The 57671-nt window shown below is 70.5% G+C and carries 33 protein-coding genes and 2 pseudogenes (1 of these 35 running past the window's edge); 13 read left to right on the plus strand and 22 right to left on the minus strand.

Going from position 1 to position 57671, the window contains the following annotated elements:
- Positions 1–146 precede the first annotated feature (146 nt).
- Both ACFWVE_RS18170 and ACFWVE_RS18175 read right to left on the minus strand, forming a co-directional pair.
- Complete coding sequence (locus ACFWVE_RS18170) at positions 147–1220, minus strand: Kelch repeat-containing protein (protein WP_384014881.1); 1074 nt, start codon at positions 1218–1220, stop codon at positions 147–149.
- 132 nt (positions 1221–1352) lie between these two features.
- Positions 1353–1514 (minus strand): annotated as a pseudogene (locus ACFWVE_RS18175) (family 1 glycosylhydrolase); the annotation flags it as partial.
- A 252-nt stretch (positions 1515–1766) separates the two neighbouring features.
- On the opposite strand from ACFWVE_RS18175, the gene ACFWVE_RS18180 reads away from it, so the two are divergent.
- A complete protein-coding gene (locus ACFWVE_RS18180) occupies positions 1767–3191 on the plus strand; it encodes an MFS transporter (protein WP_384014884.1) in 1425 nt (474 codons plus the stop codon).
- Positions 3192–3251: 60 nt separating this feature from the next.
- Here the strand turns inward: ACFWVE_RS18180 and ACFWVE_RS18185 are convergent, their stop codons facing one another.
- From ACFWVE_RS18185 to ACFWVE_RS18215, 7 genes are all read right to left on the minus strand, one after another.
- Complete coding sequence (locus ACFWVE_RS18185; protein ID WP_384014887.1) at positions 3252–3488, minus strand: hypothetical protein; 237 nt, start codon at positions 3486–3488, stop codon at positions 3252–3254.
- Positions 3489–3553: 65 nt separating this feature from the next.
- Positions 3554–5314: an Hsp70 family protein gene (locus ACFWVE_RS18190; protein ID WP_384014890.1), complete on the minus strand. Its 1761-nt coding sequence runs from the start codon at positions 5312–5314 to the stop codon at positions 3554–3556.
- Positions 5311–6486: a hypothetical protein gene (locus ACFWVE_RS18195; protein WP_384014894.1), complete on the minus strand. Its 1176-nt coding sequence runs from the start codon at positions 6484–6486 to the stop codon at positions 5311–5313. Before ACFWVE_RS18195 ends, ACFWVE_RS18190 begins: the two co-directional genes overlap by 4 nt.
- A complete protein-coding gene (locus ACFWVE_RS18200; protein ID WP_384014897.1) occupies positions 6483–8219 on the minus strand; it encodes a hypothetical protein in 1737 nt (578 codons plus the stop codon). The genes ACFWVE_RS18195 and ACFWVE_RS18200 overlap by 4 nt, the downstream gene beginning before the upstream one ends.
- Positions 8219–13684: a DEAD/DEAH box helicase gene (locus ACFWVE_RS18205; RefSeq protein ID WP_384014900.1), complete on the minus strand. Its 5466-nt coding sequence runs from the start codon at positions 13682–13684 to the stop codon at positions 8219–8221. The genes ACFWVE_RS18200 and ACFWVE_RS18205 overlap by 1 nt, the downstream gene beginning before the upstream one ends.
- Complete coding sequence (locus ACFWVE_RS18210) at positions 13681–14673, minus strand: hypothetical protein (RefSeq protein ID WP_384014902.1); 993 nt, start codon at positions 14671–14673, stop codon at positions 13681–13683. Before ACFWVE_RS18210 ends, ACFWVE_RS18205 begins: the two co-directional genes overlap by 4 nt.
- Complete coding sequence (locus tag ACFWVE_RS18215) at positions 14670–16712, minus strand: hypothetical protein (protein ID WP_384014905.1); 2043 nt, start codon at positions 16710–16712, stop codon at positions 14670–14672. The genes ACFWVE_RS18210 and ACFWVE_RS18215 overlap by 4 nt, the downstream gene beginning before the upstream one ends.
- Positions 16713–16940: 228 nt before the next feature.
- Between ACFWVE_RS18215 and ACFWVE_RS18220 the strand changes: the two genes are divergently transcribed.
- Positions 16941–17084, plus strand: a complete 144-nt coding sequence (locus tag ACFWVE_RS18220; protein ID WP_384014908.1) for a hypothetical protein — start codon at positions 16941–16943, stop codon at positions 17082–17084.
- A gap of 158 nt (positions 17085–17242) precedes the next feature.
- Here the strand turns inward: ACFWVE_RS18220 and ACFWVE_RS18225 are convergent, their stop codons facing one another.
- The 3 genes from ACFWVE_RS18225 to ACFWVE_RS18235 form a co-directional block, all read right to left on the minus strand.
- On the minus strand, positions 17243–18316 hold the full coding sequence (locus ACFWVE_RS18225) for a DUF3644 domain-containing protein (RefSeq protein WP_384014911.1): 1074 nt from the start codon (positions 18314–18316) through the stop codon (positions 17243–17245).
- A 179-nt stretch (positions 18317–18495) separates the two neighbouring features.
- Positions 18496–20127 (minus strand): RNase H family protein, encoded by a 1632-nt coding sequence (locus tag ACFWVE_RS18230; RefSeq protein ID WP_384014914.1) that lies wholly within the window; start codon positions 20125–20127, stop codon positions 18496–18498.
- A gap of 163 nt (positions 20128–20290) precedes the next feature.
- Positions 20291–21523: a DNA sulfur modification protein DndB gene (locus ACFWVE_RS18235; RefSeq protein WP_384014917.1), complete on the minus strand. Its 1233-nt coding sequence runs from the start codon at positions 21521–21523 to the stop codon at positions 20291–20293.
- Positions 21524–22259: 736 nt separating this feature from the next.
- Here ACFWVE_RS18235 and ACFWVE_RS18240 point away from each other — a divergent pair.
- From ACFWVE_RS18240 to ACFWVE_RS18250, 3 genes are all read left to right on the plus strand, one after another.
- Entirely contained in the window at positions 22260–23549 is a 1290-nt protein-coding gene (locus ACFWVE_RS18240; protein WP_384014919.1) for a protein kinase, read from the plus strand.
- A gap of 139 nt (positions 23550–23688) precedes the next feature.
- Entirely contained in the window at positions 23689–26577 is a 2889-nt protein-coding gene (locus ACFWVE_RS18245) for an SNF2-related protein (protein ID WP_384014922.1), read from the plus strand.
- Positions 26578–26599: 22 nt separating this feature from the next.
- Positions 26600–31690 carry a class I SAM-dependent DNA methyltransferase gene (locus tag ACFWVE_RS18250; protein WP_384014925.1) on the plus strand — a complete coding sequence of 1697 codons (5091 nt, stop codon included), beginning with the start codon at positions 26600–26602 and terminating at the stop codon, positions 31688–31690.
- A gap of 67 nt (positions 31691–31757) precedes the next feature.
- On the opposite strand, the gene ACFWVE_RS18255 is transcribed toward ACFWVE_RS18250, so the two are convergent.
- Both ACFWVE_RS18255 and ACFWVE_RS18260 read right to left on the minus strand, forming a co-directional pair.
- Complete coding sequence (locus ACFWVE_RS18255) at positions 31758–31964, minus strand: DUF397 domain-containing protein (protein ID WP_384014928.1); 207 nt, start codon at positions 31962–31964, stop codon at positions 31758–31760.
- Positions 31961–32779: a Scr1 family TA system antitoxin-like transcriptional regulator gene (locus tag ACFWVE_RS18260; protein WP_384014931.1), complete on the minus strand. Its 819-nt coding sequence runs from the start codon at positions 32777–32779 to the stop codon at positions 31961–31963. Before ACFWVE_RS18260 ends, ACFWVE_RS18255 begins: the two co-directional genes overlap by 4 nt.
- Before the next feature lie 291 nt (positions 32780–33070).
- Here ACFWVE_RS18260 and ACFWVE_RS18265 point away from each other — a divergent pair, with 291 nt between their 5' ends.
- The gene (locus ACFWVE_RS18265; protein ID WP_384014934.1) at positions 33071–33370 is read left to right on the plus strand and encodes an NIPSNAP family protein; all 300 of its coding nucleotides are present in this window, start codon (positions 33071–33073) and stop codon (positions 33368–33370) included.
- On the opposite strand, the gene ACFWVE_RS18270 is transcribed toward ACFWVE_RS18265, so the two are convergent.
- The 6 genes from ACFWVE_RS18270 to ACFWVE_RS18295 form a co-directional block, all read right to left on the minus strand.
- Positions 33364–36900, minus strand: coding sequence for an NACHT and WD repeat domain-containing protein (locus ACFWVE_RS18270; RefSeq protein ID WP_384014937.1), 3537 nt, complete (start codon positions 36898–36900; stop codon positions 33364–33366). The genes ACFWVE_RS18265 and ACFWVE_RS18270 overlap by 7 nt on opposite strands.
- A gap of 520 nt (positions 36901–37420) precedes the next feature.
- Positions 37421–37990: a hypothetical protein gene (locus tag ACFWVE_RS18275; protein ID WP_384014940.1), complete on the minus strand. Its 570-nt coding sequence runs from the start codon at positions 37988–37990 to the stop codon at positions 37421–37423.
- 102 nt (positions 37991–38092) lie between these two features.
- Positions 38093–38296: a DUF397 domain-containing protein gene (locus ACFWVE_RS18280; RefSeq protein ID WP_384014943.1), complete on the minus strand. Its 204-nt coding sequence runs from the start codon at positions 38294–38296 to the stop codon at positions 38093–38095.
- A complete protein-coding gene (locus tag ACFWVE_RS18285) occupies positions 38293–39108 on the minus strand; it encodes a Scr1 family TA system antitoxin-like transcriptional regulator (RefSeq protein WP_384014946.1) in 816 nt (271 codons plus the stop codon). The genes ACFWVE_RS18280 and ACFWVE_RS18285 overlap by 4 nt, the downstream gene beginning before the upstream one ends.
- 202 nt (positions 39109–39310) lie before the next feature.
- Complete coding sequence (locus ACFWVE_RS18290; RefSeq protein WP_384014949.1) at positions 39311–40513, minus strand: hypothetical protein; 1203 nt, start codon at positions 40511–40513, stop codon at positions 39311–39313.
- Between the two features lie 11 nt (positions 40514–40524).
- Complete coding sequence (locus ACFWVE_RS18295; protein WP_384014952.1) at positions 40525–41628, minus strand: hypothetical protein; 1104 nt, start codon at positions 41626–41628, stop codon at positions 40525–40527.
- Positions 41629–41955: 327 nt separating this feature from the next.
- Between ACFWVE_RS18295 and ACFWVE_RS18300 the strand changes: the two are divergent.
- The 4 genes and pseudogenes from ACFWVE_RS18300 (at position 41956) to tgmC (ending at position 44846) form a co-directional block, all read left to right on the plus strand.
- Positions 41956–42410 (plus strand): annotated as a pseudogene (locus ACFWVE_RS18300) (ATP-binding protein).
- 53 nt (positions 42411–42463) lie between these two features.
- Entirely contained in the window at positions 42464–42775 is a 312-nt protein-coding gene (gene tgmA, locus ACFWVE_RS18305; protein WP_384014954.1) for a putative ATP-grasp-modified RiPP, read from the plus strand.
- Positions 42772–43722, plus strand: coding sequence for an ATP-grasp ribosomal peptide maturase (gene tgmB / locus ACFWVE_RS18310; RefSeq protein ID WP_384014957.1), 951 nt, complete (start codon positions 42772–42774; stop codon positions 43720–43722). The genes tgmA and tgmB overlap by 4 nt, the downstream gene beginning before the upstream one ends.
- Entirely contained in the window at positions 43719–44846 is a 1128-nt protein-coding gene (gene tgmC, locus ACFWVE_RS18315) for an ATP-grasp peptide maturase system methyltransferase (RefSeq protein WP_384014960.1), read from the plus strand. Before tgmB ends, tgmC begins: the two co-directional genes overlap by 4 nt.
- Before the next feature lie 571 nt (positions 44847–45417).
- Here the strand turns inward: tgmC and ACFWVE_RS18320 are convergent.
- Entirely contained in the window at positions 45418–46149 is a 732-nt protein-coding gene (locus ACFWVE_RS18320) for a hypothetical protein (protein ID WP_384014963.1), read from the minus strand.
- Between the two features lie 28 nt (positions 46150–46177).
- The gene (locus ACFWVE_RS18325; protein ID WP_384014966.1) at positions 46178–50848 is read right to left on the minus strand and encodes an RHS repeat-associated core domain-containing protein; all 4671 of its coding nucleotides are present in this window, start codon (positions 50846–50848) and stop codon (positions 46178–46180) included.
- Positions 50849–51209: 361 nt separating this feature from the next.
- On the opposite strand from ACFWVE_RS18325, the gene ACFWVE_RS18330 reads away from it, so the two are divergent.
- The 3 genes from ACFWVE_RS18330 to ACFWVE_RS18340 form a co-directional block, all read left to right on the plus strand.
- Positions 51210–51698 (plus strand): ATP-binding protein, encoded by a 489-nt coding sequence (locus ACFWVE_RS18330; RefSeq protein WP_384014969.1) that lies wholly within the window; start codon positions 51210–51212, stop codon positions 51696–51698.
- Between the two features lie 44 nt (positions 51699–51742).
- The gene (locus ACFWVE_RS18335; protein ID WP_384014971.1) at positions 51743–52372 is read left to right on the plus strand and encodes a hypothetical protein; all 630 of its coding nucleotides are present in this window, start codon (positions 51743–51745) and stop codon (positions 52370–52372) included.
- A gap of 246 nt (positions 52373–52618) precedes the next feature.
- Positions 52619–57671, plus strand: partial view of a DEAD/DEAH box helicase gene (locus ACFWVE_RS18340; RefSeq protein ID WP_384014974.1) — the 5' portion only. It continues 1946 nt past the right edge of the window; only the first 5053 of its 6999 coding nucleotides appear in the window; its start codon is at positions 52619–52621; its stop codon lies off the right edge, out of view.

Genomic DNA, 57671 nt, shown 5'->3' on the forward strand with positions numbered 1-57671 from the left:
GGGGGGGCCGCGGGGGGGCCCTGTGGGGCCGTCGGCGCCCGGCGGGGGGGGGGGGGGGGGGGCGGTACGGGCCCGCCGGCGGGGGGCCCCCCCGCGGCGTGCCGCCCCCCCCCCCGCACGGCTCCCTCCGGGGTGTCGACAAAGGCTCATCGGTGGGCGGGACGGTAGGCGTCGTTGACGTCCACCGGGGCGGCGCCGCCCCGGACACCGCCACCGGGGATGTGGACGGTGCCGCGTACGGCGACGGCGGCCGTGCCGTGGCGCGGTACCGGCATGGGAGCCAGGCGTTGCCAGCTGTCGCGCACGGTGTCGTACGCCTCGGTCTCGTCGAAGACCGTGTTCGGGTCGGTGCCGTCGTGCCGGCCCTCGCCCCCGAAGGTGTAGATCCTCGTCCCCACGGCCGCGGCGGCGATGCCGCCGCGGGCGGTGGGCATCGGCGCCCGCTCGGTCCAGCGGCGGGTGCGCAGGTGCAGTGCGTAGACGGTGTCCCGCACGTTCACCTGCCCCCGGTCCCGGCCCCCGAGCACGTAGAAGGTGCCACCGACGACGGCCCCGCCCACGTGGTCCCGGGCCTGCGGCAGGCTCGGCAGGGTCTCCCAGCGCCGCGTGATCACGTCGTACGCCGACACGGTGTCCACGGTGTCCTGGAGGCCGCCCGCGCCCGGCACGAGGACGCGCATACCGCCGGCGAGAAGGACCGTCGTCCCGTGCACCCCGATCGCGGCGCTGCCCCGTGCCACACCCGCGGGCAGGGGCGGGAGCCGTCGCCAGCGGTCGGCACGCGGAGAGTAGACGAAGCAGTCGCGGAGGGCCTGCCATTCGGCCCCGCCGGACAGCCCGCCGAGAACGTAGATCCTGTCTCCGACCTCCGCCACATTGGGGTGGTTCATCGCGACGGGGAGCGGAGCCGCGTCCGACCAGGTGTCGCGCCGGGTGTTGTAGACCTCTACCCGTCCGGTGGTGGTGACGCCGCCGGACGGGCCGTCCCCGGGGAGGATGCCGCCGATGACGTACACGTCGTCGCCGACGGCGGCGACGCTGTGCTCCTGCCGGGGGCCGCCGGCGATCGGTGCGCGCCGCTGCCATCCCCCGCGGTAGGGCCCTTGCGGTGTCGCGGGCGCCCCTCCAGGGGATGTCGGGTGGCCGGGATGCGCGTGGGCCTCGGCGGCCGGGGTCACCGCCAGGGCGGCACCGAGGAGCAGAGCTGTCCGCCGCTTCATGAGGAACTCCTTGTGACGTCGCCTGATGTCCACCCGGGGCAGGTGGCTTCGCCGTCGAGTGTTCCTGTCCGCGGAAGGGGCAACCAGGGGATGCGATCCCTGGTGTCGCGAGCACCGGGCTCGGCCGATCGGGCCCTCGAGGTGACCGATCCAGGCCGAGCACAGGGGCTCGTTGAGCGGGCACAGGGGCTCGTCGAGGGTCGCCCAGTGGTGCACGCGGTCGCCGAGGCGTTCGGCGACGACGGAGGCGTACGCGGCGAAGTGCTCGGCGGTGTCGCGTTCCGGCCGGCCCCCCGACGGGACGGGGAACGGGGAGCGACAGCGGCGGCGCGATGACGCGCGGCCGGTCTCCCTTCACTGGTCATGGATGCGCGGCCCGGGGGCGGGCGGCGCCTGCCCGCTGAGTGCAGGGAGGACGGAGGGGGTGGAGCCACGTATTCTCCACGGGCGCCGACGACTATGATGTCTCACATCCCGACACGGCATTCCTGAGAAGTGAGATGCCTGAGAGCCTTGGGCAACCGTTCTCCGTGGAAAGACCGTGAAATGCCCGCACCAGCCACCACCACAGCCCAGGCACCCGCCAACTCGCGGTCCCGTGTCCTCGTCGCGAGCCTCATCGGCACGACGATCGAGTTCTACGACTTCTACATCTACGCGACCGCCGCGGTCCTGGTCTTCCCCTCGCTCTTCTTCCCGGACAGCGACCCGACCACGGCGCTGCTGTCGTCGTTCGCGGTGTTCGGTGCCGCGATGGTCGCCCGCCCGATCGGCGCGATCGTCTTCGGGCACCTCGGCGACCGGCTCGGCCGCAAGGGCACGCTGGTGGCCTCGCTCCTCACCATGGGCATCGCCACTTTCCTCATCGGCATACTGCCCACCTACGAGCAGGCCGGCTGGATCGCCACCGCGCTGCTGGTGGTGATGCGGCTCGCCCAGGGCTTCGCGCTCGGCGGTGAGTGGAGCGGCGCCGCCCTGGTCGCCACGGAGAACGCCCCGAGGAACAAGCGCGCCCTCTACGGCACGTTCCCGCAGCTGGGCGCCCCGCTCGGCTTCATCATCGGCAACGGCCTCTTCCTGGTCATCGGCGCCCTCCTGCCGTCCAGCGCCGGCGCCGACCCCTCGCAGCCCTCCGAGGCCTTCCTGACCTGGGGCTGGCGCATTCCGTTCCTGTTCTCGGCGGTGATGGTCGCGATCGGCCTGTGGGTGCGGATGCGCCTGGTCGAGGCGCCGGTCTTCTCCAGGACCCGTGAGGCGGGGCTGGTGCGGAAGCTGCCGCTGGCCACCGTCTTCCGCAGCCACGGGAAGCAGTTGGTCCTCGGCACCTTCTTCATGCTGGCGACGTACGTGCTCTTCTACCTGATGACCACGTTCTCGCTGAGCTACGGCCGTACCGCCGAGGACGCCGCCGTGCCGGGCCTGGGGTACAGCTACACCACCTTCGTCCTGATGATGATCTTCGGGGTGCTGTTCTTCGCCGTGTTCACCCTGGTCTCCGGCCCGCTCGCCGACAAGTACGGCCGCCGCTCCACCCTGATCTGGGTCACCTCCGCGATCCTGGTCTTCGGGCTGGTGTGGGTGCCGCTGATCGGCATGGGCACGCTCGGCGTGGTGCTGTGGCTGGTGCTCGGGTTCACGCTGATGGGCATGACCTTCGGCCCGATGGGCGCGCTCCTGCCCGAGCTCTTCCCGACGAGCGTGCGCTACACCGGCTCGGGCATCTCGTACAACGTCAGCTCGATCCTCGGCGCGGCCGTCGCCCCGTTCATAGCGGTGGCCCTGTGGGAGGCGGGTGACGGCTCGCCGTGGCTGGTCGGTGTCTACCTCTCCTCTATGGCGCTGCTGACCCTGGTCGCGCTGATCGTCGGCAAGGAGACCAAGGACGTCGCCCTCGACGAGGGCGAGGCCCCCGCCGGCGCCGGCACCGCCGCCGACCGGGACGGGTCCCCCGCCTCCACCATGGCCCCCTGAGCCTTACGCGTCCCACCGTGTCCCCCTCCCCCGCATGGGGAGGGGGACACGGTGCTGTCTTCACGGCTGCTCCGTGACCACGGCGAAAGGGCCGTCGAGGGCGACTCCTGCTTCGCATCGTGGGAGCGGGTGGCCGAAGATCGGGCGGCCGCGAGCGAGGGGCGTCCGGGGCTCCACGTCCTCCACTTGCGGGAGCACCTCACTCGCGAGGGGTTCGAGGTGGTCGAGGAGTTCGAGGTCAGTGAAGTCGGTGAAGTCGGTGAAGCCGTTCGGGAAGGACCCAGCGGCTGCCGACACCTGCCGCAGCAGTGGAGCGAGCTACTGGCGCACCCGGAAATCACCCAACAGAGTCCAGAGGTTGGTCAAAGTCCCCTCGTCACCACGTCCTGGGGCTCGCCGTTGACCGTCACGGCCGGATCGGCCTCCACCACGCGCACGGACATGTCGACCGGTGCGAGGCGGGCGTTGGCCGTTTCGGCTGCCGAGAGGTGCCGGACGTTGGAGGAGCCGTCGGCGAACGGGCGGACGGTGTGGGCCAAAAGACGGGTCAGCTCATCGTCGAGGCCGTGCTGCAGTGGGGTGCCGTCGGGGCCGAAGGAATCGATCTCGCGCTCGGCAAGCACCACGCCGGTTTCCACGTGGGTGGCGGTGAAGCGCAGGATGCCGCTCTCGTTGTAGCGGAACTTGATCTCGATCTTGTTCCGGCGGATGTCCTGTTCGCGGGTCGGAAGGCCCACCTCGATGTTGGCCAGGGCGAAGGCACGGTCGCTGTCGGCCGGGTAGCCGGCCTCGCCCTCGATCACCGGCACGCGCACGAAGGAAGCGCCCGGGGTGTCCGGGTAGAAGGTGGCCGAACCTTCTGCGGGGAGCGTGGCGTTACGTCGGATGATGGCGCGGAAGCCCTTCTGTTCGCCCGCGCTCACGGCCGTTCCCAGGTCGTAGCTGGTCACTAGGGAGAAGTCGCTGTCGTCGCCGAGTTCGCCGTCGAGAGAGGCCGCATAGATGGCCGCGCCTCGAGCGACGGCGGTCATGGGCCGGCACAGGCCGCTGTCGACGATGCGGTCGTGGCCGAGGAGTTCGCCCAGGGCGTGACGCACCTGGGGGATCTGTGAGGTGCCGCCGATCATCAGGACGGAATCGATGCCGTCCGGGGTGATGGCCAGGTCTTCCAGGGCTTGCTGGACCGCCTCCAGAGCGCGGGTGATGAGCGGGGTGATCGCCTCGGTGTACTCGGCCGCGGTGATCCTGACCTCACGCTTCGAGATCGAGGGGGCGAGGCCGACCGGGAGGTCGAAGAAGAGCGCGCCGTCCGTCGGCACGGAGGACAGGGCGATCTTCGTCAGCTCGACCGACCGGCGCCACCGGCGTCGTTCGGCCTTGGTGAGCTGGTCCGCGGTCAGGCCGATCTTCTGCTGGATCAGCTGGGCCAGCGCGTTGTCGAACTCCAGGCCTCCGAGGGCGGTGATACCGCGGGAGGTCTGCTCCTCGAAGAGGCCGTCGTCGTATCCCAGGACAGTGACGTCGATGGTGCCGCCGCCCCAGTCGAAGACGAGGAAACGGCCGGGGATCGGGATGCCGTGGACGTACGAGATCGCAGCTGCGGTGGGCTCGTTGAGCAGGGCCCGGACCTTCACTCCGCCGAGCACTGCCGCGGCACGGGTGCGGTAGCGGGCGCCGCCCGTCGCCTTGGCGGGGACGGTGACGACCGCGTCGGAGAGGTCGAGCAGCTGGGCGGAGACACCTTCCTTCATGCGGCTGAAGAGGGAGGCGGCCGCGACCGTGCTGTGGAACTTCTCCGAGCCGACCCAGGCGTGGTGTTCCTCGAGCTGGGCCGCGACCTCGAGGCCGCCGATGCCGCCGTCCTTCTCGGCACCCGAGCGAGTGCCGAGCATGCGCTTCACGGCGTCGAGTGGCTCGCTGGTGCCGGTCTTCGCCTCCCAGCCGAAGCAGAGGGTCCGCTGGAGGTCGCGGACGGACAGCACGGAGGGGAAGAGCTGCTCGAACTCCGGTTGACGCCACTGGGACGGCACGTTGTCACCGTCGATCGGCAGCACCTCGGTGGTGTGCCCGTTCCAGCGAGCAACAACCGAGTTACTCGTGCCGAAGTCAATGCCAAAACTCATCGCGTGTCTCTCTGCTTCATCTGCTTGCTGGCCGCAGCGCGCAACGACTGCTTATAACTCGTCTTCTTCTGTACACGACCACCTGTCGTCATATCCTGTGAACCAGTCGGAGACCAGGCACCGTCACGCGATTCCTCCTTGGGAACGCGCCGATCGCTGTTTCCCTCAGAGCGGGGAGACATAATGCGCCGCTCTGACTGCTCACCCCTAGATCGCTGCCGAGACAGATCCACTGATTTCCTCGCTGGAGAGCGATAACTCGCGCTGGCGGGTTCTGCAACCTGACCGTCTTCGACATTCCCGTTGCCGTCCGTACCTCGGTCACTTTTATCGATCTCCCTGACTAGCGCATCCCCAGGCTCCTGTTGAACGCCAGGCATCTGACCCCGATGAACCTTCTTCTTGTGCGGAGAATCACCAGGACCCCCACTGAGGTCCTTCTTCTGCTTTTTTCCCGTCTCCGCATGTGTGGCCCTGCGCTTCTGCCCCGGCTTCACCTTTTCCGTTGCAGGTACCGGCAACGGATCCTTAGGAACGGCCCTGAGCCATCCACGCTCAACAACCTTCCCAGATTCAATGTCGACATAAGCAGGTGCTGCGACTTCATATACAACCGACCCACAACTCATCACCCCTGGAGGATCTTCCACCACATTGAACCGTGAATGATCATCAGCCTTTCCGACAACCTCCAAGCCGGCCCGCGACAACTCATGATCGATCCGCGCCAATACGAGCCTCAGACTTTTGGACTCCAGAGTCTGACGATGAATAGCAGCCAACTGGGCCAAGTGCATCTGGCGGGTCCTCACCCCCTCCATCACACCGCTCCGTACAGAATCGGAAATTTGAGGAAGGACACGTCTCATCAACTCAGTCCGGATGGCATCAGCAGGATCACCCTCTGCCCCCTTGGCCTCAAGAAGGGCACCCAAAGTCTCAGCTACGCGTTCCAGTTCCTCTTCCACCACAGGCAGGAGTGCTTCGTTGATGGACTTGAGGATCGCCGGCGCATCCAGGGCTCCCACAGAAATCTTGGGGATGTCACTGGCAGCAAACTTCCAAGGTTGCATATCAGCCGCTTTGGGTTTGCCGTCGCCGGAGTATTGTTCCCGCCCTGCAAAAGATTCTCGCTTTTTCCGGGCTTCGCGCGCCCTGCGACTTTTAGTCATGATGTGCTGCTCTCTGGGTCTTCAAGGGCTGCGGTTTTTTCAGCAGCCGGGGAAAGGCGTTCTGTCGCCCTGGTGATTATTTCTCGGGCCGCCTCGGTGCGAGACCACGCGCGGTCGCTGTCCGTGGGCGGCTGGGTGAGCCTTTGCAGAGGCTCGGGCGGGAGTTCCAGCCGGTGGCTCGTGCCGGCGGGGTCCTCCCAGCGGTGCGGGGCGAGCGGGACGGCGAACCGGAGTACTTCCTGCTGCTCGCGCTCAGCCTTCTCGATCATGTCCTTGGCGCGGTTGATCCGGACGCGACCGCTGTCGTCGAGCTCCTTCCTCAGGGCGCGCCAGGCCTTTTTCCAGTCGTCCGCCCCGTCAAGTACGCCGAGCACCAGATAAGGGCTGAGCAGCTGGTCCCGTTCTCCGCGGGGCCGGTCCTCCAGGAAGCTCCGATTCTTCCGCAGCGCGGCCACGGCGCCTTCACCGAGCTGGTCCCGCGCCGGGGGGCGGCCTTCGGCGTCCTGCTCCAGGAGTGTGAGGGACTCCGTGGTCTCCTGGCCGGCACGCAGGTAGGCCTGGACGTTCTGGGCCTCCCAGCGCACCGGCTGCGAGTGGTGCCGGAGCCTCGCGGCCATGGTGAGCGCAGCCCTCCTCCGCTGTTCCGCCGTCTCGTCGTCCCCGCGGAGGAGGGCATGGTGCATCTGCCGCACTGCCCTGATCAAAGTCCGCACGCTGATCCAGCCGTTGAACCTCCTGTGGCTCGCGCTGCGCACACTGGAGTGGATCCGCTCCAGGAGAACCCACAGCCGCTCGTCGGCGACGAGGTCGTCCGGAACCTCTCCGGTCCGCCGCACCTCGCGCAGGGCGTCGAGGAGCTTCTGCGTCGGCGGCAGGAGGCCGGTCCACTCCTCGGCGATGGTTTTGGCATCGTTGGCCTGCAGCCTCACCAGTAGGCGCCAGTCCTGCGGCCAGTCACGGCCGGGTTCCGTTCCGGGGCCTGCCTCCCGGCGCTCCCGTTCCAGGGGCCAGGCCAACAGGTCCATCTCCTCGTCGGTGAGGGAGGCCGGGTCCAGGCGGGCGCGGAAGTAGGCGGCACGGGAGGTGCCGTCGCACTCGGGGAGCGCGCCGATCCACTCCTCGTCGATGTAGTCGTCGAGAAGCGGCCGGGGAAGCTTCGCCAGGAGCGCCCTCTGCCGAAGGGTCGGCAGGTTGGTCTCCATCAGGCGACGGTCGTCCTGGTAGATCTGCCACATGCTGCCCGGCTCCCCCAGGAGCGGCAGCGGCTTGTCCTCCAGCAGGGCGCGGGCGCAGTCGTCGAGTCGGTCGTTGAAGACGTCCAGCCCATGGTCCTGTGCCATGACAAGCAGGGAGACGCCCGTGACCGGGTCGTCCTGCCGGGACGCCGCATCGGCCGCGGCCCGGGCCAACTTCTGCGCGGAGAGCGTTCCGGTCTCCGCCTTCAGGACATCGGGCAACATGATTTCGGCGAAGGAGCGGGCGCGCTCCCAGTCCTCCCGGTCGACGAATCTTTCGGGGACCGGCTGGGGCATAACCGGCTCCGGCTGTTTCTGCGGCGGAACAACCGGAGCAGGGCCGCCGGGAGCTTCCGTGCCCCGCGGAGCTTTCCCGACGGTCCGGCCCTGGGCACGGGCCTGGAGGAGGCTGAGGCGACGGGCGATCTCGCGCTGCCGCAGCTCCTCCAGACGGGCCTGCTCGTCCTGGCCCGCTCCCAGCGGGGTTCCTGCCGTCATCAGAGTTCCTCCGCGAAGATGTGCACCTGCTCGATCACCGCGGCAGGGGTCCGGTCCAGGCTGTAGGAGTCGGCGAAGGCGATCCTGGTGGCGAGGCCTGCGGCACGGACCTCGTGACGCAGGGCCCGGATCCGTTCGTTTCCGCACTCCTCGTCGGCGGACTCCAGCGGATGCTTGACGGCGACCGCGACGGGCTCGCCGGTGAAGTCCGAGGTGAAGAGTGCCACCGGCCCGGCGGCGGTCTCCTTCAGGCTGACATTGAGCTCCTCGTCCGCCCAGCCCCTGAGCAGAACGGCGTGTTCCTCCGGGTCGATCCGCAGTTTCCGGCCGCGCAGGGCGTCGGTCAGGTCGCGGGCGAGCCGCCAGTCGTACAGCGGGTGGAGGCGCATGTTGGAGTAGTCGCGCAGGCAGGCGTAGCAGGAGCTGCGGCAGTTCCGCGCGTGATGGTCGGCCTCCAGGTCGTGCACGTACCGGTCGACCGCCTGGAGGAATTCCTCGATGTGTTCCTCCGAACCGAGATAGGTGCTGAAGCCCGCGCCGTTGTCGAGGCTGTCCGCCAGGTAGGCCATGACGGGAGCGGCCACGGGGGCGTCCGAGCCGTGGATGCCGCTGAGGAGTTCCTCCGGCTGCACGTCCAGGTGCGGGGCGGCGGCACGGCGCAGCAGGGCCGCCAGCGAGTACCAGGCGGCGCGCCGGCCGTGGTATGCCTCGGGGAAACCGTCGACCTGCCGGGACTTCGAGATGTCGAAGCGGAGGCCCCGGCTCGCGTCGAGGGCGTCCTTGGCCCCGATGAAGAGCATGTCGGTGTGCTGGGTGGCGCCGAGGGCGATCTCCAGGTCGGCTTCCGCCTTGGGGTGGTCCAGAGCGAGGTATCCGCGCCACGAGCCGGTGTTCTTGACGAACCGGAAGAGCTTTCCGGCGTTGGTGTTGACGATGTAGCGGTCGCCGCTACCGGTGTGGACGACCATCCAGTCGTCGGCGGCACGGTGGATGCGCGGGGCGGTCTTCTCCAGGTCGGTGGCGGTCCGTGCGCTGGTGGCGTTGGAGCCGAGCTCCCGGTAGCCGTCGTAGTCCCGTGCCTCGCGGGCGGCCCGGAAGCCTGCGGGCTCCCGGAAGGGGACGGCCCTGTAGTACTTGCTCTCCGCGCCGCAGGCGGGGCAGATGCCGGCGCTTCCGGTTTCCGGGTCGACAACGGCCTGCGGGTCCACGTGGGAGCAGATCCGGCACATGGCGACCAGTTGTTCCGGTCCGAACGGGTCCTCGGCGGCCTGCACTCCGCGACCGCTCGGGACGAGGGAGACCACTCCGCTGGAGCGGAGCAGGCGGCCGTCCTGCGGGGTTTCGCTGCCCGGTGCGAACTTGCTTAGGGCGACGGCCAGGTCGCGGTTGACGGAGTCGGCCGGCGGCCAGGGGAAGGTCTTCTGCGGGATGCTCCGGTAGAGGAGGCGGGAGCGGGTCGGGAAGCCGAACATGGGCAGGAGACCCGCCTCCGCCAGACGCTGGCTGAGGTCGGAGTGGCCGACCGTCCGGGCTGCCACCTCGTCGACCTGGCCGAGGAGTTCGTCGACGGCGGCCACCGGGTCGAGGGAGGCGACGCTCTCCGGTGTTCCGGCCCGGAGGGCGGCGGCAGCGGCTCTGACGCGGTCCGGGTGCTCGGCGATCCAGCGGCGGACGGCACCACGATGCGTCGGCCAGTCGGCGGCGAGGCCGAACTGTCCGTGGACGTTGCTCGTCATGTCCGGCCCCTTCCGGCGGTCCTTCGGCTGCAGGGGCTCGAAGGCCTGGCGCAGGACCTCTCCCAGCAGGACCCGCCGGAAGACGGAGACCATTCCGAGGACCAGGTAGGGCGGCGGAGTCGGATCGTTGGTGATGGCTTCCGGACGGGCGAAGTAGTGCTCGTCGTGACTGCGGCCGCGGCAGACGGTGAGGGCCACGGCGACCGGGCTGTTGCGTCGGCCCGCGCGCCCCACCCGCTGCTGGTAGTTGAAGCGGGTGGGCGGCATGTTGGCCATGATCACGGTGTTGAGGGGGCCGATGTCGACACCGGCCTCCATGGTCGTGGTCACAGAGAGCAGTTCCAGGCCGTCCGCCTGCGGGACGTCGTTGTCGCCGAGGAAGACGTCCTGGAAGAGGCTCTGCCGACGCTGGGCCTCCAGCCGGTCCGTCTGGCCGGTCAGCTCCGCGGTGCGCAGGGGGAAGTCGCCGGTGCGGTGGGCGGCCTTCCAGGCGTAGTAGTCGTCTTCGAGGACTCCGCTGTACTGCTGGGGCACGGCGGGCAACGGGGTCAGGCACTTGGTGCACAGCCCCGTGCCCGGGTGGAGGTGCGGCCGGTGGCAGGAGCTGCACGTCCAGGTCTTGTTCTCGCCGGGGCGGAGTGCCACCTTCTCCGGTTTGACGACGTAGTCGACCACGGCGTCCTTCCAGACGCCGAGCACTCGGTCCTCGATCGTCCGCACATCGGTGCCCTGGCGTTCGGCGATCTGCTTCCAGAAACGCTTCAGAGGCGCGGGCGGCCTCTGCAGAGAGCCGCGTATCCGGGTGAAGCGCCGCATCAGGCCGAGGATGCGCAGGCTGGCACGGGCGACGGCCTGATCGCTGTCCGGGCCGGTCTCCAGGGGCGAGCGGTCGTCGCGCAGGCAGAGCCAGCCGAGTCCGAGCGATTCGAAGTCACGGCCGCCGCCGGAGAAGAGGCTTCCGATGGTCTCGAGGCGGAGGCGGGAGCGAAGGCGGTTGAGCAGTTCCTCCTGTGCCTGGGTGTCCACCACCGCTTCCCGGTCCCGCTCCCAGTTGTAGAGCGCGGTCCAGGGCTGTCCGGCCGAGGTCTGCTGGAGCGAGGCCGCGGGGCCGGCGGGGTTGGTGCCGTACTTCAGCAGCATGCCTTCGAGGTCGGAGGCGAGGTCGTCCAGTGAGGGCAGTTCGGAGAACTTCCGCTCCAGGTCGGGCAGGAGTTCCGGTTCCGCGTCGAGGTCGTCGGCGAGGATCGCCTTCAGGCGCCCCCAGTCCGCCGGGTTGCGGTCCCGCAGCCGTTCCATGGCGGAACGGGCACCGGCACGGTCGACGGCTTCCCCGGTGTAGTGGGCCTTCACCAGCTGGAGGTCGCCGAACGGATCCCCCTGGCTCTCGACGGCCTGGGCGCTGAGCAGGCGGAGAAGGTCCTGGTAATGGCGGAGGGCAAGACCGCTGGCGAGTTCTGAGGCGTCGTCACGGCTGTCGGAGAAGGCGATCGCCTTGCGCCGGCCGTCGGGGAGGTGGCCGAGGGCTTCGGTCACCAGCACCTGGTTGATCTTGTAGAAACCGGTGCGCATCCGCCGGACCGGCGCGTTGCGCAGCCGGTCGGGGGATTCCAGCGGGACGAAACGGCCGTCCCTGTCGTACTTGATCTCCCAGTCGTCGCCGCAGGCGGGGCAGCGGGTGGGGAAGGCCTGGAGCCGGGCCGGGTCGTGGGCCGGCTTCTTGCCCTCCTTGTCCAGGGGCACGGAGATGTGGAACGACCATCCGGTGTGCCGGACGTCCCGGTTCTCCAGGCGGCCGGTGGCGGGCTGGTAGGCGCTGCGGCGGAACTCGAACTCGACCTGCGGCCCGCCGTCGGACAGGCCCGCGTGCCAGTCGGGGTCGTCGAGGCCGAGGCCCTTGGTCTGCGGCCAGTACACGACGTAGTTCGCCGCGGTGGGTGCGCCGCCGGCCTCGTCGGGGAGCAGGTCCATGTCCGGGAAGTCGGTGTGGAGGGCACCGGTGAACTTGCGCCGCCGGGTGTCCTTGGGGCTGGCGTACCCGCCCAGCATGAGGTCGCCGCAGGCCTGGCAGGAGAGGAGTTCCAGGACACGGGCGCCGCAGGTGCAGCGGGAGGTGGGCTCGGCGAAGAGCCGGCCGACCCGGCGTTCGGGGCCGTGCTCCACGGGGATGTCGGGGCAGTCCGGGTCGGAGCAGGTCCAGACGCCCTCGATGTTCCGGAAGAAGAAGTGGGCGCGGAGCTGGGGAAGTTCGTGGTCCTGGGCGGAGCCCAGTGTGCGCAGAACGCCGTGGAGAGCGCCCTGGCGCTGTTCCTCGGGGACGCCAGGGAAGAGGTTCTTCGCCAGTTCGGGTGCGGGCAGGGCACGAGGCTTGCCGCCGGGAGTGAGTGCGCGCTGGAGCGCCGGGCCGAGGCCGGTCGCCCGGGCCAGGGCGACGGCTTCGTCCTGAGTGAGGGGGTCCGTCGCGGCCTGCCCGAGGAGTTCGGCGTGGGCGGCCAGGTCGCCCCCGCCGCGGATCTCCTTCACCTTTCCGGGGATGATCACGCGCCGGGAGCCGGGCAGGGCGAAGAACCCGTCGAGAAACTCGTCGTCCCGGCCGGCCTCCAGGGAGGCGGAGGCGGCGAGCACACGCAGCTTCTCTGGGTTCTTGTCGAGGCCGAGGCGGTGGCGGAGGTTGCGCAGCAGGTAGGCCACCTCGGTGCCGGCCGTGCCGCGGTACATGTGGAGTTCGTCGAGGATCAGGGTGAGGCGGGCGCCAGGGGTCTCCTCCAGCCACTTCCTGGTGGCGGTGAAGATGTGCTCCTCCTGCTTGCGGAGCAGCATGATGTTCAGCATCGAGTAGTTGGTGATCATGATGTCCGGCGGCGCGGCCTGCATGTCCCAGCGGACGTGCATCTCCGCTCCGCCGAGGCGCGGGATGAAGGGCCGCAGCTCCTCGTCGAGCTTCTCGTCGGCCTTGCGCTGCCGTTCCTGGACCTCCCGCAGGTACTGCCGGAGACGGAAGTTCGCCGGCTCGGAATCGCGGCTGCCGGAGACGGGGGTGGCTCCGGTGTAGCGGCCGAAGTAGAAGCGGTGTCCGTTGCGCTTGCGGTCCAGCCAGGCGTGGGCCTCTCGGCTGTCCAGCGACTTCCGGAGCCGGACCAGTTGGTCGTCGGCGAGGGCGTTCGTGGGGTAGAGGATCAGTACGCGCACGGCGGCGGGGTGCCCCTGCTCGCCCTGTCGGCTGGGCACGTGGTCGCCGTCTTGCTGCCACCATTCCCGCTGCACCGCACGGGTGCCCTGCCAGTGGGCGGACTCGGCGACCAGGTCGGCGAGGACCGGCAGCAGGAAGGACTCCGTCTTGCCGGAACCGGTGCCCGCGGTGACCACGAAGTCCTTGCCCTCGCAGGCGGCGACCAGGGCGTCGTGCTGATGCTGGTAGAGGCTGTTCACGCCGTCGGGGAGGGTGAAGCGGGCGAACTCGGCCGCGTCGGGGTGCGCCCCTGCTTCGGCGAAGGACTCCGCGATACCGACGCCCCGGGAGGCGTATTGCGGGCGCAGCTCGATCAGCGGGTCGCGCCAGGCCCCGTTGTCCCGGTCCAGGAGGTTGCGCCGTTCCTCCATGACGGAACGGTCGTCGACGCTGAACGGGGTGTCGTAGTAGCGGAAGAGCGCGCTGCGCAGGTCGTCGAACGTGCCCATGACGTCCTGAACGTCGGTGTTCGTCACCGCCGCTGTCTGCTGTTCGACGCTCACTTGGCCCTCCCGCCGGTGGCCGCCACCGGTCGCGGCATGATCTCCAGGTTCTGCCGCAGCGAGGCCGCGATCGCCTCGGCGATCGCCCTCGGCACGTTGTCGTACGCGCGGGTCTGCGTCTGCTTGCCCACCGAGGGCGGGAAGCCGCTGCACAGGACGGTCGCGCGCTCATGCAGGGCGGGCAGGGGCGCGTACCGGTCGACGAAGAGCCGGCCGATGCCGGCACGGCCCTTGCCGGACTCCGGCCGCCAGCGCATCGCGTCGGTGCGGTGGCGGGCGAGTTCCAGGTAGACGCCCGTCTCGCGTTCCACCGCGTGGAAGACGCCGTTGCGGCGGACGCGGGTCAAGCGTGCGTAGTCGGCTCCGCGCCACCGGTACAGGCCGTCCTCTTCGTCCCTTGCTACGGGGACGAACCGCTGAAGGCGCAGTTCGTACTTCTCCAGCGTGTCGGCGGTGCTCCCACCGGGCGGTGCGGACTCGGGGCCCACCACCGCCTGCGGAAGCAGCTCCGTCAACTGCAGGGCAGCGCAGGGGACATGGCGGACCCTGAGGAACTTCGCGGCTTCCTGCAGGGTCCACGGGTCCTCGTACTGGAACAGGAGGGTGTCGGGCAGCGGGGCCTCACCGGCCTCCGGTCGGTGAGGGACGGTGATCAGCTCCATCCACTCCTGTGCCGCCTCCTCGACACGCGTGCCGATCCGCGCGGTGCGCGCGCCGGTCAGCACCGCGAGGCCGTCGGCGTGGGGCAGCCGGGTCAGTACCGGCGGGGCCACCGACCAGCGGTCGGCGCGCAGGTCCACGTCGATGAAGCCGAGGGCGGCGGCCTTACGCATCCAGTCCCAGTCGGCGTACTCCTTCAGCTCCAGGCCCCATGCCTGGGCCTGGCCGCGGACACCGTCGCGCAGTGCGGACGTCTTGCCACTGCGGCTCTCGCTCAGCCAGCGCAGGAGGATCCCGCCGAACTCGGTGCTGCTCATCGGTCCCGTCATCGGTCCAGCTCCTTCGCTGCCTGCACGTACGCGGCCCACGTGGACTCGACGGACGCCTGCTGAGCGTTGAGGACGGCGCGGGCCCATGCCCGCGGGTTGCCGGTGCTCTTCGGCTTCGGTGTTCCGGGGTTCACCGGGCGGCCCTTCCAGCACCCGCTCCGGCGCTCCAGGAGCCAGCCGCCGATGCCGTGGAAGTCGGCCTCGAAACGAAGCGGGGCGGGGGTGTCGGGAAGACGTTCCGTCCACCAGTCCGGTTGCTCCGGGGCCTCCAACGTCCACAGCCGTCCGTCGGCCGCCGCGAACACCACCTCGTCCACGTCCCGACGGCACAACTCCATGACGGCTGCCGCGTTCTGGGGGGTGGCGCCCGTGCAGTCGGCGCCGGTGATGCCGGTCGGCAGGGTCTGTTCGACGAGGAGGGAAGGCGACTCCGAGGCCTTGCCGTCCACGACGGTGAAGCCGCAGACCTTGGTCGCCTTCGGTTCGACGACGGCCTGGTCCGCGGTGGCGAAGCCGATCTCCGCGCCCGCGTAACTCACCGTGTGGCGGCCCGGCTCCAGCCGGAGCACGGCCAGGGGGACGGGGCGGCCTGCGGCGATCGCCTTCCTGAGCTCGGGCCGCTCCTTTCCGTCGACCAGGAGGGTGCTCGTGCCCTCCGTGGCGTCCGGGAGGACCACCTGGGGCTCGCCTCCCCGCAGATACAGGTGGGGATCGAGCGAGGGCGCGAGCTTCAGCCCGCCCTCGAGGCGGAGCTTGAACTGGGCCGGGGGCTGCAGGAGGCCGACCGCGCCCTGCACCTCCTGGAGCGCCCGGCGCAGGGTGACCGCGTCGTCGAAGGTGACGGGCTTGTGCAGGGACCAGCCCTGCGGCACCCAGGCCAGCTTGCCGGTGTCGGCGCCCCGGCCCGTGGTCGCGGCCTTGTCCAGCAGCCGCTGCACGTCCCGCTGCGCGGTCGGGGCGGCGAGCACCACGTGCGCCTCTCCCGGGCGGAAGCCGTCGGTGCCGGCCCAGACACCGAGCACGTCGTCCCGTGCGAGCACCAGGACGGAGGAGGAGGGGCGGCTGAGCACCAGGTTGTCCCCGTCGCGGCGGATGCCCCTGGTGAGGGTGTCCGCGCTCGGGGCGGGCAGGCCCATCACCTCGTAGTAGGCGGTGTCGCCGAGCTGCTCGAGGACGACGCCGCCCCTGAGTTCGATGCGCTTCTTCTGCTCCGCGGACCGCAGGCGCGCCACCCAGCTGAGACGCCCCGCGTCCAGCCGCACCAGGAGTTCGGCCCGGGTGGCACCGGTGGGCACCAGCTCGTCCGAACCGTCCCAGGAAGCGGCGTAGTTGCCGATCAGCTTGGCGAGGAAGGGGCGGAACTCCTCTTCCTGCAGAGCGTTGCGGAAGCCCTTGGAGAAGTGCCGCTCCATGCCCCGGATCTCGATCTGGGCCAGCAGCGTCTCCCCCGGCAGCGGCCAAGTCGTGCCGTGTTCCCGCAGCGACCGGAAGAACTTCGGCAGGAAGGACCGGTCCGCGCCGCTGAGGAGCGCCTGGGACTGGGCGAATCCGATCATGCTGCGGTTGGAGGGCAGGTCGGCGGGGGCGGGGAGGGTGCAGAGGCCCCGCGCGCCCTTCTGGCTGTGCTGCCAGGAGGCCAGCACCTGCCACATGCGAGAGACGGGCTCGTAGTGGTGGCTGCCCAGTTGCTTCTCGGCTCCGGTCAGCAGCTCGGAGAAGCGGGCGTGGTAGGCGGTGGCCCGGTGGTTCCGGTCGTTCACCATCCGGGACGCGGCCATCACCGAGCAGGCCAGCAGCGGCAGGAAGGCGGGCACGCCGTCCTTGTCCTGCTGCCGCCTGCGCCAACGGTAGTCCTCCAGCGCGCTGTACGGTTCCGCGGTCCCCAACCGCAGGAACCTGCCCACGCACTGGGCGAGGGGCTCCTCCAGGCCGTATCCGTGCCTGAGCTCCTGCTCCACGTCATCGTCGACGTAGAACAGCGTCGGGTGGCCGGCGTGCTGCCGTCCGAAGAACTCCTCGGCCAGCACTTCCTGCCACACCCGGTAAGAATGATCCACTCTGTCCCCAAAAGAGAGTTTCCAATGCCCTGTTCATGAAATTCCCCGGCATGGAACGGTCTTCCACGTCGCCCTCAACCCGTCACTGGCAACGGGCTACTGCCGCACGCCCTTTCAGGCGCAGCCCTCGACTGCCGCTGCCCGGCGTAACCCAACGGCACGCAACACGCAAAGACTTCCCACTTACCCCCACCGTTTCCACGAGCTTTCATGGCGGTGCTCGCACCACCACCAGGAAGCCATGGCCAGAGCTTCACCAAGGGCAATACGCCCGCAGCAATCGCAGCCCCCACCGCGATCACCCAGGAACACCAATTGATTTACCCTGGAACAAAAGGCTACCTGTACAAGTGATGCGAGCGAGACAGGGGCCGTCCATTGGGCTGCTGTCGGGTGGTGCGCCCTGGGCGCGCGCGTCAAACCACTGCGACACTTGTCGCCCGCACCCCCGTCAGCTGTCTCCCCGGCGTTCACTGCCCCACCCTCCCGACCTCCTCGGCAGGCGACGCCCTCTACGCCGCCTCCTTCGACGCGGCGGCCCCCGCCTTCATCCGCGGCTCCCTGCCGAAGAACGCGCGGTACTTTTCGACCGTCCCGATCTCCTTGAGGATCTTCTTTATCCATGCCTGGGTGTAGACGTATTGATCGAAGGCTTCGTTGTACGAGCAGTATCCGGCGACGGTGGCATAAGGGTTGTCGGAACCCTTGACCGGACGGGCCCTCAGCCGCTTCCACATCTCCACGTGTTCTCTGGAGGCGCTGAACCGGAACGGCAGTTGCTCCTCGACGCGGGCAGCGACCTGCGCCGGGCGCATCCTGTTCAGGTCCGCCACTTCGACATGGCGGTCCCTGGTGATGACGGAACCATCCCGCCCGGCCTCGACCATGGTGCGTCGCTCGTCCTCGCTCAGGTCGTCGAGTTTGACGAAGTTGACCGCCAAGTCGGCATCCGTCTTGGAGCCGGTGATGGGCACCAGCCGTACGCGGTAGTCGTACCTGGGGTCGTCGAGGACGGACGGATCGATGCCCGCCTCGTACCTGGCCACCAGGTCACGGGTCTTCCTGGGCAGCTTTCTGGCGGCCTTCCGCATCTCCTCGTATCCGTCCGCGGTCAGCGCCTGAACGGAGAGCGGGAAGCGGAGCCGGTCGGCGAGACTGTAGCCGGCGCCGAAGTGACCGGCCATCTCCTGCTCGTAGTTGATGACGTAGGCCTGCGCCCTGCCGCCCGTGACGATCCTCAGGTTGTGCTCGTAGCGGTGTTCCACCTTGTTGCGCAGGGCGACGAAGAGCTCCGCGTTGAGACGCACCGTGTCGCCGCTGTCGGGAAAGCGCTCCTTCAGACACTTCTCGAGGTCCCAGGCCTTGGGTTCGCCGTCGATCATCCGGTGGCGGCCGGTCTTGGTGTCCCGGTAGTGGTAGTCGATCTTGGACTTGTGGAATTCCGCATGGAGCAGGTAGTGCCAGGCCTTGTGCATGTGAGTGAGGAAGTCGCTGTACTCGCCGCTGGAGCAGTTCCATTCGTCGAGCGCCTTGAGGGCGTGACGCTGGGACTCCATGAGGATGTGGTGCCACCGGGGATGGGCCATGAAGAGCATCGCTCACTTTCGTCCGGGGACGGGGAGATCGGTTCTCGGGGTGGGAGGGCTGTCCGCAGACGGCGTGACGTGGGATGGCCCCGCGTCCCCCGCGGCTGTCCGTGTCGATGTGCGGGTACGAGGACGAAGGAGGCAGTGAAGCTCGGTAACTGCCGCCCCGCATCAAGAACTCAGGCAGCGACCGGGAGGGGGCCGGCCCCGGAGCCGAGCGAGCGAAGGATCCGCGTCTCCTCCTTCCGGGCGGCGGAGGGAGGGATGCGGCCTGTGGCGCGGCGGAGGGCGAGGCGGGCGAAGGCGTCGGCGGTTTCGTTGAGGTCGTGTCCGATGTGGCCCTTCAGCCAGCGGACCTGGACGCGGTGGTGGTGGCGCACCAGGCGGTCCATCAGCTGTCGGCTCTCCGGGAAGAGGAGGGTGCGGTGGGCGGCTGTCGGGTCGGCGGAGCGCAGGGCCGCGTCGACCGCGTCGACCGCCTCGGTGCTGTCGCACAGGAGGACCACGGGTGCGTCCTCGTGGTGCTCGAGAAGACTGAGGGCGGCAACGCAGATACCGATGACTTCGGCTTCACCACTGCCCGAGGCCAGGGAGTCGCCGTGTCCGGTGGTCCCGTCCTCCGCGGCCCAGCCGTAGCCGCACCGTGCGGACTCGTCCCCGACGGCGGCGTCGGCGACGGCCACGACGGCGGTGTCGGGAAGGTCGGCGAGCAGGGCGTAGCGGTCCACGTCGGCCGGGAGCGTTGCCGTCGGATGGTCGCTGTCGCCCTCCTCACCCGTGCCGGCGGGAGGGGCGTCGGCGAGGACGGCGGCGAGAGCGCGGTGGCAGTGCGGGCAGCCGTCGGCCCGCTCGGGGCAGTGTGCCCGGTGCCTCGCGGTCAGCTCGCGCACGCCGTGCCACACCTCGGGCTCGGCGTCGGCGAAGCGCGTCAGGGCCGCGGTGCGGCACTGCGCGACGAGCTCCGCGAGGGGCCCCGTGGTCACGCAGGCCCGCATCCGGTCGTGGAGTTCCGTCACCCGGAGCAGGGCTTCGCGTGAGCGGGCGGCGAGAACCGCGGTGTCCTGGTAGGCGTCGTCCAGGGCGTCGAGTCGGGTGCGCCGTGCGGGGAGAGGGCAGGCGAGTGCGTCCCGTTCGGCCCGGCCGATCGCGTAACGGCCCCAGGCCAGCGCGGCGCGGGCGTGGCGGCTCCACCGTTCGGCCACCGCGTCGTGCGGGAGGTGCGGGTTCTCCTCCTCCCGGGCGTCGCGCAGGAGGGCCCGGACGAAGGCGTCGTCGTCGCAGTCCCGCAGTTCGCGCACCGGTGCCGGCGGTTCACCGCCTGCCGTTTGCCGGTCCCAGGCCCACCGGGCGAGGTCGCTCTCCGGCGCCTGCGGCGTGCCGTCGGGCAGTCCCCTGTGTCGGAGTTCCTGCCGCAGGGCCTCGGCGAAGGCCGCCGGGGACGTCGTGCGCGCCACCCTCAGCTCCAGCGTGTCCACCGGCCGGGAGCGGCCGGCGGGGCGGCGGGCGCGCTGCTCCTTGTACCGGGCCTCCGCCTGCGACCGGGCCCGTCGCACCCTGCGCGCGTGTGTGCGCAGCCGTCGCAGCCGCTCGGGGAGCTGAGCCGAGAGTTCCGCGCGTCGGACGGCGCCGCGGGCGAGGACGTCGGCGTGGGCGAGAACGACGGTGATGGGACCGGTGAGTGAGGCGTGTTCCAGGGCCGCGGCGGCCTCCGGAGCACAGATCCCGTTCATGTGGGCGAGGACAGCCTCCTGCAGGGCGGTGAAGTCGTCGGAGAAGCGACGGATCAGCTCGGTGTGTTCGGTGATCGTCACGATGGCCTTCCAGGTCGCGGGTGGTGGTGAGCGGGCCGCGCGGGGTGTGCGGTCAGTGCGTGGGTGCGGGAGCCGTGGGCGGTGCCCCACGGGTGGGCCCCGTCCGGAGGGGCGGGTCGGCCGAGCGGCTCCCGGCGTCGGGGAATCCGCACCGCGGGTCTGTTCAGCTCCGCATCCCCCGGATCTTCCGGCCCGGCTCGCTGCGCGGGTCGAGGAGCGCGTCCGCGACGCGGCCGGCGGAGTCCTTCACGCCGCCGCTGAAGTTGAGCCGGCCGGTGGAGCCGACGCTGGCGCAGACGCCGTCCCAGTAGGCGGGTTCGCGCTCCCAGCGGACGTCGGCGAGCAGGTGCTCGACCGTCTCGTAGCTCATGGCCTTGCCGGGGTCGCACCAGGGGGTGGCGCGGTGCAGCAGGACGCCGAGGCCCGCCATCACGGCCGGGGCGGTGATGGCGCTGCGCCGGGCGAAGTCCGGGAAGCGGTCCCCGATCAGCCGGGACACCAGACGGACGAGGACCGCCTCCACCTCGTCGGCGTCGGTGTGGGACGGCAGGTCGCCCTCGTGGACGTTGGCCGCCGAGTACTGCACGCCCTTGCCGCCGAAGACGGTGGTGACGATCAGCGCCCGCAGCGCGGACAGCGTCACGACCTCCTTGTCGGTCCTGGTGAGCTGCCGCTTGCCGGCGTTGACCAGCTTGCCGAACGGCATCCGCTGCCCGTCCGACTCGACCTCGAGCTTCTCGCCGACGGTGTAGGAGAGGCGGGTGGCGAGGTCGCGCTGGTCCATCGACATGGCCAGGTTCTTGGCGACGTCGACGCCCTTGACGTTGCGGTCGTAGAAGATCTGCCGCGCGTCCGCCGGGGAGATTCCCAGGTAGAGCTCGAAGGGGATACGGACCCGCCGGCCGAGCTCGGTGTAGGTGAGGCCGAAGGACTCCGGGTCCCGGTAGATGTCGTGCCAGGCGGTGGTCTGGGTCTCGCCGTCGATGGCGATCACCATGGCGTCCGGGGCGACGGTCAGCGTCCGCAGGCCCGAGTCGGGGACCAGTTCGTCGCTCATCGCGGCGATCTCGCCGGCGTGCCAGAGCGTGATGGGGGGCGTGGACCAGGCGGAGCCGTGCTTGCCGAGGATGCCGGCGGCGATGTACTCGGCGTAGTCCGGGATGTTCTTGCCCTTCTGGGACTTCAGCGTCCGCTGCACGGTCGCGCGCAGCTCGGCGCGGCGCCGGTCGTGCCCGGAGGCGGCCTTGAGGGCGCGCGGGTCCTCCTCCTGGCGCGGTGACGGCACGAGGCGTACCAGCGTCGCGAGGGACAGGGCGCCGATGACCGCGTCCTCGCGGACCGGCATGACGGTGAGCGGGATTCCTTCCGGAGTGCCGCTCGGCATGGTCAGACGCATGGGTTCCCCCCTGGGTGGTGGTCGATCGGCCGTCGCCCGGCCCCGAAGCGCCGCACACCCCCGGCATCCCGCCGAGAGGAAGGCGGGCGCAGGACGAAGAGCTGGGCGCTCAAGGACAGGGCTGTGGCAGGGAAAGCGACGCTTCACGCCGTAGAGTGCCGCTCACCGACGGAAGCAACTACATGTAAACATGACCGTGAAAGCATTGTCCAACAGCTTGTGGGAGTTGACGCGTGCTGTAGCGTGTGACCACGCCGACCATCGGAGCCAGGACTCATCCATGCCGCAGCCACCCGCGCCATCCGCCCAGGTGACAGCCGCCGAGATCTCCCGCATCGCGGGCGTCACGCGCGCCACCGTCAGCAACCGGCGACGCCGGCACGACGACTTCCCCGCGGGATGCGTCTGTACGGCCGACGGCGGGCGACAGGAGCCGAACGCTCACGGGAGGAACGCGGAGAACCGCTCGATGAGCGGCGGCCGCGCGAGGGCGGCGAAGCACGCGCACTCCGCGTGGACCTCACACGGGAGACGACGGACGTCCTGACCGCGGCCGACCCGCACCCGGCCGGAACCCTCCGCATGTTCTTCGCCCACAGAGCCCACAGAGCCCACAGAGGTTGATCTCTCCATTCCGCAACCCCCGTCCCTGAGCCCGCCCCCATCCACTACCGTGTCTCCAGGCGCGCATCGCGGCTGATGGGACGCCCGCCAGGACCGAATGTCGAGGACACACGTGCAGATCACGCCTCTGAACCCCGAGGACCCGCTCTCGCTGGGCGACTTCGAACTCCTCGGCCGGATCGGTCAGGGCGGTATGGGCCAGGTCTTCCTGGGGGAGTCGCTCGGCGGTGAGCCCGCCGCGGTGAAGGTGATCAAGCCGTTGGTGGTGGACTCCGAGTCGCGGCAGCGGTTCGCGCAGGAGGTCGAGGCGCTCAAGACCATCTGGGGTGCCCGCATCGCGGCGTTCCTGGGGGCGGACGCGGAGGCGGAGCAGCCGTGGCTGGCCACGGAGTACGTGGACGGCCCGGACCTCGCCCGGCACGTGCGGACGCACGGGCCGCTGCCGTCCGTCCTCACGGCGGCGCTGGGCGCGATCCTCGCCGAGGCGCTGTCGGGGGTGCACGCCCAGGGCCTGCTGCACCGCGACCTCAAGCCGGCCAACGTCCTGCTGGGGCCGAACGGCCCGAAGATCATCGACTTCGGGCTGGCCGCGTTCACCGAGTCGACGATCTCCCTCACCGCCCCGCACCAGGTCGTCGGCACCCCGATCTGCATGGCGCCGGAGCAGGCCGCGGGGGTGAAGCCGCTGACGGCGGCGGTGGACGTGTACGCGCTGGGTGCGCTCCTGCTCTTCGCCGTGACGGGTCACTATCCGCATGAGGCGGCCACCCCGTACATGGTGTTCCACCTGGTGACGGACCCCGGTACGGCGCCGGACCTGTCCGGCGTCCCGGAGGAACTGCTGCCGCTGCTGACCGGCATGCTCGCCCAGGACGCCGGGGACCGGCCGTCGCTGACCGGGGTGGTGCAGCAGTGCCGGTCGGTCATCGAGGCGCAGGGCATGAAGATCGCGCAGGCGCGCCGCAGGCTCACCGCGCACACCGCCGAGCGGCGTCGGCACGGGCCGGCGGCGCCCGCCGACCGTGTCCCCACCGTCGCCTGGCCCGCCCCCGCGAGTGACGCCCGGGGCACGGAGATCAGCCCGGCCGAGCTGGAGACACCGGCCGACGCCCCGCCGGTCTCCCCCACTGTCGCCAAAACCGTCCCGGGTCCGGCCGCCGCCGCGTCGCCCGACTCCCCGGCCTCCTCCGACCCCCGAATTCCCGACGCCCCCGCCACCGTGCCCGCCGAGCCGGGCGACCGCCCCCGCGGTGTCCGGCGCGAGCAGCCGCAGCCGGGGCACCGCCCGCCCGCGGATCCCGGACGGCCCAAGGAGCCGGCGCACACGCTGCGCCGCTCCGTCCAGGCCCACAGGACGGCGGAGCGGCTGCGTGCCGTGTACGCGGCGAAGGCCCCGTTCTGACACCGACGGCCGGCCGGCCGGGCCGGGCCCCGCGCCCGCTCCCCGGTCACCCGTCCCGCCGGTCCGGCCGTGCCCTCCACCGGTCGCCCGCCCCACCCGACATCCAGCCCCACGACATGATCGCCCAGGAGGCCCCCGCGTGACCGCCGACTTGAGCACCGCTCCCGTGACGAGCGGCGAGGACGCCCAGTACCCGCCGGGCGCCCAGATCCTCGTACGGGACGAGGTGTGGCTGGTGCGCAACGCGACGCGGACCGAGCACGACGGGGCCAGGATCGAGGCGGTGGGCGCGTCGGACTTCGTACGCGACCAGGAGGCGGTGTTCTTCGACAGGCTCGACCGGATCGAACTGCTCGACCCGAAGCTGACCCGCCTGGTGCGGGACGACTCCCCGAACTTCCGCCGTTCGCGCCTGTTCCTGGAGGCGGTGCTGCGCAAGACGCCGCTGCCGCAGGGCGAGCGCGGTCTCGCGCTCGCGGACTCCTTCCTCCTGGACCCGCTCCCCTACCAGCAGCGTCCCGCGCAGCTCGCCCTGTCGGGCCGCAATCTGCGCCCCCGCCTGCTCATCGCGGACGTCGTCGGCCTGGGCAAGACGCTGGAGATCGGCCTCACCCTCGCCGAGCTGATCCGCCGCGGCCGGGGCGAGCGCATCCTCGTCGTCACCCCGCAGCACGTCCTGGAGCAGTTCCAGCACGAGCTGTGGACGCGGTTCGCGATCCCGCTGGTGCGCCTGGACTCGGTGGGCATCGAGCGGATCCAGCGGGAGATTCCGGCGGGCCGCAACCCGTTCACGTACTTCAAGCGGGTCATCGTCTCCATCGACACCCTGAAGAACACGGACCAGTACAAGCACCACCTGGAGCGGATCACCTGGGACGCGGTCGTCATCGACGAGTCGCACAACCTCATCAACAAGGGCTCCCTGCGCAACCAGCTGGCCCGCACGCTCGCCCCGCACACGGACGCCCTGCTGCTGGCCTCGGCGACCCCGCACAACGGCGACGCCCGCTCCTTCGCCGAGCTGATCTCCCTGCTCGACCCGGCCGCGATCCGCGACCCGGAGCACTACCGGGCCGAGGACATCAAGCACCTGTTCATCCGGCGCACCAAGGTCAGCCCCGAGGTGCGGGAGCAGATGAAGGGCCAGTGGGCGGACCGCGGCCCGTCGCGTTCGGTCCGGGTGACGGCCACGCCCGCCGAGGAGAGGGTGTTCGAGGAGCTGGCGGCGGTGTGGCTGCCGTCGGACGGGTCGAAGTCGGTCAGTGACGTCCCGCTGTTCCCGTACACGCTGCTGAAGTCCTTCCTCTCCTCCCACACGGCGCTGAGGGCCACGGTCGCCACGCGCATCAAGACGCTGGAGAAGAAGGACGCCCCGCGGGAGACGGCCGCCGAGCGCGCGGCCCTGCACCGGCTCCTGGAGCTGGCGTCGGGCATGTCGGAGGCGGACTCGGGCAAGTTCGGGGCGCTGGTGGAGCAGTTGCGGGAGATCGGGGTCGGGCCGAAGTCCGACACCCGGGTCGTGGTCTTCTCCGAGCGGGTGCAGACCCTGGAGTGGCTGGCGCGGACCGTGCCGACCGCCCTCGGTTTCAGGGGGAAGGCCGCGCAGCAGGCGGCCCGGGTCATGCACGGCGGTCTGTCGGACGAGCAGCAGATGCAGTGCGTGGAGGACTTCGGCCTCGCGGACACGCCGGTGCGCATGCTGTTCACCGGCGACGTGGCCTCCGAGGGCGTCAACCTGCACCGCCAGTGTCACCAGCTCGTCCACTACGACGTGCCCTGGTCGCTGATCCGCATCGAGCAGCGCAACGGCCGCATCGACCGTTACGGGCAGCCGCACCAGCCGCAGTTCCGGGCACTGGTCCTCACCAGCTCCGTCGACGGCGCCAAGGACGACACCCTGGTCTCGGAGCGCCTGCTGGAGCGCGAGGCCGAGGCCCACCGGTCGCTGGGCACGGCGGAGGCGGTGTCCGGCCTCTACCGGGCGGAGGCCGAGGAGAAGTCCCTCGTGCAGGACCTGCTGCGGGGCCGCACCGTGGACGAGTCCCTGGAGGCCCGCCGCGCCTCCGACGAGGGCGCCGACGGCGCCGTGGACGACTTCCTCGCCGACTTCTTCGGCGCGGTCGGCGACGAGCCGGAGGAGGACGCCGCTGCCTCCGGCGCGGTCGGCGGCGACGGCAGCGGGGCGGTGCCCCGGGCGGACGTGCCCCGGCTGTTCGGCTCCACCCGCGAGTTCCTCGACGAGGCGCTGCGCGAGGTGTACCCGGACGCCCACGACCGGCTGGACCTGTCCGCCGACCCCGAGACCGGGCTGCTCTCCTTCGTCCCGCCCTCCGACCTGGTGCACCGCCTCAAGGCGCTGCCCCCGGAGTACGTCCGCGAGCAGGGCCTGCGCGACCGCCTGAAGGTCACCTTCAACCGGCGCCTCGCCGACAGCAGCCTGACCCGCGCCCGCGCCTCGGCGACGTCGAGCTGGCCCGACATCTCGCTGCTGACCGACCTGCACCCGGTCATGGAGTGGCTCACGGACAAGGTCCTGGTCCGCCTGGACCGCCAGGAGGCACCGGTCCTGACGGCCGACGTGCCGCGGCCCACGTACCTCGTGCAGGGCATCTACTCCAACGCGCTCGGCCGTCCGACCGTCGTCAAGTGGATGGCGGTCACCGCGGACGGGGAGGTCGACGACGACATGGTGGCGCTGCTGCGCCGCGCCGGGGTCGGCCCGACGATGGCGAACCCGGGCCTCGCCCACGACACGGCCCGCCTCGCCGAGGCGATCCCCGGCGTCCTGGACAGTGCGGAGGCGTTCCTGGAGCAGCACCGCGAGGCGTGGGACGAACCCCTGAGGGTCCCCATCGAGGAGTACAAGGCCCGCCTGGGCTCGTGGGAGCAGCCGGCGCTGACCGGCGGCGGCGCGCCCGCCCCCACCCGCGAACGCCTCGCCTCCCTCGCGGACTCCCTCCTCACCACCGGCCGCCCGATGCTGCGTGTCCTCGCCGTCCTCGCCCCGGCCACCGCCCACGCCGCCTGACCGACACCCAGAGGTTCACACGATGACGTTCGACTCCCTGGTCAACCGCGGCGACTACTTCTCCGCGCACTACCTCGCCGAGGTCCTCCCCAAGGATCTCAAGTCCGGTCTGCTCGCCGAGTGGAAGCAGCGCGAGGAGGACGCCGCCGACACCGAGCGGCCCGAGGGCGCCCTGCCCGTCACCCCGCGCGCCGGCCTGCGGGCGCTGCGCCGCCCCTTCTTCGCGGCCCGCTCCTACTTCACGATGGACGAGGAGCAGGCGGCGACCGGCGACGACGCCGTGACGTACGACGCCCCCGAGTGGCGCGACCGCGTCCGCGCGCTGAACGCGGAGGTGCTGCGCGCCCTCGGCTTCGACGCCAAGCCGGGCACGCTCACCGTCGTGCGCGCCGACCAGTCGCACGAGGTGACGGTCGCGCACGCGGAGAAGGACCTCGTCGCCCTGGACTGCGGCTGGTCGGCCGAGCCGGACGACGCCCTGGACCCCGACGGCGCGGGACGCCTCCTGGACCAGGTGCGCCTGGACGGGCAGCACGCCCTCGCCACCGGTTCCAAGCTCGCCTCCTTCCTGTTCGCCTGCGAGGACGCCCCCCGCTACGTCCTGCTGCTGGTCGGCGGCGTCGTCGTGCTCGCCGACCGGGCCGCCTGGGGCGAGGGCCGCTACCTGGCGGTGTCGCTGGACACGGCGCTGGAACGCAACGACACCAAGGCGGGCGGCGAACTCGACACGGTGGCCGCCCTGTTCGGCGCCGACTCGCTGCGTACCCCTCAGGAGGGCGGCGAGAACCCCCTCGCCGCGCTCCTCGACAAGTCGACCAAGCACGCGGTGGGCGTCTCCAGCGAACTGCGCGACGGCCTGCGGCTGAGCGTCGAGCTGATCGCCAACGAGGTCCTGGACCGCATGCGCGAGGCGGGCGTCCGCCCGGAGGAGGTCAAGGAACTCCCCGAGCTGGGGCGCCAGTTGACCCGCGAGTCGTTGCGCTACCTGTACCGCGTCCTGTTCCTGCTGTACGCGGAGGCCCGCCCCGAACTGGGCATCCTGCCCTCGGACTACCCCGAGTACCAGATGGGCTACGGCCTCGGCCGGCTGGGCGAGCTGGTCGCCGAGCGCGACCTGGTCGACGAGAAGTCCCGTAAGGGCTTCTACCTGTACGAGTCGCTGGACCTGCTGTTCCGCAAGGTGCAGGAGGGTTACCGGCCGCGTCGGACACACGGGGTGGACGCGGAGTCGTCGGAGGCCGTGACCGCGAGGACGTCGGAGGACATGGGCCTGCGGTTCGAGCCGCTGCACTCCAAGCTGTTCGAGCCGGACGCGATCCGGCTGATCGGCCGGTACGCCGTCCCCGACCCGCGCGTCGACACCGAGGCCGACGCCGGAAACGGCGGTGACGGTGAGCCGGGCGGGGAGCGCTTCATCGACACCCGCCTGCACAACGAGACGCTGTACCGGGTGCTGCGCCTGCTGATGCTGACGCGCGGCAGGAGGCGCGAGCGCGGCGGCTTCATCTCCTACGCCCAGCTCGGCATCAACCAGCTCGGCGCCGTGTACGAGGGCCTGATGTCCTACTCCGGCTTCGTCGCCGGCGAGGAGCTGTACGAGGTCGCGAAGAACGGCGACCCGAAGGACGGCTCCTGGCTCGTCCCGGCGACCAAGGCCGACGAGTACCCCGACGAGGTGTTCGTCCGTCACAAGGACGAGGACACCGGCGTGGAGGAGCGCGTACGGTACGCGCCGGGCGCCTTCGTGTACCGCCTGTCGGGGCGTGACCGTCAGACGTCGGCCTCCTACTACACGCCGGAGTCCCTGACCCGGGTGACGGTCCAGCTCGCCTTGCAGCACCGCCTGGACCAGGACGACACGGTCACCGAGGCGCGCGAGCTCCTGGACTGGAAGATCTGCGAGCCGGCGCTCGGCTCGGGCGCGTTCCTCAACGAGGCGATCAACCAGGTCGCGGCGGAGTACCTGCGGCGCCGCCAGGACGAGCTGGGCGTCGCCATCGACACGGAGAAGTACGCGGTCGAGTTCCAGAAGGCCAAGGCGTACATCGCCCTGCACAACTCCTACGGCGTCGACCTCAACGACACGGCGGTGGAGCTGGCGGAGGTGTCGCTGTGGCTCAACACCATGCACCCCGGCATGGAGGCGCCGTGGTTCGGGCTGCACCTGCGGCGCGGCAACTCGCTGATCGGCGGGCGTCGGGAGGTCTACTCCGCCGAGCGTCTGAAGAAGGGCGGCTGGCTGGGGACGACCCCGGAACGCTTCCCGTTGTCGGAGGCGGTGGCGGGGGCCGTGCTGCCTGAAGGGGCGGTGCATCACTTCCTGCTTCCGGCGAAGGAGTGGGGCGCGGTCGCCGCCGAGAAGGAGGCCAAGGCGCTGGCTCCGGCGGAGGCGAAGGCGCTGGGTGCTTGGCGGAAGGCGATCACCAAGTCGCCGAGTGCCGCGCAGACCAAGCGGTTGCAGGGGTTGGCTCGGCGGGCGGAGTACCTGTGGGGGCTGGTCGTGCGCCGACTGGAGATCTCCGAGCGGGAGATCTCACGGCGGGTGGACGTGTGGGGCGCGGAGGACGGCTGGCTGCGGTCGCCTGAGGTGGCGGTCCCGAGGGAGAAGGTCAAGGCGGACCTGGAGGCGGTCGACACCCCGTACTGGCGCCTGAAGACGCTGATGGACGCGTGGTGCGCGCTGTGGTTCTGGCCGGTGCAGGAGGCTGCGCTGCTGGACGGGTCGCATGCCGCATACGTGCGGGCGGCGGAGGTTGCTTCGCAGTCGGCGGAGTGGGTGGTGTCTGCGACTCCCGCTCCGGTTCCGGGTCAGGTGGGGGCGCCTGAACGGGAGACGTACGAGTCGGAGGACCTGTTCGGAGACGTCAAGGTCGTCGAGGTCAAGTCGAAGGCTACGCGGGGCGGCAGCCGTAAGGAACAGATCCGGGGTGAGCGGCGGCCGGTGATCGCGTTGGCCTCAGTGGATGACTGGCTGGACTTCGCCGAGTCGCTGTTGGGTACGCAGGATGTGGCTGCGGATTCGTTGGTGGCTCAGTTCGACTCCTTGGATGCGCTGGAGCGGTACGAGGACGAGTTGCCCGAGTGGATGGGCATGGAGCGGTTCACGTCGTTGGAGTCGCGGTATCCGTGGGCGGGGGTTGCGCGGGATGTGGCTGAGCGGCAGGGGTTCTTCCACTGGGAGTTGGAGTTCGGGCAGGTGTTTGCCGGGGGCGGATATGACTTGCAGGTGGGGAATCCGCCTTGGGTTCGACCCCGGTGGGAAGAGGACGTTGTGCTGGCCGAGCTAGAACCGTGGTTCATGCTCGAGGACAAGCCTGGAACGGCAGAATGGCGGCTAAGGAAAGAGGAAGTACTCACGCACAAGGAAGGCAGTGCGGGGTACGTGTTGAAAGAACTCGCTTCCAATATCGGCACCGTGTCCGCACTAAGCAGCCCAGCAACGTACCCACTTCTAACAGGCACACAGCCCGACCTCTACCGCGCGTTCATGTGCCGCACATGGGCTTCCAACGCACTGTCTGGAATCATCGGGCTAATCCACCCTGATTCTCACTTCGCGGGAAACAAGGAGGGTCACCTTCGAGCTGTCACATACCGGCACCTCCGAGTCCATGCCCACTTCCAGAACCTCCGCCTGCTATTCAACGAGGTGACCTGGACCAAGGAATTCGGAGTGCACATATATGGCACCCTCCAGGAAATTTCTTTCATCCACGTCAGCTGGCTATTCGACCCGGCACCTCTGATCAACTCGTTCTCTCATGATGGCAATGGGCCGCTTCCTCGCATCAAACACGAGGGTTACTGGGACCTGCGCCCTCACAGCGCCCGTCTCGTGGAAGTCGATGAGAGCGTCCTAGGACAATGGCAACGCCTGGCAGGAGAGGAGAGCAGTCCAGTCCATGAGACACGGCTGCTGTATCCAGTCAGCACAGCCGAGCAGAACGCGATCGAGGCACTCGCCGTAACCACAGTACGGCTCGCAGACCACGAACCGGCTATCACGCGAGGTCTGGACGAAAAGGGAGCTAAGGACGCAGGACTTATCCGCTGGGAGACATCTCAGCCCGAGGACTGGAAGGACGTCGTCCTGCGCGGCCCTCAAATTTCCATTGCAACCCCCTTCGCCAAGCAGCCGCCTAACACATCCCGCGTTGATCCACCTGCACGCCTTACCGACCTTGCCCCTGACAGTGTGCCGTCCAGCGATTACCAACGCGCTTGCAGCACCAGCGATTTCCTAGCAGCTCAGGATCAATGGAATGGCAGACCATACACAGAGTATTTCCGTGCCGCGTGGCGAGAGATGATCCCTTCGGCTACTGAACGCAGCCTCTTCGTAGCACTAATCCCTCCGGGGCCATCACACATTCACGGCATGCGCAGCATGGCATGCCCAGATAATCGCACAACCGCTCTAACTGTAGGATTTTGGTCCACATTGCCCGTGGACTACGCCGTTCGCATCACTGGGCGTGGGCATCTAGACGTCGCAGACGCTCGCACACTTCCCGCGCCCACCTCAGAGCACCCTCTCGCCGACGCACTCCTATTGCGCACTCTTCGCCTTAACTGCCTCACCTCGGCCTACGCCCCTCTCTGGTCGGAGCTGTATCGACCGACTTGGCCGGGCTACGAAGACTGGGCCTGTCCCTGGCCAGGAGTAGGGCCGCTTGCCGGGCATATCACCCCCGAATGGGAACCAGACACACCTCTCCGAACGGAGTACGAGCGCCGTGCCGCGCTTGTTGAGCTGGATTCCCTTGTAGCCGTATGGCTAGGCATCAGCGCTGACGAGCTTGTGGCGATCTATCTCTCTCGATTCCCTCAACTAGTCGGGTACGAAGGCGAAATGCAGTTCGACGCTGAGGGACGCCGCCTCGCCGCCAACTACAACGCGTACGGCCACGGGCAGACCAAGCAGGAGTACCTCAATCTGCTTGCGCACCTAGAGGACCCGGAGGGTACCCCATCCCCGGACGGCTACCAGGCCCCCTTCTACAAAGCTGACCGGGAAGCCGAGATGCGGGCCGCTCACGCGTATTTCCAAGCTCGCTTGGACGAGGAGATCGCCGCTGGCCGCTGGACTCCGCCCGGAAGCCGTGAGGCCTGAGTACGACTCCTCATAGCGCAGGTCGGCGCTTCAATGAAAGAAGCGCCGACCCCCCGACCCGACCAGCTCACATCTCGTCGAGCAAGGCCAACCACGCCACCGACCCAACCGTCAGCACGGGCCCGCACTCCGGTGTCTGCTTCGAGTCACGCACATGGACGGCGACGCTGTCGACGGCAACCTCGACGCATTCCCCGCCTTCCTCACTGCTGTAGCTGCTCTTGAACCAGCGCAGGCGGCTATCCGCTCCTGGCGCTCTTTTGTAGATGCTCACAGCTCTCCCAACAACTTCTCAACGTACGCGAGTGATTCGCGAGGCGTCAGCGCCTGGGCGCGTAGCGTTCCATACTTGGCTTCCAGCGCCCGTACCGATTCCCGATCACTGTGCACCCGGCTGACGTTCTGTACCTCCACGTACGCGATCCTGCGCTCTCCCGTCGTCTCGATCAAGGTGAACGGACCGGCCATCCCTGCGTTCTCATCACGGTCCAAAGGCATGACCTGCACTTCGACGTGCCTCATGTGGCTGACGAGCAACACCTGCTCCAACTGCCCACGTAGCACGTCACGTCCACCAATGGGGCGGCGCAGTACAGACTCATCGACGACGAAGCTCATCAGTGGATGTGGCGTGCGGTGAAAGATCTCCTGGCGTGCCAGCCTCGCGGCAACCCGCTCGTTGACGATCGCATCGTCCAGCGGAGGCCGCAGCACCCCGAACACCGCCCGCGCGTACTCCTCGACCTGCAACAAACCCGGCACGGCCTGGTTGGCGTACACATGCAGCTCAACCGCCTCCGCCTCCAGCTTCGCCGCATCGCGAAAGAACGACGGATACCGCGCCCGAGCCACCTCCTCCTTCATGACCGTCAGCAGACCGCCGGCCTCCAGCACCGCGTCCGCCCGCTCGATGAACTCAGGCTTCGGAATGCGCCGCCCCAGCTCCACCGACGCGACCATGTCCTCGCCGTAACTGAGCTTCGCACCCAACTCCGCCCGCGTCAGCCCCCTGCTCGTCCGCAGCAGCCGCAACTGCTGGCCGAAACACCGCAGGATGCCCGTCTCACTCTCACCGTGAGCCGTAGTCACCGGTTACCTCACCTCACCCACCCGCACAGTGGCACCGGCCCGCCGCAGGCACCACACCCGACCGTCACTCACAGCTCACTCTAGAGACACGCACCGTATCTTTCGCGCCACTTGGCCCCACTTCCCCCGTACCGGGGACGAGCGCCCACCCTCACCCCGCACGACCCCGTTGTGAGCACATACCGCATGCCATACCGTGGGACCGGCCGCTCGGAGGTTCGTCCGGCAGGCGGGATCTCCGGTCAGCCCGCCGCACCATTTCGCCTCGACTCGACAGCGGGAGCGCGCTCGATGCCCAGGACCACGCAGCTGCGTACCTACACCGTCCGGGACGGTCTGCTCGACGAGTGGGTGGAGCGGTGGCGCAGTGACATCGTGCCGTTGCGCCTGGATCTGGGTTTCGAGATCGGCGGGGCCTGGGTGGACCGGGAGCGCAACCAGTTCGTCTGGCTGATCTCCTACGAGGGTCCCGAGACCTTCGCGGAGCGCAACGCGCTGTACTGGGCGTCGCCCGAGCGCAAGGCGATGGAACTCGACCCGGACGACTACCTCCTGCACACCGACGACCGTACGGTCGAGCAGCGCTACTGACCGCTCGCCGGGTCCGGCGGCAGCAGGTGCTGTCGCCGCTCCTCCGCGTCCAGGGTGCGGAAGACCCGCCCACGCGCCCGCGCTTCCAGCCGGTCGTAGTCCGGGTCCGCCGGCCACACCCGCGCGGTCCCGTCGGCGGACGCGGTGAGCAGCCGCGTACCGTCCTCGGACCACTCCACCGACATCACCCTGTCCCGGTGAACGCCGATGACCGCGAGTTCCCCGAGAGTGGTAGCCGACCAGAGCCGTACCGTCCGGTCGTCCGATCCGGTCGCGATACGACGGCCGTCCGGCGACCATGCGATGGCGCGTACCCGTCCCTCGTGGCCCTTCAGCACGTCGATGCGGCGCCCGGTCGACGCATCCCACACGGCGGCCGTCCAGTCACCGGAGGCCGTGGCCACACGTGTCTCGTCGGGCGACCAGGCCGCGTCCTCCACGTAGTTGCCGTGGCCCCGGAGCACGGTCAGCTGGGTGCCGTCGGAGGTGTCCCAGAGGCGGCAGGTGCGGTCGTCGGAGCAACTGGCCAGCTTCCCTCCACTCGGAGACCAGGCCACACGCCCCACCCAGTCCTGATGCCCGGTCAGCTTCCGTAGCTCCGTACCGTCGACGGCCGACAGGACGCGTACGGTGCCGTCATGGCCGCCGGTCGCGATCCGACGGGCGTCGGGGGACCACGAGCAGCCCTCGACGGGTGCACCGCGCAGGTCGAACACCGTGCCGCCGGTGCCGTCCAGAACGCGGAACAGGCCGTCCGCCGTACTGAGGGCGAGACGGTCGCCGTGCGGCGCCCAGGCCAGGCACCACACCCGTTCGCCGGGGCTCGTCACCGGTCCCGCGGGCACGCCGGAGTCCGCACTCCAGATCCGGGCCGTCCCGTCGTCCGAGGCGGTGGCGAGACGGGTACCGTCGCCGGACCACACGGCCTGGTTCACCGGCCCGTCGTGCCCCTGCACCAGGACGGACTCGGCTCCCCGCGGCTGAAGGTCCCACACCCGGCCGGTGCCGTCCGTCGACGCGGTGGCGAGTTGCGTGCCCGACGGCGACCACACGACGGTCCACACCGTGTCGCTGTGCCCGCGCAGCACCGCCACCTCCTTCGCGTCCTCGGTGCGGACGATGCGGACGGTCCGGTCGGAGGAGGGCGTCGCGAGCAGCCGGCCGTCCGGCGAGAAGGCCGGGTTCCACACGTAGTCGGTGTGTCCGCGCAGCAGCAGCCGCAGTGCCCCCGTGCGGGCGTCCCAGATCCTGGCGGTGTGGTCACCGGACCCGGTGGCCAGGCACTCACTGTCCGGTGACCACGCGATGCCCTCGACGAACTCCGTGTGACCGGTCAGAGTTGTCGTGGCCGTTCCCGTCGCCGCGTCCCAGACGATCACCGTCCGGTCGTGCGACGCGGTGGCCAGCCGTGAGCCGTCCGGCGACCAGGCCACTCCCCAGACGTCACCCGTGTGGCCCCGCAGCTCCCGCACGAGACGTCCGGTGTCGGCCTCCCACACTCGTGTCACCTGGTCCTTGAACGTGGCGGCGACCCGTGACCCGTCCGGCGACCAGGCCACCTGCCGGCCGATGTCCCCTGCGCCGGTGAGCTGCCGGACCGGTTCACCGGACGCGACGTCCCAGACGCGTACGACCTGGTCGCGGCCGGCGGTGGCCAGCCGGACCCCGTCCGGGGAGAAGGACACCGACTCGACCATGGCCCCGTCGCACGGCAGCACACACAGCGAACGCCCCGACTCCGCCTCGTACACACGGGCGGTCGCGTCCCTGGACGCGGTCGCCAGCAGCCGCCCGTCGGCGGACCAGGCGATGTCGCGGACCGTGTCCGCATGCCCGTCCAGTCTGATCCGGACGTGCCCCGCGGCCAGCGCCGCCATCAGTCCGCGCCGCGCCGCCGGTGTCGGCGCGCACTCTCCGAGCGCGGCCAGGGAGAGGAGCAGTGCACGCTCGGGCTCGGTCTCCGCACTCGTGAGCACCTGCCTGCCGATGCTGTCGGAGACACGGCTGAGGAAGGCCAGGTCCCGGCGCTGAGAGGTCTCGACGAGCGCACGGGCGGGCGCCGACGCCTGCCCGGCCTCCTCCAGCGCCACCAGCCACCTCTGCGCGACGGCGAGCCGTTCCCCGGTGAGGAGGTAGTCCACGCTGTGTCCGGACCGTTCCCAGTCCGCCGCCCACCGCTCCAGTTCGGCCCGCTCCCGCAGCCGTTCCGCCCGCGCTTCCACCTCCTGACGCAGGGGCGCCCACTGACGGAACAACGCCTCGTGCGTGACCTCGGCGTACGCGTCTCCCGCCGTTCCCTCCACGGTGTCGGAGCGGATGAGGCGCGCGTCGATGAACGCGTCCACCACGTACCGCTCACGGTCGGTCAGTTCCGACAGCCGTACGGGACGGCGGGCGAGCTCCCGCTCCTCCAGCGTGACGAATCTCAGCAGTACCCGCAGCGCGAAGTCGATGCCGTCAGGGGTGCTGAGCGCCGCCACGGTACTGTCGGCCTGCCGCGCGAGCGCCCCCGCCACACCTCCGAGCTGCCGGTACGTCTCCTCGGTCACCGTGCCGCCCTGGCCGCAGGCGAAGTACAACTCCTGGAGGAGATAGGCGAGAAGGGGCAGTGCGTCGTCCGTGCCGGTGTCGTCCACGATGGTCTCGACGAGACCGGGAGCGAACGACATGCCCACCAGAGCGGCCGGCCGCTCGACCACCTGCGCGAGCTGCGCCCTGTTCAACGTGCCGAGGGCAACCGGGTGTTGGAGGAGCTGCGCGTGATCGGTGCCCAGCAGCCGTCCCAGCAGGTCCACCCGGCACGTGGCCAGGACACGGACGGAGGGTTCCTGCCGCAGGCACGCGTGCAGCGTCTCCAGGAACTGGGCCTGTTCCCGCTCACTCGCGAGAGTGACGAGTTCCTCGAACTGGTCGATGACCAACAGCACCCGCTGGAACTGCCCGCCTCGCAGCCGCGACAGCTCTCCCCCGAGACTCTCCGGCCCGTGCCGCAACCGTCGCAGCACAGCATCGGCCGACTCCCTGCCGCCGCCGGCCACGGCCAGGGACGCGGCCAGGGCGTGCAGCGGGTTCGCCCCCGGCGAGAACGTCGGCACGATCGTCCACCGACGCCGTCGCAGCCGGGGCAGTACCCCGGCCCTCACGAGCGAGGATTTGCCGCTGCCGGACGCCCCGGTCAACAACAGGAACCGATCGGCAGGACCGGGCGCGGAGACGTGCAGCCTGCGCGTCAGCTCGGCGGCCTGCGTCTCCCGGCCGAAGTAGACGGCCGCCTCCTCCTCGCTGTACGCGTCCAGCCCCGGGTACGGGATCCGGTCACGGGGCCACTCCGTCCGCTCGGGCGCCGGATTCTCCAGCCGGTACACGACGACCTGCCCGATCACCATCGCGACGATCAACAGCCCGATGGCCGGCACGGACCCCCGCCGGATGACCTCCAGTGCCCAGGGCGCGTCATCCGAGCTGGTGGCGTAGTTGGTGGCGATCCCGAGCAGACAGGCGACCAGCGCCAGCAGGATCTGAAGCACCACTTGCAGACGACGCCTCATAGGGCACCGGCCCTCCGCAGACCGGCTCGACACCCGCGCAGCACTGCGACGCCCCCGTCCCGCTTGTCCGCCATACCGCTCTGAGTCCCCTCCGTGCACCCGACCCGTACCGAGCCCAGGGGCAGGGGACGCGTGAGAACAACGGTGAACATGATCCAAGGCTGACCGGGCGGGAAACAAGAAGGCCTGAGGAAACCAGCCACACGACGCACTGCCTGGACTCCTGTGACCCTCCTACGACGCGTCGTCAACGAGACACCGAAACCGATCACTCCATCGATCGTGACCGCTACAGGCGCCGTCTCGGTCGCCGCTGTTCCGCCGGGCCTGCCCAGGCAACCACGGCAAGGGCGGGAGACCTACCAGCGGGTGCGGCATCTGCTGACGCCGAGCGCAAGGCCGAGCGCTTCCTCGCCTTCGTCGGCATAGCGGCACTGCGTATCCGCTTCCGTCGGCTGACTACCTGAATCCGGCAAGGTGGGCAGGGCAGTTATCCGATCCGTCAGAGACCCGACGGATGGTCGGAAAGCCAGTCAGCATGCCTGTCGCGCGTCCGATCACGTTCCTCGGACGTGGTGAGGAAGACATCGGCGCCGCCGTCGTAGGGGTGGTGGATGCGGCGCATCTGAATGTCGGTGACGAGGACTCCCCTCACCTTGTCGTCAGCGATGTCACGCAGCAGTTCGTCGAGGCAGCCGTGTCGCCAGGACCGGCGGGCGGCGAAGAGGTGGCAGTAGGTGCGGAAATCCGGGTCGGGATCGTCCTCGACCAACAGGCTCTGCCAGTAGTCGGCGTCAGGCTGGAACGGCGGAACCTCGGCTTCGCTCGCCCAGACCGGTGTGATCACGTACACGTCCCCACCGGCGAACAACTCATCGAGGACCATGTTGTACCGCTCCAGGACGACGGCGTACTCGCTCTCGTCCTCTGCGTATCGCTTCGACTCCGGCAGGCTGTGGAAGCGAACCCAGACATTCCGGTACGGGTCGCGGAGCTTGTACCCAACCGGAGGACAGTGGGGCCAATACCGCTGCCACAGCTCCGTCAAGGCCGCCGGTACGCTTCCGGACATCTACCGCACTCGTCCTCTCGCACAGTGGCCCCTACCGGCACCCAGAGTGCCCGGCGAAACGACGTCTTGGCCAAAGACGGACGGGCTCACGCGGTAACAAGCTCACATCGCCCGAAGCATTGCCGCCCACGCCACCGAACCGACCCGCAGCGCGGGCCCACTCTGCGCCACGCACTTCGAGTCACGCACATGCACGGCAACCGCCGTGAGAGCGACCTCTACGCACTCTCCACCCGATCCCGTGCTGTAACTACTCGTGCGCCAGGGCAGGTTGGTCTCACTGTGCGTCGCGTCTTCCGCGTTCATAGCTCTCCCAGCATCTTCTCGAGGAGCCCCAGGGACTCGCACGGAGTCAGGGCCTGAGCACGCAGGATGCCGTACTGCTCCTCATACTCGCGCACTGACCTCCGCTCAGTGAAGAGACGGCTGTCATTACGTGCCTCAACATACGCGAGCCGCTGGCCCTTCTGCGTCTCGTACAGGGTGAACGGCCCGTCCAGCGCGGCGTGTTCAACGCACCCGACAGGCATGACCTGTACCACCACGTTCCGGTGCTGGGCACGAAGCAGGACTTCCTCCAACTGTCCCCGCATGACGCCCCATCCGCCAAGCGGCCTCCGCAGCACGTGCTCCTCGATGACGAAACTGATGGTGGGAAGGGGCTGCCGGTCGTAGATCGCCTGGCGTGCGAGACGGGAGCCCACCCGCTGGTTGACAATCTCCGGGTTCATCAGCGGCAGCCACATCTCGCAGACCGCCCGCGCATACTCCTCCGTCTGCAACAGACCCGGCACGGCCTTGCCGGCATACACATGCAGCTCGACCGCCTCCGCCTCCAGCTTCGCCGCGTCCCGGAAGAACGCCGGATACCGCGCCCGCGCCACCTCCTCCTTCATCACCGTCAGCAGCCCGCCGGCCTCCAGCACCGCGTCCGCCCGCTCGATGAACTCCGGTTTCGGGATGCGCCGCCCCAGCTCCACCGACGCGACCATGTCCTCGCCGTAACTGAGCTTCGCACCCAACTCCGCCCGCGTCAGCCCCCTGCTCGTCCGCAGCAGCCGCAACTGCTGGCCGAAACACCGCAGGATGCCCGTCTCGCCCTCACCTTGAGCCGTCACCGGCGATCTCACCTCACCCACCCGTACAGAGGCGCCCGCGCCTCGTCCCGCCGCAGGCGCCACACCCGTCCATCACTCACAGCTCACTGTAAAGACACGCGCCGTGCCTTTCGCGCCACTTGATCCCGCTTCCCCCGTACCGCGTACGAGCACCCGCCCTCTCCGCGTACGGCCCCCGCCTGTACACCCACATCCACGCGATTCACCGCCACTCCAGGAACACCGTGCCGTTGGTCAGGGATTCGTGGACGATGCGGGTCGCTTCCCCCTCCCCCGAGGTCGACACCACCCGGAAGTCGGTGCCGTCGCTCCGGTACCCGTACCGGTCGTTGGGCTCGTGGACGGCAACGATGAACCATTTGCCGTCCGCCGAAACCAGCATCCCCTCGGCGATCATCGCATTGAAGGACCCCTCGTTCGAGTGGACCGCCGCAATCTCCGCCCCCGTGGCACGACCGGAACGGGCGTCCATGGCCCGGAAAAAGCCGGAACGGTTGCGGCACAGCACACTGTCGTCGCGGATCCAGCCGACGATTCCGACGCACCCGCGGAGCAGGGTGACGGAACGGGCCTTGGTCTGCGTGAGCGGCCCCGAGGAATCCCGTGTGTCGAAGACGTGCCCGAACACCTTCGGCGCGGTCGCCGTGCGGTGCCGGCCGTCGGGAGCGAGACGGACCATGTTGGCCTGGACGGCGAGCGGAGGCTTGCCGGAAACGACGAGGGGAAGGTCGTGCCCGGTCGCCGGACCCTCGTCCGACAATCCGTGATCCCCCTCGACGGGCCGGGAGCCGATCCTGTGCTCACCGGCGGAATCGGTGTAGGTGAACCACACACCGCTCCCGTCGGGTGACATCACGGCGTTCTGCTCGTCGTCACCCGTCGCACCGCTCAGGCGCACGAAGGTGTCGAAGCGGGTGCCACTCTCCACGAAGCCGGCATGGGTGCTCCTGTCGTCGGGGTTCCGGAACACCACCGCCATGCGCGTGAACGCCAGGTCGAACAGGGCACGAACCCGGGGGGACATGTACTCCAGGTCGTCCACGCCGTAGGGGGACGGGTTGGCCGGAATCATTCCGCACAGGTCCACGAGGGGGCTGTTGACCACTTTGAAGTCCGAGAAGTTGCCGAGAGCGGCGTCGTCCGGAATGCGGAAGTACCGCTCCCCGCGTGGCTCCCACCGCTCGGGGTCCCATGCCTGCACCAGGACGCCGACGCCGCCCGAGGCCGAGCCGCAGGTCGCGGTGATGACAGTGTCCTCGCGGGTGAAGGGACTGTCCGGAAGGACGTACTCCCGGTTGCCGTGGTAAGGCGCCGGGGGCACGGAGGTCGCGGTGTCCGGTTTCTCCTTGCTCGGTTCCACGCTGCATCCCTGGACGCAGAGCACGGCCAGGAGGAGGAGAGCCACGGCTCCGCTGACTAGGTGACGCACTTCGACAACTCCCCGGTGTCGCACAGTCTCCACGGCCCGACAATGAAGACCCACCCCTGCCGGACGTCCTTGGGGACGGAGTCGGTGCGTATGCGCAGGGGCTTGCCGTTGCCGTCCTTCAACTGGACCCATCGTGTGGTCTGGTAGGAATCGGTGTAGCGGAGCTTGATGCCCCACTCGCAGGACCGCCCTGGTGGCGCGATCGCCTGCACTCTGAATCCGCCCGAGGGCTGGCCGCCTCCGACCTCGATGTAATGGGTGCCGAAGTAGGACTCTCCCTGTCCCTCGGTCTCGTCGGTCAGCACGGGTTCCCCGGCGAGGGGTGGAACGTGGAGCTGGAGACCTTCGTAGGACGCTCCGCCCTGTCTCGGAAGCACGACGACAGTGTGCCCGGTGCTCTTCCGGCAGGTGACGTCGGTGACCTTCCAGCCGTTGATGACCACCGAGGTGGACCGGGTGCTCATCACGTTCATCCGGAACACGTCGGCGTAGTCCCCGACGGTGCCCGACGCCAGCTGCTCCTTGTACCGCTCGGGGGCGTACTGCAACGTGGCCTCGTCCGCGAGCGGGCGGCCACCCAGTTCCTTCAGGTACGAGAAGGCGGCCGAGCGGTCGCCGCCGGCCACCAGTTTCCGCTTCTCCTTTGAAGTCAGCGCCCGGTCGAGGACCATCACCCATGTCTCGGGCTCGTCCTCCTCGGACCGCACGGACACCGTGAACGGCGCCTTGCCGGCGTCGTACTCCGCGTTGGAGTCGTTCTCCTTGGTCACACTGGGTTTGATCATGACGTAGCCGATCAGCGTGTCCCGGAAGACGGCCACGAAGGCGAGCGACAGCATCACCAGCAAGGTCACCGCTCTGCGTCGCCGAGAGGAGCCGGGTGCCAGGCCGAGCGTCTCGGCGACGATCGACGCGAAGCTCTCACGCGGCCCGTCGCCCTCGCCGGCGTCAGTCCGCCGCGGGGGCCGCGCGGGCGCGGTCGGCGGGCTGCCGTCGGAGTCCCCGTTCTGCTCGGCCGGTGCGACCGGCTCCGCGAGGGCGCCGTCCGGCTGCGGCTCCGGTCTCTCATCCGTCGACCCGGTCGTCGTCATGCCCGTCCCCCCACCACGTGAATGTGTGCGATGTCCACTCGGTGCCTGCCCCTTCGTCACAGTCGCGCCATGTACGGGATCGGGCCGCACACGTAAGGACCCGTCCCGCCCGGGCCACGACGAGGACGACGCCGGCCGCATCCGCGCCACTTGGCTCCGGCTCCGCCCCGCCGCCGTGCGGGGGCGTCACCCACGACGTACAGCGGGCCGTCGTACAGGCATCACCTCTGGTGACACGCCCGTCACGGCCGGGACGCTGCCGTCATGCACCTCTCGTCATCCCCTCGATACCCATCCTCCGCGTCCGCGACAACACGCGATTTCGCCATGGCATTCACCTCCACCCCGCGAGGCGCCCGCCTGGCCCGGCTGTTCGTCGCGCACTGCCTGGACTCCTGGGGCCACCCCTGCACCGGTGACGTCAACGAGACCCTCACCCTGATCGCCGCCGAGCTGTGCGCCAACGCCGTACGGGCACGGACGGGTCCCCGGCCGGGACTTCCACGTCCGGCTGGCCGCCGAGGCGGACGGCGGGCGGCTGCGCGTGGAGGTCTCCGACACCCGTACGGAACCGGCCCGCCGCCACCGCGGCCCCCGCCGCCGACTCCGAGTCCGGCCGCGGCCTGCTCCTCGTCACCGCCCTCGCCGACGACTGGGGCGTCACCGACCGCCCCCACGGCCCCGGCAAGACCGTATGGGCCGTGACGGACACCGCGCGGGCCGGCCGGGCCGTCACCCGCCACCGGACGCTCACCGCATCGCCCGGCATCCAGCCGGGGTGAACCACCCGCCACCCGGAAGAAACCACACCCCCACCGCCCACCAGGAGGCACCGATGTTCGCCCACTCCGACCGGCTCCCCACCGGGACGCCGCTGCCCGACGGCACCACCACCCCCGCGCCGTGGGGACTGCGCCGCATGGCGCCGTACCCGGCCCTCGCCCCCTCGTACGCCCGCGTCGAGCTGGACCCGGCCACCCAGACCGGCCGCTACCTCGACGCCGCCGGACGGGTCGTGGAGATGCCCGGCCACGGCACCAGCACCGGCACCCGGCCCGCCACCAACACAGGCAACCCCTCCGACGGTTCGAGGCCCGGCGGCAGCGGCGGCGGCGACCAGGACAGCGGAAACGACACCGACCAGTGACCGACACGAGTCCGGTTCTGGTCGTCACCAACCTGGACGACCCCACGACCGACCTGGTGATCGACGAACTGCACCGCCGGGACGTCCCGGTGGTGCGGTTCGACTCCGGGGACTTCCCCGGCACCCTGTCGTTCGCGGCCACCCTCACACCGCACGGGATCGAGGGCACGCTGACCACGCCCACGCGCACGGCGGACCTGTCCCGCGTCCGCTCCCTGTACTACCGCAGGCCCTCCGGGTTCGCCTTCCCCCACCTCGACGCCCAGACCGAGCGCTTCGCCCTCACCCAGGCCCGCTACGGGCTCGGCGGGGTCGTGGCGTCGCTGCCCGGCTGCCTCTACGTCAACCACCCGCATCGCATCGGCGACGCCGAGTTCAAGCCGTCCGGGCTCGCCGCCGCGGCCGCGTGCGGATTCCGTCTGCCACCCACGACGATCACCTCCTGCCCGGTCGCCGCACGCGCCTTCGCCGAGACCCACGGCCCGGTGATCTACAAACCGCTGTCCACGCCGCTGTACCGGATCGACGGCGTCTCCTGCACGGTGCAGGTGCGCGAGGTCACCGCCGCCGAGATCGACGACACGGTGGCCGGCACCGCCCACCTCTTCCAGCGGAGGATCGACAAGACCGGCGACGTGCGCGTGACCGTCATCGGCGACCGGGTCTTCTGCGTCCGCATCGACTCGGACCTGCTGGACTGGCGCACCGACTACACGCGGCTCCGCTACCGGGTGGTCCAGCCGCCGCCGGGCGTCCGCGAGGCGCTGCGCGCCTACCTCGACCACTTCCGGCTGGTGTTCGGCGCCTTCGACTTCGCCGTGGACCGGCGGGGGCGATGGTGGTTCCTGGAGTGCAATCCGTCCGGGCAGTGGGCCTGGCTGGAACCGGAGACCGGGCTGCCGATGACGGCGGCGATGGCGGATCTCCTGGAGAGGAGGAAGGCGTGAAGAACGACGAGGAGTTGAGGGCACGGCTCGTCGAACGGCTGACCGGCGACGGCCACCTGCGGACCGGGCCCTGGCGGGAGGCCGTGTCCGCGGTCCCGCGCCACGCGTTCCTGAGCGGCGGCTTCTTCCGAGAGGTCGACGGCTCGACGCCCACCGCCTGGACCCCGGTCCTGCCGGACGACCCGCGATGGCTGGAGAGCTGCTACGACGACGTCTCCCTGGTGACGCAGATCGCCGGGACCGTCGTGCCCGGGGACGTCCGCGGGGAGATCATGCGCACCCCCACCTCCTCCAGCACCCTGCCCGGCCTGGTCGTGCGCATGCTGGAGGACCTGCGGGTCGAGCCCGACCACCGCGTCCTGGAGATCGGCACGGGCACCGGCTACTCCACCGCCCTGCTGTGCCACCGGCTCGGCGACGACTCGGTGACCTCCGTCGAGGTCGACGCGGGCGTGTCCACCCGCGCCCGCAACGCGCTGGGCCGGTGCGGGTTCGCACCGGAGCTGATCGTCGGCGACGGCCTTGCCGGACACGGCGCCGGGGCCCCCTACGACCGGGTGATCGTCACCTGCGGGCTCCTCACCGTCCCCCGCGCGCTGATCGAGCAGACCCGCCCCGGCGGGATCATCCTCGTCACCCTCTGCGGCTGGCTGTACTCCTCCGAGCTGGCCCGGCTCACCGTCCACGGGGACGGCACGGCGTCCGGCCGCCTCCTCGGTGGACAGGTCTCCTTCATGCTCGCCCGGCCGCACCTGCCGCCGCCGCTGGGCCTGCTCCCCGACCTCGACGCGGGCGACGAACGGCAGGCCGTCCTCGGCCCCGACGCGCTCGACGACTGGACCACCCGGTTCGTCGCCCAACTCGCCGCACCCCGCGCCCAGTACGTCACCCTCACCCACGACGGCCGCACGGAGCACCTGTTCCTCGACGTCGGCACCGGCGCCCGGGCGGTGCTCAGGGAGCACGACGGCCGGTGGACGGTCCGGCAGAACGGGCCGTCCCGCATCTGGGACGCCGTCGAGACGCACATCACCCGGTGGCGCGGCGCCGGGGCCCCGCCGTTGGAGCGGTTCGAGATCACCCTCACCTCCGAGCGACCGACGCTCACCTGGCCCGGCCCTTGACCCGCGCCTTACGCACGCGCTGCGCCCCACCGGCCTACGGTCTCAGGTCCAGCAGGGGCAACCACATCTCGCAGACCGCCCACGTCTACTTCTCCGTCTGCAACAGGCCCGGGACGGCCTTGCGGACATACATACGCGGCTCAACCGCCTCCGACTCCAGCTTCGCGGCAGCCCGGAAGAAGGCTGGGTACCGGGCCCGCGCCACCTCCTCCTTTCATCACCGTCAACAGACCGCCTGCCTCCAGCACCGCGTCCGCCTACTCGATGGACTCCGGCTTCGGGATGCGCTGCCCCGACTCCGCCGACGCGACCATGTCCTCGCCGTGCCGAACGGGCGATGCGGCCCTGGGACAGTCTGGCGGCGTCCTCGGCGAGGCACCGCCTCATCGCCGCCGGGCTGGCCCGGAAGGCGTAGTGGCCCCGGCGGGCGACGTTCGCCCGCACCACGCGGATCATCACGGGGCCCCCAGACGAACCCCCGAGCACCCGCCGAACTCTGCCGTACCCCGCCGAGAGCCCGTACATCGCGCCCCACGGCCACCGCCCGGTCGGGAGGGCGGGCCGGAAGAGCTCACCGCACGCTGCTGCGGCCCACGTCCCGCAGTCGCTCGGTGTCCACCGGTTCCCGCGTGCCGTCGTGCGTCAGCACGATGCCGTCGCCGGTGCTGTCCGCGCGCCAGAGGTCGCCGTGCCGGTTCTCCCACTCGACGAAACTGCCGGAGGCGTCCTCGAGCAGCCCCAGTTCCCGTTCGAGGGTGGCCAGGGGGGCGAAACCGCGGGCGTCGCCCCTGCTCCCGCTGCCGGTACGGGTGTTGTCGTAGCGCATCTTGACGAACGGCACGGGGGCGCGGTCCAGCTTGTTCGGCTGGAGCATCTTGCGGAACCGCCCCCAGGCCTCCTCCTCGTTCTCCCGGCCGGAGATCTCACTGGCGTAGGCGGGGAAGACGGCGTAGGTGACGGCCGAGAGTCCGGGGTTCTCCGTGGCGTGGTAGCCGTGCACCGCGGCCGTCGCCACGCCCACGGTGTCGAACGCGGACCCGGGATGCCGGAAGCCCCCGATCCCCACCAGGGGCCGCCCCCGTCCGACGAACTCGCCGTCGTGCGCCCTCGCGTGGGCGAGCAGCGCCGTGACGAGTCCCTCGTCGTAGGGGCCCCGCACGTTGACCTGCAGGTTGTGCCGTCCGTCGGTGGAGAGCGCGGCGGTGAAGGTGAACATCGGGTTCGGCGACCAGCGCCACGCCGAGTCCAGGCCGGAGACGGGCGTCGCGCCGGGCATGGCGGGCAGGACGGATGCAGGGTTCATGGGGTGGCTCCTGTGCCGGGGTGGGACCCTAGCTGCATGAGTAGAGGGTGGGGTGGACATCCTGGCGGTAGGTGGCGTCCATGAGCGCACCGCCGCGTGAGTTCTCGCTTCGCGTCATGGGTTCCATGCTGTCCGAGTGGTTGTAGAAGTCGTTGCGCACGGCCCGGTCGGAACGGTAACCCGTCTCGTTCCAGTGATCGACCACCGGTGTCAGGTGCTCGTACGTCAGCTGGTCGAACGGGATGATCTCACCTGCGGAGCTGCGCCAGGTCAGCTCGGATCTCGGGATGCGCTCCATGATCTGACGGCCCTGGGCATCGACCCGTCCGGTGGACCGCATCGGTGTACGGCCCTGCGCGATGCCCTCGTCGGTCCACGTCGCGGCCATGGCGTCGTGGGTCGACTGGCGGTAGCTGCCGGGGTACTCGGTGTCCCGGTTGTGGGTCTGCGCGGGCGTGTCCGGGTCCCTCTCCCACCGGCCGCCCTCGCCGCGGACCCGGGCGAGGCCCAGCGGGTCGAGCAGGAGGAGCGGATTGCCCACGTAGGCGTAGTCGTTCGGGTCGGGGCCCAGTCCCAGCGGGTCGGCGCTGGTGTAACGCGCGGTCTCGGGGTCGTAGTAGCGGAAGTAGTTGTAGTGCCAGCCGGTTTCGGTGTCCGCGTACTGTCCGGGGAACCGCAGGGGGCAGTCGGCCTCCGGCGTGGTGTGCGGTGCGTCCGTCGGCAGGCCCCAGGCGGTGAACCTGCGGTGCCAGACGATTCTGCCGTCCGCCGAGACGAGTTCCGTCGGTGCCCCGACGAGGTCGGTGACGATGGCGTAGAAACGGGCGTCGGTGTCCGTCCGCTCGTCGCCGCCACCGGTACCGGTACCGTCCGCGGGCCGGGCCGGGCCGCCGGTCACCGTCTGGGCGAGGGGCCGGTAGGAGCCGGGAGCGTAGTCCCACGTGGTGACCGTGCCGTCGGTTTCGGTCTGCTCGGCCAGGCGTGTTCCGTCCCAGACGAACGTCGTCTCCTCCAGCACGTCGCCGCGTGGTCCCAGACGACGTTTGCCGACGCGCCGGCCGTCCGGGTCGTAGGTGTAGTGCCACTCGGATCCGTCCGGGGTCACCGCTCTCACCAGGCGGTCCTCCGGGCTCCACCCGTAGTGGGAGGTGCGTCGTCCACCGCTGAGGAGACGGACGGTCCTGCGGACCAGGCGTCCTTGGCCGTCGTAGGCGTAGGAGGTGCGTCCGGCCCGGTGCAGCCTGGTTCCGTCGAACTCCCGGGACCGCGGGTCCGGCGTGCCGGCGTGCGGGGAGGCGGTGACGAGGTTGCCCGCCCGGTCGTACCCGTAGGTCTCCTCACGGTCGGCGGACCTGACCGCGGTCAGCCGGCCGACCGGGTCCAGGTCGAACCGGCGGCTCTCCCCGATGAGCTCGTCGATCTCCCGGAGCGCGCCGTCGACGTCGTACGCGTAGGTGCGGTGCTGCAGCAGGTCGCCGCTGCCGCCGCCCGGCCGGCTCAGCGACTGCTCGGCCAGCCTGCCCGCACCGTCCCAGCTCTGGTGGAGCACCGCCGCCGTGCCCATGGTCCTGCGGATCTCCCGGTGGGCCTCGTCGTAGTCGAAGCGCAGCTCACCGCCGGAGCCGCTGAGTGTCCGCGGGCGGCCCGTCGCCTCGTACGTCCAGGTGGAGACGATGCCCGAGGGGGTGCGCCGGCTGACGCGTCGGCCGAGGGCGTCGTAGGTGTACGTGGTGGTCCGGCCGTTGACGGTCTCGGTCAGGGTGCGGCCGAGGGCGTCGTAGGTGCGTTCGACCGTCGTGTCGCGGTTGGCCGCGCGCAGCAGGGAGCCGGAGCTGTCGTACACGTAGGTGGTGACGTCGTCGGCCGTCCGGTACCGCTGTGGCCGGCCCAGCAGGTCCACGGTGATCTCCGTGGTCTGTCCGGCGCCGTTCGTCCACGACACCCGCTGCCCGGCCGCGTCGTGGGCGTAGGTGAGGGTGCGGTCGTTGAAGTCCGTCTCCCGGACCAGCCGGTTGGCCTCGTCGTAGACGTAGTCCCAGGTACGGCCGTCCGCGCCGTGGACGCGGGTCAGGTTCAGTTCCGTGTCGTACGCGAACGTGTGGCGCCCGCCGTCCGGTGTCGTGCGGGAGACCGGCTGGTGGAAGTGCGTGAACTCGAAGGCGGTGACCGCGCCGTCCCGGCCCGTGTGGGAGACGAGGTTTCCCTCGCCGTCCCAGCGCCAGGACTCGGTGGCGCCGTCGGGGAAGGAACGCCGGGAGGCCAGCCCCTCCACGGTCCAGCCGAACCGGTCGGTGGCGCCCACCCCGTCGGTCACCGCGGTCACGCGGCCGAGGGAGTCGCGCCGCGCCCTGACGGTACGGCCCTGCGGGTCGGTCAGGGCGACCGGAAGGCCCGCCCGGTCCGTCTCGATGCGGCGGACCTGTCCCAGCGCGTCGGTGACCGTCACGGGCCGTCCCTCGCCGTCGTACGCGTAGCGGGTCGTGGCGCCCGTCGGGTCCGTGACGGACAGGCGGTTGCCGCGGTCGTCGTACGTGTAGGTCCAGGCCGAGCCGTCCGGGTCGACGAGCCGGCGGGTGCGGCCCGCGTCGTCGTACTCGGCACGGATCGAACTCCGGTCGGGTCGCACCACCTCGACCAGATGCCCGGCCGCGTCGAAGACCTGCCGCGTGGTGCGGCCGAGCGGGTCGGTCCAGGAGACCAGCCGTCCCCGCTCGTCCCACTGCCGATGTGTCGAGGCTCCCAGGGGATCGGTGACCCCCACGAGTCGCAGACGTTCGTCGAACCGGTAGGTGGTGGCCCGGCCGAGGGAGTTGAGATAGGTGTTGACGCGCGCTTCGTCGTCATAGGTCAGCGAGCAGTCCAGGAAGCCCCGCGCGCCCCTGCCCGCCGTGACCCGGTGCCGCTCGTCGTAGGTGTAGCGGTACCAGCCGCCGTTGCGGTCGGTCCACCCGGTGATGCGGGACTCGGCGTCATAGGTGAGCAGGAAGGCCCTTCCCTCCGCGTCGGAGACGCTTCGGAGATGTCCTTCGGTGTCATAGCCGTAGCGTCGTACGACCGTCCACGGCGAATCCGCGTCCGTGCCGTATCCGTCCTCCGGCGAGCTGAGAACGCGCAGGTCCGTCACGCGGCCCTGCGCGGTGCCGACGGCCACGTGGTATCCGCCCGAGTGGCGGATCTCGGCGAGGGCGCCCTCCGCGTCGTGGACGAAGTCGATCCGGTGCCCGTTGCGGTCGGTGACGGCGACGAGGGGCAGGGTGTAGGCGGAATCGTCCCCGCCGCGTCGCTTTCCGGGGGCGAAGTGGTGCGTCCGGCCGGACTCCTCGTCGTGCACGGTGATCATGCCGCGGTCGTCACCGCTCCAGCGCAGGGGCCGTCGGGGGCCTTCGAGGGGCATGGTCTCGGCCTGGGGTGACGGGACGGGGTAGACGAGGAGCATGCCGTCCTCGGTGGCGTACACCACCCCCTGATCGTCGATCTCCAGCCGTTGGTCCAGCGTGGAGGCCCAACTCGCCCCGAAGCAGCGCCCCCAGCGGTAGGTGGAGACGTGGGTGCGCCGGATCACCAGCGGCAGGATCCCGGCGAGTTCCAGATCCACCTGCTCCATCAGCATCTCGCCGGACACCATGTCGATCGGGTCACCGCCCCGGCAACGCCCCTTGTACGGCTTGGCTTTCGCCAGGAGGTCCCCGGCACCGGAGCGCAGTGACCTCAGGCCGCCCCGCACGGCCGCGCCCATGCCCTTCATGCCCTTGGCGAGCGCGCCGAGGGAGGTGAGGCCCTTGCCGCCCGGTATGCAGTCCAGGGCCGCCAGTCCCACGTCCCACAAGGATGCTTGGCCCTTGAGATATTTGTTGAGGGTGTCGGCCAGCACGACCAGCGCGGCGATGAGCACGATCGCGCCCAGGATCGGCCCGCCGATGATCATCGCGACGATGCCGACCACGGCGACCACCACCTTGCAGACCGCGACGACGGTGTCCCAGTTGTCGACGAACCAGTCGCCGATCTCCTCGTACCACTTGCGGTTCCGAATGCCCGCGTCGGACGCCTCCTCCAGCTGCCGCTTCGCCTTCCCCGCGGCGTCCTCACGCATCCTGCGCGCGTCCTCGGCCATCTTCTTGGCGGCGTCCAGCGCGCTCTGGGCGGCCGTGACGTCCGACCGGGCGGCGGTGCGGGCCGCCTCGGCCTTCTGCGCGTCCCGGGTCGCCGCGCGTACCCTCGCCTCGTCCGGTTTCTCGACGTCCTTGCCGCCGGTGGGATCGTCCTTGTACTTCTCGGCTTCCCTGTCGGCCCGCGTGATCCAGGAATCGGCGGACGACAGGCGCGACTTGGCCGAAGAGAGGTCGGCCCGCGCTTCGCGGCCCTTCGCCAGGGCCCTGTCCGCCAGGACTTGGGCGCGCTCCAGTTCGGGCCAGTAGGCGGCGAGGGCGTCCCCGGCCAGACCGTACGACTTCTCCAGCTTCTTGAGGTTCTTCGGCACCCCGGAGAACTCGTCCTGGAACACCTCGGCGGTCTTGCCCGCCCATGTCAGGACGGCCTGCTCGGCCGCCATCCCTTTCACCAGACGCAGCGCGTCGGAGACGTCGTCGGCGAAGTCGTGCAGCTGCTTCGCCAGCGACCGCACCCGGTCCGGGTCCCCCGGCGTCGGATCCTTCTCCAGGTCCAGGACGTGCCAGTCCGTCGGCCGATACCCCGTCACCCCACTGCCCCCGCCACATCCGCCTCACCAATGACCAAGCATGAGCGAAGGTACCGTGGCATGCGCATGAAAGAAACCGGACATCATCGGGCAGGCGCTTGGCAGGACGAGTGTGCTCATGTGCGCGGGGCACCATGGCGATCGCGGTCTCGGACGGCGGTGCCCGCCCCCGGGGGACCGCCCGCGTCTCCTCGTCATCGGATGCGCGTGCGCGGCCGGCGTCGCCTGGTTCACGTGGGCCATGCCTTCGCCGCGCCGCCGCCGGGGCCTCTCGGCACGGGCGCACAGCCCCACGTACAGCGTGCTCCCGTACAGGCGTCGCCGCTGGTGGCGCAGCCGTCACTGCCGCCACGCTGACGGCATGCACAGCCCTTCCTCCCAGCGGCGCCGGCCCTCCGGTCCCACCTCCCCCGTCGAGTTCGCCATGGCCTTCACCTCCACCCCGCGAGGAGCCCGCCTGGCCCGCCTGTTCGTCGCCCACTGCCTGGACACCTGGGGCCACCCCTACACCGGCGACGTCAACGAGACGCTGACCCTGATCACCGCCGAGCTCTGCGCCAACGCCGTACGGCACGGACGCGTCCCCGGCCGGGACTTCCACGTCCGGCTGGCCGCCGAGGCGGACGGCGGGCGACTGCGCCTGGAGGTCTCCGACACCCGCGGGGAACACCGGCCCGCCGTCGCCACTCCCGCGGACCCCGGCGCCGAGTCCGAGTCCGGCCGCGGTCTCCTCCTCGTCGCCGCCCTCGCCGACACCTGGGGCGTCACCGACCGCCGCGGCGGGCCCGGCAAGACGGTGTGGGCGGTGGTGGACACCGCGCCGAGCAGCCGGCCCGGCGCCCGTCCCTAGACACCCGCCCCACCGCACCGCCCGGGCGGCCTGCCCCCGAGCCCGTGACGGCCGACCCCACGCGCACGCCGGCAGGCGAGGACCAGGACGACTGCGAGATCCTGGCCGCGCTGATACGCGCGCACCGTCCCGATCTGAGCGCGGCGGCCAAGCCGGTCCGCGTCAACGACCCGGTGCGGCCGCGCAGGAAGTCCGGCCCCAAGCTCGCCGCCGCCGTGGAGGCCCTGGTCGGCAAGGCGCGGGCCAAGGCGCGCCAGCAGCGGGCCGAGTTGCTCGGGTTCGTCGTCCACGAGGACCTGGACGGCTACACCGACGTCCACTACGACCGGATCCGCACAACGCCGACCGACGAGTTCGCGCGCCAGTGCCCGCAGTCCCGGACGGCGCTCGCGCTCGCCGCGTGGGAGGGCGAGGGCTGGCTGCTGCCCTTCCCGGACGCCTTCCCGCACGTCCGTCCGCGCTGGAAGGTCCCCGCCCAGCTGCTCGACAGGGACACCGGCCGTGTCAAGGACGCCGAGGAGGAGCTGAAGCGGGGACTCGGTCTGCCGGTCTTCCGGGAGAGCGACGGCCCCGCGGTCGCCCGCGAAGCGCTGCAACACCGGCTGATCCCCTCCCCGCGCGGCACCAACCGCTCCTACGCGGACTTCGTCGGAGACCTCACGGCCTGGACCTGACCACCGGACCACGCACTGCCGCAGGGGGCACGGTCGGAACCTGGCCGCGTGTGCGCGGCCACCACCGCAACCATCTGCCGCATTTGCACCGTTGACCCCGTTTACGGAGGTCCGGGTTCTGGTCGGCTGGGTACCGTTGTCCGAGGTGGGCGCTATTTTTGATGCCGATCGTCACGGTACCGACGCCTGTGGTCACGGTGGTGCGCACCCGGCGGTCCCGGTACCCGCCATGTCCGAAAGGTCCTCGTGAAGCCCACCCTGGCCGCCGCGCAGCTCCGCGGCAGTCTGACGCAGTACCTCACGACGACGTACGCGCTGGCCGACGAGGACACGCGGCTCGCGCTGGAGCGGTTCCTCGGGGATCCGGAGACGGGCATCTTCCGGGGGCCCTACCTGCGGATCAGGACGCCGTTCCACCCCGCCGCCGACGGGTGGCGGTCGGCGCTGGAGTGGCAGCCGTCGTTCACTCCGTGGCGGCACCAGGCGAAGGCCTGGGAGCGGCTGAGCACGTACAAGGGTGCGGCCGAGCCGACGCTCGTGACGACCGGCACCGGGTCCGGCAAGACCGAGTCGTTCCTGATCCCCGTCCTCGACCACTGCCGGCGGCAGAAGGCACTGGGCCGGCGCGGGGTGAAGGCCGTGCTGCTGTACCCGATGAACGCGCTCGCCACCGACCAGGCCGGCCGCATCGGCGACTACCTCGCGCAGCCGGAGCTGGCGCAGGTGACGGCCGGTCTCTACATCGGCGACAAGCCGGACACGGACTTCCGGCGGGTGATGACGCGGCGCGAGGAGATGCGCCAGTCGCCGCCGGACGTGCTCATCACCAACTACAAGATGCTGGACCTGCTGCTGCAGCGGGCCGAGGACCGCCCGCTGTGGGAGGGGGCGGACCCGGCGTACGTCGTCCTGGACGAGTTCCACACCTACGACGGCGCTCAGGGCACCGACGTGGCGATGCTGCTGCGGCGGCTGGCGTCCGCCGTGGGCGCCTCGAAGCCGGAGCGGCCGCTCGGGTCGATCTGCCCGGTGGCGACCTCGGCGACCCTCGGTGAGGGCGGGGGTGACGGCAGCGGCGTCCTCACCGTCGCCGAGCAGGTGTTCGGTGTGCCGTTCGGTGCGGACGCGGTGATCGGTGAGGAGCGGCTCAGCGCCGACGACTTCGTCGGCGACATCGACTACGAACTGCCCGAGCCGCCCGACCCCAAGGAGGTCATCGAGGTCTCCGGCGGGCCGGGCGTGGAGTCCGACCCGGACCGGCTCGACCTGGACGGGCTCGCCGAGCGGCTGCTGGGGCGGCGCGGCCTGGACGCCTTCCGGATCGGGCGGCTGCTGAAGAAGCACGACTTCACCCACGGTGTGCTCGCGCTGCTGAACGGCGAACCGCTCGACGAGTGGGGGCTGCGGGACCGCATGGCCCGCTTCGGGTACGCGTGGGCGCGCACCGCGCGGGAGAACCCGCGGCTCGCGCTGGAGGCGCTGTCGCGGTTCGTGGCGCTGCTGTCGTCCGCGCGCGACCCGGAGTCCGACGCGCGCCGGCCGCGTCCGCTGCTGCACATCGAGGCGCACCTGTGGGTCCGTCCGGTGGGGCGGGTGCTGAGCGGGGTGGGCGCCCGGCCGGAGTTCCGCTGGTACGAGGACGAGCGGACCGTCGCGCGGCGCTCCGCGCTCACCGCCGCGTCCGCGTCCGCGTCCGAGGACCCGTCCGAGAGCGACGACTGGCCGGCGGCGGACTCGCGGCGGCCCCGGGCACTGCCGGGTTCGGACACCGTGCAGCGACCGGCCCAGGCCCACCTGCCCGCGATCTACTGCCGTGTGTGCGGCCGTTCGGGCTGGGCGGCCCTGTCCCCGGAGGCCGATCCGCAGAAGCTGGAGACCGGTCCGACGAAGATCTGGCAGGCCTCCGTCGGACGGGACAAGCGGCGGCTGCGGTACTTCATCGCGGCGACCCCGGCCGAGGCGCGGGACGCCCTCGCGGCGCTCACCGGCACCGCGCCGAAGCAGGCGGGCGGCGTCGATCCGCAGTCCGTCGTGGTGCTGGACGGGGCGCGGAGCACCTACCGCATGCCGGTCGCCGGGGACGGGGAGGGGCTGCAGGACGCCTGGTTCGCGCGGGCCCTCCTGGACAAGAAGACCGCCGACCAGGCCGCCCGGGACGACACCTGCCCGGCCTGCAACACGGACAACGGCATCCGGTTCCTCGGCACCGCGCTCGCCGCGCTGGCCTCCGCGACGGTCACCCAGCTGTTCACCGGCGGCCAGGAGATCGCGCTGGCTCCGGAGGAGCGCAAGACGCTGCTGTTCAACGACTCCACGCAGGACGCGGCGCACCGGGCCGGGTACGTCGCCAGCGCCTCGTACAAGTTCTCGCTGCGCTCGCTGCTGGCGCACCGACTGGACGACACCGGTGCGCCGCTCCCGCTCAACGACCTCATCGGCGACGTCCTGGACTCCGTGGACGACCCGCGGGCACTGGCCGCCGTCGTCCCGCCGGACCTGCACGACGAACCGGGCGTGGACCGGCTCCTGTCCGGGCGCGGCACCGGGGACGCGCGGACCTGGAAACTCATCGGGGAACGGCTCGCGTTCGCGACCGTCATGGAGTTCGGGCTGCGCTCGCGGCTCGGGCGCACCCTGGAGCTCACCCGGACCACGGCCGCGGAGGTGGTGATCGCCGAGCCGGACCGGATCGTCGCGCTCGCCCGCGACCTGCACCTCACCCTGCCGGGACAACTCGGCCTGGACGGCGGCCTGCCCACACCCGACCGGTACCTGGCGTACGTGCGGGGACTGCTGGAGCGGATGCGGCTGCGCGGTGGCGTCCGGCACCGCTGGCTGGACACCTGGATCAGGGAAGCGGGCGTCAACCAGTACCTGATCTCCGGACAGCGGCCGGAGGGGATGCCCGCCTTCCCCGAGGGTTACGTGGCACCGCCGAGGTTCCTGCTCGCCGGGCCCAAGGAGAAGACGAAGTTCGACACCGTCGCCGGACGGGGCAACTGGTACCAGGACTGGACGCGGCGCTGCCTCGGCCCGGACGCCGCCCAGGCGACCGAGTACCTGCGCCGGCTGCTGCCCGTCCTCGCGGACGAGGGCGTGCTGTCGGCCCGCACCGCCAAGGACCGCACGACCCGCGTCTACGGCCTGCAGCCGGGCCACATCCACGTTCAGCTGCTGACGGACGACCTGGTCAACAAGGCGTTCGTGGCCTGCGAGGAGTGCGGCTGGCAGCAGGTCGTACCGCCTGAGCGCCGCACCCGCTGGTACGGGCACCCCTGCCCGCGCTGGCGCTGCACCGGCATCCTCACCCCGCCGCAGTACGGCATGTCGTCGACGGGGGCGGGCAGCGGCGGCTTCGGCGGGAAGCTGGAGCGCGACTACCGGGCCGACTACTACCGCCGCCTGTACCTGACCGGCGGCACCTACCGGGTCGTCACGGCCGAGCACACCGGCATGCTGACCCGGCCCGAACGGGAGCGCGTGGAGCGGACGTTCCGGCAGGGCGTCCACTACACCGACCCGAACGTGCTGTCCTGCACGCCCACCCTGGAACTGGGCATCGACATCGGCGACCTGTCGGCGGTGCTGCTCGGCTCGCTGCCGGGCGGCCCGGCGAACTACGTGCAGCGCGCCGGACGCGCCGGACGCCGGACCGGCAACGCGCTGGTGGTCGCCTTCGGCGGGCGCCGGGCCCGCGACCGGTACTACCTGGACGACCCGACCCAGATGATCGCCGGTGACATCGTGCCGCCGGGCTGCTACCTGTCGGCCGTGGAGATCCTGCGCCGCCAGTACACCGCGCACCTGCTGGACCGGGCGGCGCGCGGGGAACTCACCACGGCGGACGGCGAACCGCTCATGCCCGTGCCGCGCCTGTCGTCGGCGCTGTTCGGGACCACCGGCTGGTGCCAGGACCTGTCGGACGCCGCCCTCACCCACGGGGCGCGGTTGGTGGAGGAGTTCCTGGCGCTGTTCCCGCAGGCGCCGGGCGGCGGCCCGGACGACGACCGGGGGGTGTCCCCGCACGCGGCGGACGAGTTGCGCGCCTACGCCACCGGAGGCATCGCGCGCACGCTGGCCGAGGCCGAGGAGGAGTGGACGGCGCGCCGCGAGGAGCTGCGCCGCCGGATCGCCGCCATCGACACCGCCGTGGACGGGCTGCTCGCCGAGGACCGCGAACAGGGCGCCGAGCGGCGCGAGCTGCTCGCGGAACGGCGTGCCACGGGCGAGCTGCTGCGCCGGCTGAGCCAGACCAGCGCCCACGGCGCCCTCGTCGAACTGGGCCTGCTGCCCAACTACAGCCTCACCGACACGACGACGTCACTGGAGGCCACCCTCTACTGGAAGGAGGCCGCCGGCGGCGACGAGGGCACGGAGGCTTCGTCGAACGACGACGAGCGCCGGGAGTGGGTGTACCGCAGCGAGATGCGCGACTACGAGCGCTCCCGCAAACTGGCCCTGACCGAGCTCGCGCCCGGCAACAGCTTCTACGTCAACGGCTACCGGCACGTCGTGCGCGCCCTCGACATCGGCAGCCCGGAGCGGCGCGCCTGGGCGGTGTGGCGGCTCTGCCCGGCCTGCGGCTACGCGCGCACCCACGGCGACCCGAAGAGCGACACCTCGCCGTGCCCGCGGTGCGGCTCGAGGGAGATCGCGGACGCGGGCTGCGTGCACCACGTACTGGAGCCCCGGCGCGTGACGTCCCGGGACAAGCGGGACGACGCCCGGGTGCGCGACGACCGCGACGAACGCGACCGCAGGCGGTACGCGGTGCTCACCACCGTCGACGTCGACCCGGCGCACCTGGCGGCCGGATCGTGGCGGCACGACAGCGCCGTCTTCGGCGCCGACTTCACCCGCAGGGCCGTCGTCCGCACCCTGAACCTGGGGATCGACCGGCAGGACGGCAGCAGCACGGTCCCGCTGGCCGGGGACGACGTGCGCCTCAACCCGTTCTACGTGTGCACGAGTTGCGGCGGCGCCACGGCCGACGGACGGCCGGTCGTCGACCAGTCGCAGCACGCGCTCACCGCCTCCCTCGCCCACTCCACCCGGGCCGGCGCCCACCACCAGCTGTGGTGCCCGCGCCGGCGGCTGCGCGGCAGCGGGGAGGCGCAGGGTGCCGGGGAGGACGTACCGCTGCTGCTGGCGCACGAGCTGACCACGGAGGCCGTCCGCATCCTGCTGCCGGCGTCCGTGGCGCGGGCCAAGGAGCGGCTCGCCTCGTTCACCGCCGCGCTGTTCGCGGGCATAGCGGCCCGCTACGGCGGCGACCCCGACCACATCGACATCACCGCCG

Source organism: Streptomyces sp. NPDC058632 (assembly GCF_042717095.1).
Classification (GTDB): domain Bacteria; phylum Actinomycetota; class Actinomycetes; order Streptomycetales; family Streptomycetaceae; genus Streptomyces.

What these genes read in the sequence shown, in the direction of transcription:
- ACFWVE_RS18170 (WP_384014881.1), bottom strand. Translation starts at nt 1,220, where the DNA reads ATGAAGCGGCGGACAGCTCTGCTCCTCGGTGCCGCCCTGGCGGTGACC.
- ACFWVE_RS18180 (WP_384014884.1), top strand. Translation starts at nt 1,767, where the DNA reads ATGCCCGCACCAGCCACCACCACAGCCCAGGCACCCGCCAACTCGCGG.
- ACFWVE_RS18190 (WP_384014890.1), bottom strand. Translation starts at nt 5,314, where the DNA reads ATGAGTTTTGGCATTGACTTCGGCACGAGTAACTCGGTTGTTGCTCGC.
- ACFWVE_RS18195 (WP_384014894.1), bottom strand. Translation starts at nt 6,486, where the DNA reads ATGACTAAAAGTCGCAGGGCGCGCGAAGCCCGGAAAAAGCGAGAATCT.
- ACFWVE_RS18200 (WP_384014897.1), bottom strand. Translation starts at nt 8,219, where the DNA reads ATGACGGCAGGAACCCCGCTGGGAGCGGGCCAGGACGAGCAGGCCCGT.
- ACFWVE_RS18210 (WP_384014902.1), bottom strand. Translation starts at nt 14,673, where the DNA reads ATGACGGGACCGATGAGCAGCACCGAGTTCGGCGGGATCCTCCTGCGC.
- ACFWVE_RS18220 (WP_384014908.1), top strand. Translation starts at nt 16,941, where the DNA reads ATGGCGGTGCTCGCACCACCACCAGGAAGCCATGGCCAGAGCTTCACC.
- ACFWVE_RS18225 (WP_384014911.1), bottom strand. Translation starts at nt 18,316, where the DNA reads ATGGCCCATCCCCGGTGGCACCACATCCTCATGGAGTCCCAGCGTCAC.
- ACFWVE_RS18235 (WP_384014917.1), bottom strand. Translation starts at nt 21,523, where the DNA reads ATGCGTCTGACCATGCCGAGCGGCACTCCGGAAGGAATCCCGCTCACC.
- ACFWVE_RS18250 (WP_384014925.1), top strand. Translation starts at nt 26,600, where the DNA reads ATGACGTTCGACTCCCTGGTCAACCGCGGCGACTACTTCTCCGCGCAC.
- ACFWVE_RS18265 (WP_384014934.1), top strand. Translation starts at nt 33,071, where the DNA reads ATGCCCAGGACCACGCAGCTGCGTACCTACACCGTCCGGGACGGTCTG.
- ACFWVE_RS18275 (WP_384014940.1), bottom strand. Translation starts at nt 37,990, where the DNA reads ATGTCCGGAAGCGTACCGGCGGCCTTGACGGAGCTGTGGCAGCGGTAT.
- ACFWVE_RS18280 (WP_384014943.1), bottom strand. Translation starts at nt 38,296, where the DNA reads ATGAACGCGGAAGACGCGACGCACAGTGAGACCAACCTGCCCTGGCGC.
- ACFWVE_RS18295 (WP_384014952.1), bottom strand. Translation starts at nt 41,628, where the DNA reads ATGACGACGACCGGGTCGACGGATGAGAGACCGGAGCCGCAGCCGGAC.
- tgmA (WP_384014954.1), top strand. Translation starts at nt 42,464, where the DNA reads ATGTTCGCCCACTCCGACCGGCTCCCCACCGGGACGCCGCTGCCCGAC.
- ACFWVE_RS18320 (WP_384014963.1), bottom strand. Translation starts at nt 46,149, where the DNA reads ATGAACCCTGCATCCGTCCTGCCCGCCATGCCCGGCGCGACGCCCGTC.
- ACFWVE_RS18330 (WP_384014969.1), top strand. Translation starts at nt 51,210, where the DNA reads ATGCACAGCCCTTCCTCCCAGCGGCGCCGGCCCTCCGGTCCCACCTCC.